49 protein-coding genes and 1 tRNA gene (2 of these 50 cut by a window edge) are annotated in these 57,671 nt (G+C 65.8%); 31 read left to right on the forward strand and 19 right to left on the reverse strand.

Features of this window, described 5'->3' with window-relative positions:
• Positions 1-544, forward strand: the 3' portion of a protein-coding gene (locus AC51GT_RS24015) for an SGNH/GDSL hydrolase family protein (RefSeq protein ID WP_496330391.1). 248 nt of this gene lie to the left of the window's left edge; 544 of the gene's 792 nt are visible here — the last part of the coding sequence; its start codon lies off the left edge, out of view; it ends in the stop codon at positions 542-544.
• A 29-nt stretch (positions 545-573) separates the two neighbouring features.
• On the opposite strand, the gene AC51GT_RS24020 is transcribed toward AC51GT_RS24015, so the two are convergent.
• Positions 574-1,260 (reverse strand): O-methyltransferase, encoded by a 687-nt coding sequence (locus AC51GT_RS24020; protein WP_496325962.1) that lies wholly within the window; start codon positions 1,258-1,260, stop codon positions 574-576.
• A 301-nt stretch (positions 1,261-1,561) separates the two neighbouring features.
• On the opposite strand from AC51GT_RS24020, the gene sigE reads away from it, so the two are divergent.
• The 5 genes from sigE (at position 1,562) to AC51GT_RS24045 (ending at position 5,980) form a co-directional block, all read left to right on the forward strand.
• A complete protein-coding gene (gene sigE / locus AC51GT_RS24025; protein WP_496326231.1) occupies positions 1,562-2,170 on the forward strand; it encodes an RNA polymerase sigma factor SigE in 609 nt (202 codons plus the stop codon).
• Between the two features lie 175 nt (positions 2,171-2,345).
• On the forward strand, positions 2,346-2,861 hold the full coding sequence (locus AC51GT_RS24030) for a hypothetical protein (protein WP_496330392.1): 516 nt from the start codon (positions 2,346-2,348) through the stop codon (positions 2,859-2,861).
• A 188-nt stretch (positions 2,862-3,049) separates the two neighbouring features.
• Positions 3,050-4,561, forward strand: a complete 1,512-nt coding sequence (locus AC51GT_RS24035; RefSeq protein ID WP_496330393.1) for a S1C family serine protease — start codon at positions 3,050-3,052, stop codon at positions 4,559-4,561.
• Positions 4,562-4,665: 104 nt separating this feature from the next.
• Positions 4,666-5,136 (forward strand): Sec-independent protein translocase protein TatB, encoded by a 471-nt coding sequence (gene tatB, locus AC51GT_RS24040; protein ID WP_496330394.1) that lies wholly within the window; start codon positions 4,666-4,668, stop codon positions 5,134-5,136.
• An 85-nt stretch (positions 5,137-5,221) separates the two neighbouring features.
• On the forward strand, positions 5,222-5,980 hold the full coding sequence (locus AC51GT_RS24045) for a TetR/AcrR family transcriptional regulator (RefSeq protein ID WP_496330395.1): 759 nt from the start codon (positions 5,222-5,224) through the stop codon (positions 5,978-5,980).
• A gap of 21 nt (positions 5,981-6,001) precedes the next feature.
• Here AC51GT_RS24045 and AC51GT_RS24050 read toward each other — a convergent pair whose 3' ends face one another.
• The 4 genes from AC51GT_RS24050 to AC51GT_RS24065 form a co-directional block, all read right to left on the reverse strand.
• Positions 6,002-7,162, reverse strand: coding sequence for an Mrp/NBP35 family ATP-binding protein (locus AC51GT_RS24050; protein WP_496325957.1), 1,161 nt, complete (start codon positions 7,160-7,162; stop codon positions 6,002-6,004).
• A 77-nt stretch (positions 7,163-7,239) separates the two neighbouring features.
• On the reverse strand, positions 7,240-8,235 hold the full coding sequence (locus AC51GT_RS24055; protein ID WP_496330422.1) for a lytic transglycosylase domain-containing protein: 996 nt from the start codon (positions 8,233-8,235) through the stop codon (positions 7,240-7,242).
• 180 nt (positions 8,236-8,415) lie between these two features.
• Positions 8,416-8,991, reverse strand: coding sequence for a DUF1003 domain-containing protein (locus tag AC51GT_RS24060; RefSeq protein WP_496325956.1), 576 nt, complete (start codon positions 8,989-8,991; stop codon positions 8,416-8,418).
• Positions 8,991-10,298 carry a magnesium transporter MgtE N-terminal domain-containing protein gene (locus tag AC51GT_RS24065; protein WP_496325955.1) on the reverse strand — a complete coding sequence of 436 codons (1,308 nt, stop codon included), beginning with the start codon at positions 10,296-10,298 and terminating at the stop codon, positions 8,991-8,993. The genes AC51GT_RS24060 and AC51GT_RS24065 overlap by 1 nt, the downstream gene beginning before the upstream one ends.
• Before the next feature lie 231 nt (positions 10,299-10,529).
• On the opposite strand from AC51GT_RS24065, the gene AC51GT_RS24070 reads away from it, so the two are divergent.
• From AC51GT_RS24070 to AC51GT_RS24095, 6 genes are all read left to right on the forward strand, one after another.
• Positions 10,530-11,483, forward strand: a complete 954-nt coding sequence (locus tag AC51GT_RS24070; protein WP_496325954.1) for an HpcH/HpaI aldolase/citrate lyase family protein — start codon at positions 10,530-10,532, stop codon at positions 11,481-11,483.
• A gap of 93 nt (positions 11,484-11,576) precedes the next feature.
• Positions 11,577-12,059 (forward strand): YflT domain-containing protein, encoded by a 483-nt coding sequence (locus AC51GT_RS24075; RefSeq protein ID WP_496330396.1) that lies wholly within the window; start codon positions 11,577-11,579, stop codon positions 12,057-12,059.
• A 210-nt stretch (positions 12,060-12,269) separates the two neighbouring features.
• Positions 12,270-13,784, forward strand: a complete 1,515-nt coding sequence (locus AC51GT_RS24080) for an ABC transporter substrate-binding protein (protein ID WP_496330397.1) — start codon at positions 12,270-12,272, stop codon at positions 13,782-13,784.
• Complete coding sequence (locus tag AC51GT_RS24085; RefSeq protein WP_496325951.1) at positions 13,781-14,719, forward strand: carbohydrate ABC transporter permease; 939 nt, start codon at positions 13,781-13,783, stop codon at positions 14,717-14,719. The genes AC51GT_RS24080 and AC51GT_RS24085 overlap by 4 nt, the downstream gene beginning before the upstream one ends.
• A gap of 18 nt (positions 14,720-14,737) precedes the next feature.
• Positions 14,738-15,556, forward strand: a complete 819-nt coding sequence (locus tag AC51GT_RS24090) for a carbohydrate ABC transporter permease (RefSeq protein ID WP_496326229.1) — start codon at positions 14,738-14,740, stop codon at positions 15,554-15,556.
• A 3-nt stretch (positions 15,557-15,559) separates the two neighbouring features.
• Positions 15,560-16,732: an ABC transporter ATP-binding protein gene (locus AC51GT_RS24095; RefSeq protein ID WP_496325950.1), complete on the forward strand. Its 1,173-nt coding sequence runs from the start codon at positions 15,560-15,562 to the stop codon at positions 16,730-16,732.
• Positions 16,733-16,745: 13 nt separating this feature from the next.
• Here the strand turns inward: AC51GT_RS24095 and AC51GT_RS24100 are convergent, their stop codons facing one another.
• Together AC51GT_RS24100 and AC51GT_RS24105 are read right to left on the reverse strand one after the other, a co-directional pair.
• Entirely contained in the window at positions 16,746-17,609 is an 864-nt protein-coding gene (locus AC51GT_RS24100; protein WP_496330398.1) for a chromosome partitioning protein ParB, read from the reverse strand.
• Positions 17,599-18,330 carry a metallophosphoesterase family protein gene (locus tag AC51GT_RS24105; protein ID WP_496326228.1) on the reverse strand — a complete coding sequence of 244 codons (732 nt, stop codon included), beginning with the start codon at positions 18,328-18,330 and terminating at the stop codon, positions 17,599-17,601. Before AC51GT_RS24105 ends, AC51GT_RS24100 begins: the two co-directional genes overlap by 11 nt.
• A gap of 100 nt (positions 18,331-18,430) precedes the next feature.
• On the opposite strand from AC51GT_RS24105, the gene AC51GT_RS24110 reads away from it, so the two are divergent.
• Positions 18,431-19,036, forward strand: coding sequence for a suppressor of fused domain protein (locus AC51GT_RS24110; protein WP_496330399.1), 606 nt, complete (start codon positions 18,431-18,433; stop codon positions 19,034-19,036).
• Positions 19,037-19,049: 13 nt separating this feature from the next.
• Here the strand turns inward: AC51GT_RS24110 and AC51GT_RS24115 are convergent, their stop codons facing one another.
• Together AC51GT_RS24115 and AC51GT_RS24120 are read right to left on the reverse strand one after the other, a co-directional pair.
• On the reverse strand, positions 19,050-19,898 hold the full coding sequence (locus AC51GT_RS24115; protein WP_496330400.1) for an LLM class flavin-dependent oxidoreductase: 849 nt from the start codon (positions 19,896-19,898) through the stop codon (positions 19,050-19,052).
• 40 nt (positions 19,899-19,938) lie between these two features.
• Positions 19,939-21,009, reverse strand: coding sequence for a magnesium and cobalt transport protein CorA (locus AC51GT_RS24120; RefSeq protein ID WP_496325946.1), 1,071 nt, complete (start codon positions 21,007-21,009; stop codon positions 19,939-19,941).
• A gap of 119 nt (positions 21,010-21,128) precedes the next feature.
• Here AC51GT_RS24120 and AC51GT_RS24125 point away from each other — a divergent pair, with 119 nt between their 5' ends.
• The 3 genes from AC51GT_RS24125 (at position 21,129) to AC51GT_RS24135 (ending at position 23,906) form a co-directional block, all read left to right on the forward strand.
• Complete coding sequence (locus AC51GT_RS24125) at positions 21,129-21,749, forward strand: MarC family protein (protein ID WP_496325945.1); 621 nt, start codon at positions 21,129-21,131, stop codon at positions 21,747-21,749.
• Positions 21,750-21,837: 88 nt separating this feature from the next.
• A complete protein-coding gene (locus AC51GT_RS24130) occupies positions 21,838-23,031 on the forward strand; it encodes an NAD(P)-dependent malic enzyme (RefSeq protein WP_496330401.1) in 1,194 nt (397 codons plus the stop codon).
• An 8-nt stretch (positions 23,032-23,039) separates the two neighbouring features.
• A complete protein-coding gene (locus tag AC51GT_RS24135; RefSeq protein WP_496325943.1) occupies positions 23,040-23,906 on the forward strand; it encodes a glycine betaine ABC transporter substrate-binding protein in 867 nt (288 codons plus the stop codon).
• A gap of 7 nt (positions 23,907-23,913) precedes the next feature.
• Here AC51GT_RS24135 and AC51GT_RS24140 read toward each other — a convergent pair whose 3' ends face one another.
• The 3 genes from AC51GT_RS24140 to AC51GT_RS24150 are packed head-to-tail and all read right to left on the reverse strand — an operon-like array spanning position 23,914 to position 27,226.
• Positions 23,914-24,846: an alpha/beta hydrolase gene (locus AC51GT_RS24140; protein WP_496330402.1), complete on the reverse strand. Its 933-nt coding sequence runs from the start codon at positions 24,844-24,846 to the stop codon at positions 23,914-23,916.
• Positions 24,843-25,703 (reverse strand): SDR family NAD(P)-dependent oxidoreductase, encoded by an 861-nt coding sequence (locus AC51GT_RS24145; RefSeq protein WP_496325941.1) that lies wholly within the window; start codon positions 25,701-25,703, stop codon positions 24,843-24,845. Before AC51GT_RS24145 ends, AC51GT_RS24140 begins: the two co-directional genes overlap by 4 nt.
• Positions 25,700-27,226 carry a flavin-containing monooxygenase gene (locus AC51GT_RS24150; RefSeq protein ID WP_496330403.1) on the reverse strand — a complete coding sequence of 509 codons (1,527 nt, stop codon included), beginning with the start codon at positions 27,224-27,226 and terminating at the stop codon, positions 25,700-25,702. Before AC51GT_RS24150 ends, AC51GT_RS24145 begins: the two co-directional genes overlap by 4 nt.
• Positions 27,227-27,308: 82 nt before the next feature.
• Between AC51GT_RS24150 and AC51GT_RS24155 the strand changes: the two genes are divergently transcribed.
• Positions 27,309-27,923: a TetR/AcrR family transcriptional regulator gene (locus tag AC51GT_RS24155; protein ID WP_496325939.1), complete on the forward strand. Its 615-nt coding sequence runs from the start codon at positions 27,309-27,311 to the stop codon at positions 27,921-27,923.
• 94 nt (positions 27,924-28,017) lie between these two features.
• Here AC51GT_RS24155 and AC51GT_RS24160 read toward each other — a convergent pair whose 3' ends face one another.
• The 4 genes from AC51GT_RS24160 to AC51GT_RS24175 all read right to left on the reverse strand — a co-directional run bounded on the left by AC51GT_RS24160 (position 28,018) and on the right by AC51GT_RS24175 (position 37,703).
• Entirely contained in the window at positions 28,018-31,833 is a 3,816-nt protein-coding gene (locus AC51GT_RS24160) for a multifunctional oxoglutarate decarboxylase/oxoglutarate dehydrogenase thiamine pyrophosphate-binding subunit/dihydrolipoyllysine-residue succinyltransferase subunit (protein ID WP_496330404.1), read from the reverse strand.
• A 104-nt stretch (positions 31,834-31,937) separates the two neighbouring features.
• A complete protein-coding gene (locus AC51GT_RS24165; RefSeq protein WP_496330405.1) occupies positions 31,938-35,819 on the reverse strand; it encodes an ABC transporter ATP-binding protein in 3,882 nt (1,293 codons plus the stop codon).
• On the reverse strand, positions 35,816-36,616 hold the full coding sequence (locus AC51GT_RS24170; RefSeq protein ID WP_496325936.1) for a hypothetical protein: 801 nt from the start codon (positions 36,614-36,616) through the stop codon (positions 35,816-35,818). The genes AC51GT_RS24165 and AC51GT_RS24170 overlap by 4 nt, the downstream gene beginning before the upstream one ends.
• A gap of 4 nt (positions 36,617-36,620) precedes the next feature.
• A complete protein-coding gene (locus tag AC51GT_RS24175) occupies positions 36,621-37,703 on the reverse strand; it encodes a glutathione S-transferase family protein (protein WP_496330406.1) in 1,083 nt (360 codons plus the stop codon).
• A 104-nt stretch (positions 37,704-37,807) separates the two neighbouring features.
• On the opposite strand from AC51GT_RS24175, the gene AC51GT_RS24180 reads away from it, so the two are divergent.
• From AC51GT_RS24180 to AC51GT_RS24190, 3 genes are read left to right on the forward strand one after another with little or no spacing between them, the layout of a single operon-like run.
• A complete protein-coding gene (locus AC51GT_RS24180) occupies positions 37,808-38,485 on the forward strand; it encodes a PadR family transcriptional regulator (protein WP_496330407.1) in 678 nt (225 codons plus the stop codon).
• On the forward strand, positions 38,478-40,028 hold the full coding sequence (locus AC51GT_RS24185; protein ID WP_496330408.1) for a DHA2 family efflux MFS transporter permease subunit: 1,551 nt from the start codon (positions 38,478-38,480) through the stop codon (positions 40,026-40,028). Before AC51GT_RS24180 ends, AC51GT_RS24185 begins: the two co-directional genes overlap by 8 nt.
• A 32-nt stretch (positions 40,029-40,060) precedes the next feature.
• Positions 40,061-40,705, forward strand: a complete 645-nt coding sequence (locus AC51GT_RS24190) for a TetR/AcrR family transcriptional regulator (protein WP_496325932.1) — start codon at positions 40,061-40,063, stop codon at positions 40,703-40,705.
• Between the two features lies 1 nt (position 40,706).
• On the opposite strand, the gene AC51GT_RS24195 is transcribed toward AC51GT_RS24190, so the two are convergent.
• Complete coding sequence (locus tag AC51GT_RS24195) at positions 40,707-42,293, reverse strand: molybdopterin-dependent oxidoreductase (RefSeq protein ID WP_496330409.1); 1,587 nt, start codon at positions 42,291-42,293, stop codon at positions 40,707-40,709.
• 146 nt (positions 42,294-42,439) lie between these two features.
• Here AC51GT_RS24195 and AC51GT_RS24200 point away from each other — a divergent pair, with 146 nt between their 5' ends.
• The 7 genes from AC51GT_RS24200 to AC51GT_RS24230 all read left to right on the forward strand — a co-directional run bounded on the left by AC51GT_RS24200 (position 42,440) and on the right by AC51GT_RS24230 (position 50,573).
• Positions 42,440-43,750, forward strand: a complete 1,311-nt coding sequence (locus AC51GT_RS24200) for a DUF7937 domain-containing protein (RefSeq protein ID WP_496330410.1) — start codon at positions 42,440-42,442, stop codon at positions 43,748-43,750.
• Positions 43,747-45,345, forward strand: coding sequence for a hypothetical protein (locus tag AC51GT_RS24205; RefSeq protein ID WP_496330411.1), 1,599 nt, complete (start codon positions 43,747-43,749; stop codon positions 45,343-45,345). Before AC51GT_RS24200 ends, AC51GT_RS24205 begins: the two co-directional genes overlap by 4 nt.
• Positions 45,346-45,442: 97 nt before the next feature.
• Positions 45,443-46,654: a metallophosphoesterase family protein gene (locus tag AC51GT_RS24210; RefSeq protein WP_496330412.1), complete on the forward strand. Its 1,212-nt coding sequence runs from the start codon at positions 45,443-45,445 to the stop codon at positions 46,652-46,654.
• Entirely contained in the window at positions 46,651-49,266 is a 2,616-nt protein-coding gene (locus AC51GT_RS24215) for an ATP-binding protein (RefSeq protein WP_496330413.1), read from the forward strand. Before AC51GT_RS24210 ends, AC51GT_RS24215 begins: the two co-directional genes overlap by 4 nt.
• A 66-nt stretch (positions 49,267-49,332) precedes the next feature.
• Positions 49,333-49,405: transfer RNA gene (locus AC51GT_RS24220), tRNA-Arg, on the forward strand.
• Between the two features lie 246 nt (positions 49,406-49,651).
• Positions 49,652-50,134: a MarR family winged helix-turn-helix transcriptional regulator gene (locus AC51GT_RS24225; protein WP_496325926.1), complete on the forward strand. Its 483-nt coding sequence runs from the start codon at positions 49,652-49,654 to the stop codon at positions 50,132-50,134.
• A gap of 28 nt (positions 50,135-50,162) precedes the next feature.
• On the forward strand, positions 50,163-50,573 hold the full coding sequence (locus tag AC51GT_RS24230; RefSeq protein WP_496325925.1) for a DUF5313 family protein: 411 nt from the start codon (positions 50,163-50,165) through the stop codon (positions 50,571-50,573).
• Positions 50,574-50,658: 85 nt separating this feature from the next.
• Here AC51GT_RS24230 and AC51GT_RS24235 read toward each other — a convergent pair whose 3' ends face one another.
• Positions 50,659-51,432 carry a DUF305 domain-containing protein gene (locus AC51GT_RS24235; RefSeq protein ID WP_496330414.1) on the reverse strand — a complete coding sequence of 258 codons (774 nt, stop codon included), beginning with the start codon at positions 51,430-51,432 and terminating at the stop codon, positions 50,659-50,661.
• Complete coding sequence (locus tag AC51GT_RS24240) at positions 51,432-52,295, reverse strand: thioredoxin-like domain-containing protein (RefSeq protein ID WP_496325923.1); 864 nt, start codon at positions 52,293-52,295, stop codon at positions 51,432-51,434. Before AC51GT_RS24240 ends, AC51GT_RS24235 begins: the two co-directional genes overlap by 1 nt.
• Before the next feature lie 193 nt (positions 52,296-52,488).
• On the opposite strand from AC51GT_RS24240, the gene argS reads away from it, so the two are divergent.
• The 4 genes in view from argS to thrC are tightly spaced (each overlapping or abutting the next) and all read left to right on the forward strand, a layout consistent with a single transcriptional unit that may run on beyond the window.
• Complete coding sequence (argS, locus tag AC51GT_RS24245; protein WP_496330415.1) at positions 52,489-54,141, forward strand: arginine--tRNA ligase; 1,653 nt, start codon at positions 52,489-52,491, stop codon at positions 54,139-54,141.
• The gene (gene lysA, locus AC51GT_RS24250) at positions 54,138-55,562 is read left to right on the forward strand and encodes a diaminopimelate decarboxylase (RefSeq protein ID WP_496330416.1); all 1,425 of its coding nucleotides are present in this window, start codon (positions 54,138-54,140) and stop codon (positions 55,560-55,562) included. Before argS ends, lysA begins: the two co-directional genes overlap by 4 nt.
• Complete coding sequence (locus AC51GT_RS24255; RefSeq protein WP_496325920.1) at positions 55,559-56,869, forward strand: homoserine dehydrogenase; 1,311 nt, start codon at positions 55,559-55,561, stop codon at positions 56,867-56,869. Before lysA ends, AC51GT_RS24255 begins: the two co-directional genes overlap by 4 nt.
• On the forward strand, positions 56,862-57,671 hold the 5' portion of the coding sequence (gene thrC, locus AC51GT_RS24260; RefSeq protein ID WP_496325919.1) for a threonine synthase. The gene runs 270 nt beyond the window's last position; only the first 810 of its 1,080 coding nucleotides appear in the window; the start codon lies at positions 56,862-56,864; its stop codon lies beyond the right edge, outside the window. The genes AC51GT_RS24255 and thrC overlap by 8 nt, the downstream gene beginning before the upstream one ends.

Consider the following 57,671-nt stretch of genomic DNA (forward strand, 5'->3'; position numbering starts at 1 on the left):
GGTCGCCATCAGTGCCGGCGCCAGCGACCTGTTGCGGCCGAACGTCGACATCGACACGCTGATCGAGGATTACGACGCAGCGATCGGCCGGTTGCAGGACACCGGCGCGAGGGTGGTCACCTTCACGGTCCACGACACCGGTAACAAGCCGGTGTTCGGGGCGCTGCGTGGCCGATTCGCGGTTTACAACGAGTTGCTGCGCGAGGTCGTCGACCGTCGCAACCTCACGCTGGTCGACTTCTGGCGGATGCGGGCGTTCCGCGAACGCGGTATGTGGGAGTTCGACCGGATGCACATGTCGACGGCCGGACACGTGTACATGGCCATCGAAGTGCTCGACGCGCTCGGCATCGAACACGATCTGGTTCCGGTGGAACTCGGTCCGCCGCAACCGGTCTCGCCGACGCAGCGTCGTCGGGACAGTCGGCAGTGGACGGTCGAGCACGCGATGCCGTGGGTGGGCCGCCGGCTCCTGGGCGTGTCCACCGGCGACACGATCGCACCCAAATACCCCGAACTCACCGCGATGACGCCGAGCACCTGACCACACGGCGCCCACCCAAAACCGGGTGGCTAGTCGGCGGCGGGTGCCTTGGCCGCTGCCAGGAGTCCCCGGCCGAGTGGGATGACCACCGGCAGCAGCGAATCGTCGTCGGCGATGAGCATTGCCGCTTCGCGCGCCGCGAGCGCCGCCTGATCGGACGTGGCCGGGTCGGCGACGGTCCCGTCGGCCGAGGCGTTGTGGACGACCAGCACCCCGCCATCGCGCAGCAGTCGGAGTCCTTCGGCGACAAACCGCGGCTGGTCGGTGACCGCGCCATCGATGAACACCAGGTCGTAGCCGCCGTCGGAGAGGCGGGGGAGCACCTCGGCCGCGCGGCCGTTGATCAGCCGAGTGCGACCGGGACTGATGCCCGCGGTGTTGAACGACATCTTTGCCGCGCGGTGGTACTCGCCTTCGGAATCGATGGTGGTCAGCACGCCGTCGGTGCGCATGCCGTTGAGGAGCCACAGTCCGCTGATCCCGGCGCCGGTGCCGACCTCGACCACGGATTTCGCGTCGACCAACCGGGCCAACAGCGACAGTGCGGCACCCACGGCCGGGGTGATCGAGGGCGCTCCGAGTTCGTCGGAACGCTCGCGGGCCAGGCGTAGCGCCTCGTCTTCGACGATCGCGGCCTCGGCGTAGCTGCTCAGCACTGCTGGGTCGATGACAGGCGGCGGGGAATCGGTGTTGGCGGGCTGGCTCTCATCGGACACAGATCTGAGGTTAGCGCCGCCCGCCGGATTGGCCGCCTAGGCGCGCTGAGCAGCGGTATCCGAAGTCGATCGCCATGGTCGCGGGACTCTCAGGGAACACTCAGGCCGCTCATAGTGCGTACACACCCCGGTCGGACAGGGTCAGGGGGAACAACCGGCCAGGTGTCGGCGTTGCCTCCGGTAACAAATCTCGACTATCAGTGCGCGTATCAAATGGCCGGAGCATTCCACCGGTCCTGGGAAGAGAGTTGATCAGATCGTGACAGAGACCAACCGCGAAGACGGTAACGGGACTCTCGCTGTGTTCGACACCAACGATTTTTCAACAGAAGCACAGGCCGGGACGGCGCGTTTCGACGCCACCGGCGACGCGAACCTGATGCCGGCCTGGGATGAGCTGGTTCGGGAACACGCCGATCGGGTCTACCGGTTGGCCTACCGGCTCTCCGGCAATCAGCATGACGCCGAGGATCTGACACAGGAGACCTTCATCAGGGTCTTCCGGTCACTCTCGAGCTACAAGGCCGGCACATTCGAGGGCTGGCTTCATCGCATCACCACCAATCTGTTCCTCGACATGGTCCGGCGCCGGAACAAGATCCGGATGGAAGCGCTTCCCGAAGACTACGACCGGGTACCGGGCAACGACCCGGATCCCGAACAGATCTTCAATGACGCCAACCTCGACCCCGATCTGCAGAGCGCTCTTGACTCCCTGGCGCCCGAGTTCCGTGCTGCGGTGGTCCTGTGTGACATCGAAGGTTTGTCATACGAGGAAATCGCCGCAACCCTGGGCGTCAAGCTCGGCACGGTTCGCAGCCGCATCCATCGTGGCCGGCAGGCCATCCGCGGACACCTCGCGGCGAGTGGTCACCACTCGGGGAGATCGGTGATGACGCCGGACTCCTGATCCACCTGCCCGACCGGGAACCCGAGGGGATGTGAATTCGTTATCGATGTTGGACGTGGACGCGGCGAGATTGCGTCCGAGTCCGTAGAGTCGAGGCGAATTGTCGAGATGCCCCGCGGGATTGTCCTGTCCGTCAAGGAATCCGGTGGGCACGGAAGAGGAAGGAGTGATTGCGGTGAGTGAACGCACACCCGAAGACTCCGGCCCCGCAGATTCGAACGGCGCCGAACCAACAGGCAACGGGGATCGTCCCGAGGCCATGCGGAACCGGCGACGGTCGCTGGGATGGTTCCCGGCGTCGTCGATGGTCTCGGCCAACAAGAACTATCGAGCACCCGGCAGCATCGGCGGACGTCGATTCCTGTCCACCGAGCATCTCGCCACCGAGGCGGTGGCCGCCTACGTGGACGGCGAGCTGCGGATGAATGCCTACATGCGTGCCTCTCAACATCTGGAGTTGTGCGCGCAATGCCGCGCAGAAGTCGATGCGCAGAGTTCGGCGCGCGCCGCACTGCGACGCTCCGGAGAAATCGTCATGCCCGCAGGTCTGCTGGGCGCGCTCAACCAGATCCCGACCCGCGAGATCGACCTGCGCGCGACCGCCGATCCGTCGCACGCCGTGCCCGACGAGTCGCTGCGCGATGCGCCGTCCTTTCCTCCGCATCGGGACCAGCGCCGGCGTAACCGCTGACAATAGCCGCCGCGATTGTCCGCTGCGGCGGTGCCGCGATTGTCCGCTGCGGCGGTGCCGCGATTGTTTTGTGCTGACCGCCGGGTAGCCTCGGTGAGGATCGATCGGCGGTGCCGGTGGGTCTGCGACCGAATAGCCGCGAGCGAGGGGTTCGAGTTTTTCATGAGACCGGATGACCGGGCGGCCCAGTGACCGACACTGACAAGTACGGCCCCGGCGCAACACCTCCTTCCTCCTCGCCGGACAACATCGGCGAGGCCCCACGTCTGGGTCCGCGACCCAACGAGCGTCCACCCGTGCCGCCGCAGACCGCCGCGGTGTTCGGGCGACCGGAGGGTGTCACCGGCGCGTTCGCGCCGTCGGAGAACACTCCATCGCGCAGTCCCCAGCCAGTCGTGTCGAATCCCGATCCGGTGTTACGCGAGGCGTTTTCCCGGCCCGACGGCGCAGACTCCCTGCAGCGAGACCCGGACGAGGTCGCGGGTGAGGTGGACGCTCGATCCGAACCCGAGGACCCGTGGCGCGATCCCGATGCCGCTGCCGGCCTCGGTGCACCGGCCGTGCAGACCGAGGTGCCCCCGGAACCGACCACACCCGGCCCGAAGCTCGGTGTACGCGAAGTCCTCTTCGACCGGAAGGTCAGCTGGCAGGCCCTGGCAGTGCTCGCCGTCATCGCAGTGCTCGTCGGCGTGGTCGGCGGCCTGATCGGCCGACTGACGGCGGAGGTCACCTCACCACTGCACTCGGACACGGTGAGCCTGTCCGGTGGCGACGACGACAACGAGGCCGAACCACGCAGCCAGGTGGCGCGCGTGGCCAAAGCCGTCGAGAAGTCGGTGGTCATGGTCGACGTGCGGCTGCCCAACGGTGGTGGCACCGGATCCGGCGTTGTCATCGACGACGAGGGGTACATCGTCACCAACAACCACGTGATCTCGATGGCCGCCAACGACAGCAACGCCAAACTCGAGGTGGTCTTCTCCGACGGCACCCGCGTGCCGGCGCGCATCGTCGGCCGCGACATCCGTACCGACCTCGCGGTCCTCAAGGTCGACAACGTCGACAACCTCACCGTCGCGAAGCTGGGCGACTCGGACAAACTGCAGATCGGCGAAGAGGTGGTGGCTTTCGGAGCACCCCTGGGCCTCGATCGCACGGTCACCAGCGGCATCATCAGCGCCATCGATCGTGCCGTACCGCTTCGGCCGGACGAGACGTCGGACACCGATGCGGTCATCGATGCCATCCAGACCGACGCCGCCATCAATCCCGGCAACTCCGGTGGTCCGCTGGTCGACGACCAGGGCCGGGTCATCGGCATCAACACCGCTGGCCTGGCACCGAACGGCGGTTCGATCGGCCTCGGCTTCGCCATCCCGGTCAACGAGTTCCTGCCGGTGGCGCAGGCGCTGATCAAGGATGGCCGGGTGGTCCACGCCCAGATCGGTGTGAATGCGAGTTCCGTCCGCAACGACCAGGTTCTCGGGGCCCAGATCCGCAATGTCGTCGAGGGTTCGCCCGCGGCGCGGGCGGGGATCCGCGAAGGCGACGTGATCACCGAGTTCGACGGCCGGGTGACCGACGACGCCGACGAACTGACGGTGGCCGTTCGCACATCCGAGATCGGCAAGCCGGTGAAGTTCGAATACTGGCGCGACGGCCGGACCTTCGAGGGAACCGTCACCCCCGCCTCTGACTGAGAGCCGGTGACCGAGAGTCCCGGACGGCTCCTCCGATTCAGAGGTTCTCTGGCAGATCGCCCGGTCGATTCGACAGCGGCTCACTTACCAGTAATCTGGAACCCGTGTTCAGCAGCGTTGGGTGGGGCGAAATCCTGATCTTGATGATCGCGGGTCTGGTGATCCTCGGTCCCGAGCGGCTGCCCGATGCGCTGAAGTGGACGCTGAAGTCGGTGCGCCAGGCCCGTGACTACGCCACCGGCGCCACCAGTCAGCTCAAAGAAGACCTCGGGGCTGATTTCGAGGACCTGCGCAAGCCGCTGGCAGAACTCAACGAACTGCGGGGGATGAGCCCTCGCAAGGTCATCACCAAGCATCTGCTCGACGGTGACGATTCGTTCTTCACCGGCAATTTCGACGCGCAGACCAAGGTAAAACCGGTATCCCAGCCGTTGCCCACCACCGACGAGAACGCCAAGGTCCTCTCGCCGGGTTCCCTCGCGAAGCCTGCCGCGCCGTCGTTGTCCAAGACGCCGACCGCGGCGCCCGCCCCGGCTGTCGAGGCGACCGGCGTGGACCGCTGGGACGCCACCTGATCGGTCGTCGGGCTTCTCTGATCCGTACGCGGTACCGGGATGCGTGAAGGGTTTCGCCGTACACCCCACGGGATAGTGTGGACCGATGGATGATTCGCCGGGCCCGTCGGAAGTCGACCGGACGCTGGGGCTGCTCTGGCGCCATCAGGTAGGTCGGCCTCAGGGGTCGCGCGGACCGAGACAGCGCGTCAGCGTCGACGAGGTGATCGCGGCCGCCATCGCACTGGCCGACGAGGAGGGGCTCGCGGCACTGTCGATGCGGAAGGTCGCCCAACGGCTCGGACTGGGGGCGATGTCGATCTACACCTACGTCCCGGGCAAGAACGAACTCGTCGGACTGATGGTCGACGAGGTCGCCGGAGAGGTCGACTACCCGGCCCACACCGGTGATCTACGAGATCGAATGGTCGCGGTCGCCCGGCAGTTGTGGGACGAATACCACCGGCACCCATGGCTTTTGCACGCGCAGAGGGCCAGACCGTGGATCGGCCCCAACGGGTCGGCGCGCTTCGAATGGCAACTCGAGGCGATTGAAGGAGTGGGCCTGGACGATCTGGAGATGGACAACACGATCGCGGTACTGACCGGATTCGCCGAGAGTTCGGCCCGCGCGTCCATCGAAGCGGCCGGTGCGCGCACCGAATCCGGGATGACCGACGTCCAGTGGTGGGAGATCAATGCGCCCGTCCTGCAGCGGCTGATGGCCGGAAGCGACTACCCGATCTCGCGGCGGGTGGGGCAGGCCGCCGGCCAGGCCTACGAATCGATGGGCGATCCGGCCCGGTCGTTCGAGTTCGGCCTCGCGCGGATCATCGACGGAGTGGAACTGCTGCTCCGCCGATGACCGCGGTCCGGCCCCGGCGGGTCAGAGTAGCGGTTTGCCGACGCTGCGGGCGGTGTCGATGCCGAGGTTCATGCCGGCCAGGCCCCGTTTGCGGACGGCGATCTTGTCGGCCACCTGACGGAGTGCGGCACCGGCCGCGGATTCGGGAGCCGAGAGCACCAGCGGCACACCCTCGTCGCCGCCTTCGCGCAGGGCGGGGTCGAGCGGGATCTGGCCCAGCAGAGGCACCTCGGCGCCGACCGCGATGGTGAGTCGTTCGGCGACCTTGGCGCCGCCACCGGAACCGAACGGCTCCATCCGACTGCCGTCGGGAAGCTCCATCCACGACATGTTCTCCACGACACCCAGGATCTTCTGCCGCGTCTGCAGAGCAATCGCGCCGGCGCGCTCGGCGACCTCGGCGGCGGCCTGTTGCGGGGTGGTGACCACCAGGATCTCGGCACCGGGGATGAGCTGTGCCACCGAGATGGCCACGTCGCCGGTGCCCGGCGGGAGGTCGAGCAGCAGGATGTCCAGGTCGCCCCAGAACACGTCGGCGAGGAACTGCTGCAGTGCCCGGTGCAGCATCGGCCCACGCCAGACGACCGGGGTGTTGCCGCTGGTGAACTGGGCGATCGAGATGAACTTCACGTTGTGGCTGATCGGCGGCAAGATCATCTTCTCGACCTGCGTCGGCTTGGCGTCATTGCCCAGCATCCGGGGGACCGAGTGACCGTAGATGTCAGCATCGAGCACACCGACCTTCAACCCGCGATCAGCCAGCGCCGCGGCCAGGTTGACGGTGATGCTCGATTTACCGACACCGCCCTTGCCGGAGGCGACGGCGTACACGCGCGTTAGCGAACCGGGCTGGGCAAACGGGATGACCGGCTCGGCGCGGTCGCCACGCAGGCTCTTACGCAGTTCGGTGCGTTGCTCGTCGTTCATCACGTCGAGTTCCACCGACACCGTTCCGACACCGGGCACGTCGGCGGCGGCGGTGCTCACGCGCTGCGTGATCTCGGTGCGTAGCGGACAGGCGGACGTGGTCAGGTAGATCTCGATGGCCACGCTTGCGTCGGCGGCGATCGAAATCGATTTGACCATGCCCAGGTCGGTGATGGGTTTACCGATCTCGGGGTCGTTCACTTTGGCCAGAGCTGCGCGAATCGCTGACTCGGTCGGCAATGTTGCTTGTGTCATCAGGCGATCAGTTTACGCGCGCACCGAAACTCGCCGGATCCGGCCGGTCGGGACGGGGCCCAGCGGGCCACCATCGATCAAGGAGCGGGCAGCGTCGGCAGCAGCGACTGCAGTTCCGGTGGGAGGCAGACGATCACGCATGGCCCGGGTGTGGGCGGCGGTGACGAGCTCGTCGATGAACTGCTGCTCGGGCTCTCCGAGGGGCTGGAGCTGCTGGAGGAGGACGACGAAGACGACGAAGACGACGAAGACGAGCTCGAACTCGGCGGTCGGGGATCCGGCAGCGGGCCCGTTTCGGTGGGCGCGGCGTTGGTGGCGTATCCGGTGGCCCAGGAGAGCACGTTGGCCACGTACTCCATCGAATTGTTGTACCGGAGCACCGCGCTGACCCGCACCTTCTCCGACATGATGTCGGTGACCCCGGAACAGAGGTAACGGCCGGCGGAGTACGTGGCGTCGAAGATGTTGTTGGGATTGACGATGCCGTCGCCGTTGGCGTCCGAGCCCCAGGCGGCCCAGGTCGACGGGATGAACTGCATCGGGCCCATCGCCCGGTCATGTTTGATGTCGCCGTCCACACGCCCGCCGTCCGTGTCGGTGATCACGGCATTGCCGGCCACCGTGCCGTTGAGCACGGGACCGGCGATCGGGGTCAGCGTGGTACCGGAACTGTCGACGTTGCCGCCCCCGGCATGTCCGGATTCGATTCGGCCGATGGCCGCGAGCAGGAACCACGGCAGCTTGCACTGCGGGGTTTCGGCACCGACTCGTTGCTCGGCGAGTTTGTAGGCGTGCAGAACGATCCCCGGGATCCCGAGCGGTCCGGCCGGGAGCGCTGCGGCGGGTATTCGTTGGGGTTCTGCCGCCGAGGTGGGTGCTGCGGCGGCCTCGGGCGGTGGAGGCGGCGGAGTGAAGGCCAGATCAGGACGAGCGGCCGCGGGCAGTATCTCCGCGGCCAGGACGACGTCGTCCACCTCGGTGTCGGCAGACAACGCCGGCGCCGGGCCGATCTGGGAACTCGAAGTGACCGCAGCCAGCACCCCGACACCGATGACCGCACAACCGGTCAGCATCTGGATTCGACCCCACTGCACGCGAATGCTCCTGGTTCATCTCCCCGACACCCGGAATGGAACCGGGCGAATGTGAACCACGATACATATTTGTTACTGACGTGCATGTGAAAATCGATTTGTCACGGGTGGACAACTATTGGCGATCCTGCGGTTGGGGCGAGACCGCCGGGCCGGACGTCAATCGGGATGCGGGGCACCGGTTTTCCTGGACTCCTCGGCTTTGGCCTTCTCGCCGAGTATGCGCTCGGACAATTCGGTCAGCAGATCGTCCAGTTCGCGCCGCAGGTAGTCGCGGGTGACGGTGTCGCCGACCGCGAGCCGGACCGCGGCCAGCTCCCTGGCCAGGAACTCGGTGTCGGCCTTGGTCTGCTCGGCCCGGACCCGGTCTTCCTCGAGCGAGACCTTGTCGCGGTTCTCCTGACGATTCTGGGCCAACAGGATCAACGGGGCGGCGTAGGCGGCCTGGGTGGAGAACGCCAGGTTGAGCAGGATGAACGGGTACGGGTCCCACTGCAGCGTGACAACCGCGAGATTCAGGAAGATCCAGACGATGACGAGGATCGTCTGGATGGCGAGGTAACGCCCGGTGCCGAGGAACCGGGCGACGCGTTCGCTGTAGACGCCGACGACGTCCGAATCGAGATTCAGACTCCACCGGTGCCGCTCCCCGGGGGTGTCCAGCCGACGTGCCGACCGTGCACTCTGCCGCTCGGCACGGTCCTTCACACGAGGCTCCGACCCGTTTGAACTCATCACCGCATCCTTTCGGTGGTGGCGTCATCGTCGACATCGTCGTCGGCCTCGGTCTCGCGCCAGTCCTCGGGCAGCAGATGGTCGAGGAGATCGTCCACCGTGACCGCGCCGATGAGATGCCCGTCGTCGTCGAGAACCGGTCCGCAGACGAGGTTGTAGGTCGCGAAGTAGCGGGTCACCTTCTCCAGGGAATCCTCGGACCCCAGGCAGGGGAGCCGATCGTCGAGGATGCCACCGACCAGATTGGCCGGCGGCTCTCGCAGAAGCGCCTGGATGTGCACACAGCCGAGATACTTGCCGGTCGGTGTGGAGGTGGGTGGCCGCACCACGAAGGTGAGGGATGCCGAGGCGGGGGTCAGGTCGGGGTCGCGGGCCCGGGCCAGCGCCTCGGCGATCGTCGTGGAGGCGGTCACCACGAGTGGTTCGGTGGTCATCATGCCGCCGGCGGTGTCGGGTGAGTGGCGCATGAGCCGGCGCACCGGTTCGGATTCCTGCGGATCCATCAGCTGCAGCAACACCTCGGCCTCGGTGTCGGGCAGGTCGCCGAGCAGGTCGGCCGCGTCGTCGGGGTCCATGGCCTCGAGGACGTCGGCGGCCCGCTCGACCTTCATATGGGTGAGCAATTCGGTCTGGTCGTCCGAGGGGAGTTCCTGGACGACGTCGGCCAGGCGCTCGTCGTCCAACGCGGAGGCGATCTCCAGGCGGCGTTTGGCGGGCAGTTCGCGCAGCGCATGGGCGACATCGGCGGCCCGCATGCCATCGAACTGCGAGAGGATCTGGGCCACACCCTGCCCGGGCAACGCCAGTGCGCTCTGCGTCAGGCCGAGGACGTGGTTCCACTCGACCACATGGGTCTCACCACGTCGGCCAAGCCGGGTCCGCGCGCCGCGGACCGCCACCCGGGAGATCACCCAGTCCCGCGTGCGTCGGCGCTCGATCGCCACGTCGACGACCGTCAGATCCTCACCGTGCAGATGCTCGAGGTCCGGATCATCAACACGTACACGCGATTCGACGATCTGGCCGAGGACGAGCGCTTCACCCGGACGGATGATCAGGCGGCGCAGGCTCACGGTACCGGTGCTCAGTGTCACGGAGTTGGGTTCGATGGCGGTGACCCGCGGCATCGGTACAAAAATGCGACGCCGAGTGGTCAATTCCACCGCCAGTCCCAGGACCCTGGGTTGTCCGGTGCCGAACCTGATCGAGACCACCACGTCGCGGACCCGACCGATGGATTCACCATCCGGTCCGATCACCGCCAGACCGGCCAGCCTGGCCACGAATGCCTTGCTCACCGCTGCCATGGACGTAAGGGTAGTTGGGCACCTTCGGCCTTCCCGGTAGCGCCACCGGTACGGCCACGTTCATGACGGATATCGGCGCCGGGCAGAATCGGACATGCGCAGAATCAATCCCGGGCAGAATCAGACGTGGTCGCATCGAGAATCCCCGTTCGGACCACCCGGGGTGTGATCCTGCGTAGCTCTTGTCGCCAGCAACTGAACGAACGCCACGCCATCGTCCCGAGGAGTCACATGCCCGCCGCCGCCCGCCGGTCCATTCTCGCCGTCCCCGCCAGCAGTTCGCGGATGCTCGAGAAGGCCCGTGGTCTGCCCGCCGACGAGATCTTCCTCGACCTCGAGGACGCCGTGGCACCCGGTGCGAAGGCGGACGGGCGTGCTGCCGTGGTCGCGGCGCTCGGGGCCTCCGACTGGGCGGGACAGGCCAGGGTCGTCCGGGTCAATGACTGGACCACACCGTGGACCCTCGACGACGTGGTGACCGTGGTCCGCGGTGCCGGTGCCCACCTGGATTCGATCCTGCTCCCGAAGGTGACATCGGCCGCGCAGGTGACCGCACTGGACCTGCTGCTGCGCCAACTGGAGATCAACGCCGGACTGCCGGTCGGCGAGATCGGTGTGCAGGCGCAGATCGAGAATGCCCAGGGGCTGGCGGCCATCAACGAAATCGCCTCGGCCAGTGACCGATTGCGTTCGCTGGTACTCGGCCCGGCCGACATGATGGCCTCCCTGGGCATGCGCAGCCTGGCGGTGGGCGAACAACCGCAGGGCTACACCCGGGGAGATGCGCATCATCACGTGTTGATGACGATCCTGGTCGCGGCCCGCGCACACGGTCTGACGGCCATCGACGGGCCCTACCTGAAAATCGATGACGCGCAGGGCTTCCGGGCGGTCGCCGAGGCGTCGGCGGCGCTCGGCTACGACGGCAAGTGGGTGGTCCATCCGAGCCAGATCGAGATCGCGAACGAGGTCTTCAGTCCGCGGCAGTCCGACTACGACACCGCTGAGAACCTGCTCGAGGCGTACGCGCACGCCACGTCGGCCGCCGGTGGCGAACGTGGTGCGGTCCGCTTCGAAGGTGAGATGATTGACGAGGCGAGCCGGAAGATGGCCGAGGTGATCGCCGCCAAGGGGCGGGCCGCGGGCATGACCCGGACATCCGCCGACGCGTCCTCGACGAACTGAAGCAGCATCCGGGCCGACCGAGTACGCAGACCCGATAACCCAGACCCCCGAGCACCCAGACCCCCGAGCACCTCGACCAAGGACACGGTGACGATGAGCAATCCGATGCGACCCACTCCACGACCAGGGCTGCCCACACCGCCGAAGGGGTGGCCGATCGGTTCGTACACGACCTACGCCGAAGCCCAACGCGCGGTCGACTTCCTCGCCGACGAGAACTTCGAGGTTCAGGACGTCACCATCGTCGGCGTCGACCTGATGCAGGTCGAACGCGTCCTGGGGCGACTGACCTGGGGCAAGGTGATCGGTGGCGGGATCGTCTCCGGCGCCTGGCTCGGTCTGTTCTTCGGCCTGCTGGTGGGAATCGTGGTCGAGGATCCCTTGATGCCGTTGATCGTTGGCCTCGTCGGCGGCATCATCTTCGGTGTCGTGTCGACGTCGATCCCGTATGCCGCCACCAGGGGGCAACGGGATTTCGCGTCGACGATGCAATTGGTCGCCGGCCGCTACGACGTGCTGTGCGATCCGAAGAGTGCCGAACGGGCCCGCGACATGTTGACCCGCCTTCAGCCATAGCCGGATCCCGGCCCACGGGGGGTCCGCCCGATCCGCCGAATACGCTGCGACACGCCTGGAACGACGTGGCCTTGCCCTGGACGACCACTTCTGGGTACAACTATGTCCATAGTGCTGCGCGTCACTATTTGACGCCTATAACGTGAGTGCTGGGCATTCAGGTGTGTGCTTGGAAGACCGCACGCACCTCCAACGCATCGAGGAGGCTGCGTGAAGCGCACAGGCGATCGCCCCGTGGACGGGAAATTGTCCACCGGTTTTGACGGAGCGACGTCCCAGGGTCCGGGGACGAAGAAATATGGTGGACTCAAGAAATTCGGATTGTCGTGCGCTGCAATCGCTGTGGCTCTCCCGGTGATCAGCGCCTGCAGTTCCGGTTATACCGCCGGAACGATCAACATATATGCGCCAGCGGACGGCGCCACATTCATCGAAGAGGCCGCAAATACCTGCACCGCGAACTCGAATGGCGAATACAAGATCAAGACGGTCGCCCTTCCCAAGGCCGCCGACGACCAGCGGTTGCAGTTGGCGCGCAGGCTCGCCGGGAACGACAAGGGCCTCGACCTCATGGGTATGGACGTGGTGTGGACCGCCGAGTTCGCCGACGCGGGCTGGATCGAGCCGGTCCCAGATGACCTGGCCGCCAAGGTCACCGAGACCACGCTCGGCGGTCCCGTCGAGACCGCCTTGTGGAAGACCGACGACGACGAGCAGAAGCGTCTCTACGCGATCCCGACCTGGACCAACACCCAGCTGCTCTGGTACCGCAAAGACGTTCTGCAGCAATATCTGAACCGGCCCACCCCGCCGGCCACGTGGGATCAGATGCTGGTCGAGAACGAAGAGATCCGCAAAGCCGGTGGGCCGAGCTACATCATGGTGCAGGGCAAGCAGTACGAGGGACTGATGGTGTGGTTCAACTCGGTTCTGGTCAGCGCCGGGGGACAGGTCCTCGATCCCGACGACCCGGAGAAGCAGACCCTCAATGACACCCCCGAGCACCGGGCCGCCACCCTGAAGGCGTTGCAGACGCTCAAAGCCGTTGCCACCGCGCCGGGCCGGGATCCCTCGATCACGAACAGCGACGAGTCTTCGGCGCGGCTCGGGATGGAAAGCGGCCTGGCCACCTTCGAGGTCAACTGGCCGTTCGTGTTCCCGTCGATGCGGTCGAACTCCGCCGCCGGAGACGTTGCATTCCTGAAAGAGGTGCAGCAGCAGTACGGACCGATGTTCGCCGATCCGGACAACCCGCCTGCCGATTCGGAACTCGCACCGGCCAACGAGCTCGTGCAGACGAAGTTCGATTTCGCCCGCTACCCGGGTGTGGAGGCCGACCAGCCGTCGAGGGTGACGCTCGGCGGGGTCAACATCGCGGTCGCCGACACCTCGCAACAGAAAGAGTTGGCGTTCAAGGCCGCTGAGTGCCTGACCGACGAGCAGTCCCAGAAGCTTTACTCGATCAGCGGTGGTACGCCTCCCACGATCGAGTCCATCTACAGTGACCCCGAGTTCCAGGCCGCCTACCCGATGGGCGACGCGATCAAGGCGCAGCTGGAGACAGATTCGGCCGCACTGCGACCGGCCTCGCCTGATTACCAGGCGATTTCGACGCTGATCACCGCAAAACTCAGTCCGGTCGGCTCGTGGGATCCGGAACCGATGGTCGACATACTCGCCGAGCAGGTCGACAAGGCCATCCAAGGGGAGGGACTGATCCCATGACCGCAACTCTGGACCGGGAATCCGCGCCGAGCAAGAAAAAGAAGAAGCCGCCGCTCAGTGAGGGCAAACGGGCCGAGCGGCGCCTCGGCCTCTGGCTGATCACCCCGGCGGTGATCATGATGATCCTGGTCACCGGTTACCCGATCGTGTACGCCTTCTGGCTCAGTCTGCAGAAGGCCAGCCTGTCGGCGCCCGGCGACGACGAGTTCATCTGGTTCACCAATTATGGAACCGTCCTGACCGACAGCTATTGGTGGACGGCACTGAGCATCACCCTGTTCATCACCGTGGTGTCGGTCGCCATCGAGTTGGTTCTCGGCATGGCGATCGCACTTGTCATGCACCGCACTCTCTTTGCCAAGGGCGCGATCCGCACAGTGGTGCTGATCCCGTACGGCATCGTCACCGTGGTCGCGGCGTTCTCGTGGTACTACGCGTGGACGCCGGGTACGGGTTACCTGGCGAATCTCCTGCCGGAGGGCAGCGCCCCGCTCACCGAGCAGTGGCCTTCGCTGGCGATCATCATCCTCGCCGAGGTCTGGAAGACAACACCTTTCATGGCCTTGCTGCTCCTGGCCGGACTCGCGTTGGTCCCGGACGATCTGCTCAAGGCGGCGCAGATGGACGGTGCCGGGGCATGGACCCGGTTGTGGCGCATCATTCTTCCGTTGATGAAGCCCGCGATCCTGGTGGCATTGCTGTTCCGCACGCTCGATGCCTTCCGCGTGTTCGACAACATCTACATCCTGACCAGGGGCAGCAACAACACCTATTCGGTCTCGATGTTGGGTTACGACAACCTCTTCAAGGCGTTCAACCTGGGAGTCGGCTCCGCGATCAGCGTGCTGATCTTCCTGTGCGTGGCGATCATCGCGTTCATCTTCATCAAGTTGTTCGGGGCCTCGGCGCCCGGCTCTGACAACGAGGGGCGGTAGGCACCGGTGAATATTCTGATGGGACGCCGGATCGGATGGTCGGTCGTCAACCTGCTGGTACTGGTGTACGCGCTGATCCCGGTCCTGTGGATCGTGAGTCTGTCGTTCAAACCGCCGGGCTCGGTGAAGGACGGCAACTTCATCCCGACCGAGTGGACCTGGGACAACTATTCCAGCATCTTCGAGACCAGCGCATTCACCTCGGCGCTGCGTAACTCGATCGGCATCGGGTTGATCACCACGGTGATCGCCGTGGCGCTGGGCACGATGGCCGCCTATGCCATTGCCCGCCTGGACTTCCCGGGCAAGAAGACGCTGGTGGGCGCGGCGCTCTTGATCGCGATGTTCCCGCAGATCTCGTTGGTGACGCCGCTGTTCAACATCGAGCGCCGGCTCGGACTGTTCGACACCTGGGCCGGTTTGATCCTGCCCTACATCACCTTTGCGTTGCCGCTCGCGATCTACACGTTGTCGGCGTTCTTCCGGGAGATTCCCTGGGAGCTGGAGAAGGCCGCGAAGATGGACGGTGCCACCCCGGCACAGGCCTTCCGCAAGGTCATCGCCCCGCTGGCCGCACCGGGCATCGTGACCGCGGCGATCCTGGTCTTCATCTTCGCCTGGAACGATCTGTTGCTGGCGATCTCGTTGACGTCGACGGAGAGGTCGATCACGGCTCCGGTGGCGATCGCGAACTTCACCGGCAGCAGCCAATTCGAAGAACCCACGGGATCGATCGCGGCCGCGGCTGTTGTCATCACGATCCCGATCATCATCTTTGTCCTTCTGTTCCAACGTCGAATCGTTGCCGGTCTGACCTCCGGCGCTGTGAAGGGATAACCAATGGCCGATATCGTGCTGGATCAGGTGACCAAGAAATTTCCGGATGGTTCTGTGGCCGTCAACGATGTGAACATCAACATCGCCGACGGCGAGTTCGTCATTCTGGTCGGCCCTTCCGGCTGCGGAAAGTCGACAACCCTCAACATGATCGCCGGCCTCGAGGACATCACCTCGGGGGAATTGCGGATCGCCGGCGAGCGGGTCAACGAGAAGGCGCCCAAGGACCGCGACATCGCGATGGTGTTCCAGTCGTATGCGCTGTACCCGCATATGACGGTGCGTCAGAACATCGCGTTCCCGTTGACCCTGGCGAAGATGTCCAAGGCCGAGGTCGCGGAGAAGGTCGACGAAGCCGCGCGCATCCTCGACCTGGGTCAGTACCTGGACCGCAAGCCCTCGAACCTGTCCGGTGGTCAACGGCAGCGGGTGGCGATGGGCCGGGCGATCGTTCGTTCGCCCAAGGCCTTCCTGATGGACGAGCCGCTGTCGAACCTCGATGCGAAGCTGCGCGTGCAGATGCGGACCGAGATCGCGGTTCTGCAGCAGCGCCTGGGAACCACCACGGTTTACGTGACCCACGACCAGACCGAGGCCATGACCCTCGGTGACCGGGTCGTGGTGCTGCGGGCGGGCAACGTCCAGCAGATCGGTACACCCTCCGAGCTCTACAATTCGCCGGCGAATCTGTTCGTCGCCGGATTCATCGGGTCCCCGTCGATGAACTTCCTTCCGGGGCGATTGACCCAGACCGGAATCGAGACCGCGATCGGGGAGGTCGTCCCGACCGAGATGGGCAAGGTCGTCGACAACGCGAAGCAGGTCAAGAGCAACGGTGAGGTGCTGATCGGTATCCGGCCCGAACATTTCGAGGACGCGAGTCTGGTTGACGCGATCGCGAAGTCGCGGGGTGCGACATTCGACGCAAAGATCACGGTGCTCGAGTCGATGGGTTCGGACAACTACGCGTACTTCAACATCGAGGGTGGACAGGCATCATCGGCCGCGCTGGCCGAGATCGCGGCCGACGCCGGATCGGAGATGGGTAGCGGTCAGTTGATCGCGCGGCTCTCGCCCGAATCGCCGATAGCCAAGGGACAGCAGGCGGAACTGTACTACGACACCTCGAAGGTGCTGGTGTTCGACCAGCACAGCGGCGCGAACCTCAGCCTGTAGAGCTACCGGCCGGTCAGGGAAGTTTGCGTCGACGGCGTGAGTGGGTGAGGAGTTCATCGATGATCTCCTCATCCCACACGTGTCTGCGCACCAGGCGGTAGCGCTCGCAGGCCAGCCACAGATACAGTTCGGCGTCGCTCTCGATGTCGGGCAGGACATTTGCGCGTCGAGCCATCCTGACCACCGGTAGGAACTCCTCTCCGAACCACCGTCGCGCGACCTCGACGCGGTGGAGGAATGTTCCGGTTTCCTGACTGAGGCGAAAGCCCCACGCTTCGACGTTCTCGGCCAGTTCGGCGTAGTCGAAGGGGTCGTCGAAGGAGATCGCCTCGCGCTGTTTGCCTTCCAAGGGGACCCGGGACAGGAAGAGCCGTCGGTGATCCTTCATGATCAGGTCGGAGCGGGCGGTGATCCCTTCCGGTGAGATCCGGGTGTGGATTTCGGTGACATAGGCGTCGATCGTGGTGAACTTCCGGGCGATCGCAATCGACACCCGATGATGACCGTCGATGACGAAATGCATTCTGCCGATGCGATACAGCTGGACCGGTGGTACGGATTCGCCTCGGCGTTGAGCGGTGGCCAGACGTTGCCACCGTTCCCTGATCCGGGCCGACGTCGGCCGGAAGTAGCGGTCGAAGTCGCGGGTGCGGTCGACGCTGCCGACAATCGTGGCGACCTCCACCGCGACCAGCCCGAGATAGGTTTCACCGGTCTTGCCCAGTGCGGCAACGACTTCGTCGAACGGCAGAACCGTGTTGACGTCGGCCGGTTGCCGGGTCAGCCAGGCCGACAGGCGCGCCAGTTCGGCTTTACGCCGTTGTCTGCTGAAGTCGTTTTCTGCGTCGGGACCGGGAAATCCGGTGTCACGAGCCATGTCGCCTCCGCTGGATCACGATCTCGCCGCCGCCCGGTTCGATGTCGAAGACGCTGTACCCGACGGTGTTCATCGCGATCGTGCTCGAACGCAGTGTTCCGCCGAGCTTGCGCTTCTTGTGCAGGATCGTGTGGTCCATCGGTGTCTGCCCATGCGGGTGGATGTGCCCGTGCACCAACAGTTGTGGGCGCAGGCGGTAGATCAGCGGAAGGTAGCACCGGAAGCCGCGATGGGGTCCGTCTTCGGCATCTCCGATACCGCGTGGTGGGCTGTGTGTCAGCAGGATGTCGATACCGGACCCCGGGCGCAGGCGGTAGCGGAATCGTTGCAATGCAAGCCGTTTGGCTCGCCGGCGCTGAGTGACCTCGCGGTACTGGTTGGGTCCTTCGTTGTAGCGGATGCTGCCGCCGAGCCCGGCGATCCGCAGCCCGGCGACCGTCACGATTCGGCCGTCGGCGTTCACCGCGCCCTGCGGGCCGGGGTCCGTGGTCGGTAGCCCGGCCCGGGTCCAGCCGCTACGTGTGCGTTTGAAACCGGTCAGGTCACGGTCGTGATTACCCGGCACGAAGACGCAGGGTGCCTCGAACCGGGTCATCAGCTTTTCGAGATAGTCGAAGGGAAGGTCCCCGGCAGCGATGATGAGGTCGGGCGCGAGATCGTCGGCCACCCCATGCCCGAGGCTGTCGACGACTTCGTCCGAGACCGCGAGTACACGTACCACTTCACCGACCTTAGCCATCTCATCGACCCTAGCCCCGTGGGGCCGTCGGGATGCCGAAGATGATGGTGTTTTACTGGTGTTTGCGACTTTAGGGAGTGTGATGAGCGATTCTGCGGTGTCCGTGATCGAAGTGGTGTCGGCGCACCTTCAGCAGGAATTCTCCGGTTCGCAGCCACAGCGGGCCTCGGTGACCTTTCTCGGTCTGGAATCCATTGATGTGCTGCGATTCACCGGTGGCGAACGTGATGGCGACGACGAGGTCGCCTATGTCTCACTGGGTTGCAGCCGTCATCCGATGGGGGAACCCGATCAGATGCTGGTCGATCCGACCGTCGGTCCGCGTGGTGAGATCGTGGTCCGGATGCACGCCTCGGGGCCATTGCCGGGACTGCATCGCAGCGTCGCGATGTTGGCGGCAGCACCCGCGGTCGAGGGTCTGGTGCTCACCGCCGACGGTCTGATCGATCTCGGTGAGCCGCTCTGGGAGGGTTCGAACTGCACCGCCGTGGTGTTGGAGGCCGATGTGATCGCGCCGTGCCCGTTGCCCGGCGACCTCGAAGACGTCAACTTCTTCCGGGCCATCCCGATCACGGCCAACGAGGCCGCGTGGGTGCGGCTCAAAGGCCTCGACGCCCTGCGCAGTGCCTGGGCCGAAGCGGGCATCGACGTCCGCGATCCGGTCCGCGCGGGCGCCACCATCGGCTGACCCCTCCAGGGGATCAGAGCCGGGGCGGGCCCTGTGCGATCCGGTGGCGGGTGGACTCGAGATCGCCGCCTGCGGTGAAGCTCGACTCGATCCACCAGGTGGCGCCGGCGTCATGGCAGGCCCCGACGACATCGTTGTCCGACGGACTCTCGGTGGTGCCGAACCTGATGACGTCGAACGGTCCCTCGACGGTGCGATGCCCGGCGACGTAGTCGACCGCGCTGCGGACATCGGCCGGGGCGACGTCGAGCCCGTAGGTACCGGCGGTGACCAGTCCGTCCCACCGCGCGGCGCGCCGAAGTGGGCTGCGGGCCGGCCATGAGGCCGCGACCCAGAACGGCACCCGAGGTTGCTGCACCGGGGGTGTGAATGCCACGCACTCGATGTCGTAGTGCTCACCGTGGTGGTTCACCGGCTGCCCACTCAGGAGTTGCGCGAGGACGTCGAGTCCTTCGTCGAGTGTCGCCGCTCGCACCGTGGGGTCGTTGCCGTCGCCGAATGCGGCGTAGTCGGGAAGATACGGGTATCCGGCACCGACGCCCAGGGTCAGGCGTCCACCGGAGAGATGATCGAGGGTGAGCACCTCGCGGGCCAGTTTGCCCAGATGCCGGCGGGGGACCGGTGTGACCAGGGTGCCCAACCGGATGCGTTCGGTCTGCAGTGCCATCGCGGCCAGTGCGATCCATGGGTCCACCACTGGTTCGGTGAATTGCAGATGGTCCCAGAGGTAGAACCCATCCCAGCCGGCCGCCTCGGCATCCGTCGCCAGTCCGGCAAGAACTCGGGCGTCGCCGCAGAAATCGAAGTTCGGTGTGTAATAGCCGAACTTCATCGGAGGAAGATGCTCGGGCGTGGGAGGCATGGGCCAGAATGTTACAGATATTTTCGAGCGTGAAAAGCGTTCAGAGCCAATGATTTTTGCGAAATGTCCGCCACAGTGCAGTGCAGACACCGATCAGGAAGGCCAGCACGATGAAGTAGCTGTACTTCCATTGCAGCTCGGGGATGTTCTCGAAGTTCATCCCGTAGATACCGGCGACCATCGTCGGCACCGACGCGATCGCAACCCACGCAGAGATCTTGCGCATGTCGGTGTTCTGCTGAATGCCCACCTTGGCCAGGGCGGCATCGATCAGTGAGGTCAGCACCTGGTCGTAGCTCGTGATCTGTTCGTTGACGCTGCTGTGGTGGTCCAGGACATCGCGGAAGTATCGGCGCACTTCCTTGGGCACCAGCTTGTCCTCGGAGCCGGTCAGGCGGCGCAGCGCCGCGTCGAGCGGATCCACCGCCCGCCGCAACTCCATCACCTCGCGCTTGAGCAGATACACCGGTTCGATCTCCACCCGCCGGCCAGGGGAGAAGATGACCTCTTCCATGGCGTCGACGTCCAGCTCGATCCTGGCCGTGACGTCGACGTATGTGTCGATCACGTGGTCGGCCACCGCGTGCATGACCGCGCTGGGCCCGAGCGCGAGAAGTTCGGGACGGGCTTCGAGATGCTTGCGGACCCCCGCCAGGCCGGTGTGGTCACCGTGGCGGACGGTGATGACGAAGTCCGGGCCCGAGATGACCATGATCTCACCCGTTTCGACCACTTCGTTGGAGACCTGAACTGTCTCGTATTCAACATATTTCACGGTTTTGAGAACCAGGAACAAGATGTTGTCGTACTGCTCGAGTTTGGGGCGCTGGTGGGCCAGGACGGCATCTTCGACGACGAGTTCGTGGAGGCCGTAAGCCCCTGCCACACCTTCCATCTGGCGGTTGTCCGGTGCATGCAGTCCGACCCAGACAAAACCGCGGCCATTCGTCCGGACCTCTTCGAGGGCACCGGCGAAAGTGCGCATACCGGGCAGACGGTGACCGTCGACATACACAGCGCAGTCCACCACCGCCCGGGACGGGGGAATCGGCACCGACGCCGAGGCTTTCGGTTCGACCGCGCCGGGGCGAAGATGTGGCCGCGAGGGCATGACTGTCTCCTTCGTTGCGGGTGTCGAACGCCGTTCGACCCCTCGAAGATGTTACGCCCCCCGCAACACCGGGCGACGTCACCGGCCGGGGCCGCGGCCCCGGTGAGAGACTGTGCGCCATGGGCTTCGACACCACGCTCTACCTGACGATGTTGATCACCCTCGTGGTGATCATGGATCCGCCCGGCCAGGTGCCGCTGTTCCTGTCGCTGGTGGGTCATCGTCCACCCGCGGTGCGCCACCGGGCCGCCTGGCAGGCGCCGGCTGTGAGTTTTCTGGTGATCACGGTGTTCGCGATCGCGGGGAACGCGATATTGAGTTACCTGCACATCGGAATCCCCGCGTTGCAGGGCGCCGGGGGACTGCTGTTGCTCCTGGTGGCGCTGCAGTTGCTGACCGGCCTGGGCAACGCCGGAAATCCGCAGTCGGTCTCCGACGATGTGAACGTGGCCCTGGTACCGCTGGGGACCCCGCTGCTCGCCGGCCCGGGCGCCATCGCGGCGGTCATCGTCAACGTGAGTCAGGCCGACGGTGAGACCGCGGCATACCTCGCCATCGGTGCGGCGATCATCACCGTCCACATCGTGCTGGTCGCGGCACTGCGCTTCTCGACGGTCCTGATCAAGCTGCTCGGTATCGGCGGGATCACCCTGATGGCCAAGATCGCGGGTCTGTTGCTCGCCGCGATCGCGGTCCAGTTGATCGCCGATTCCGTGCGCGGCTTCATCGTCGCAGGCTAGTGAGGCGAACCGGCCCAAATGTTGTCTGATGCTCACGATCCGGAGGTCCGCAGGTGTGAGCCCGGTCATCTGAAGTAGCGTTGTCGCCGTGACCGAGCCCCGGGGCGTCGAATCGCCCGTAAATGATGACAGTGCAGCAACAACGATCACCCGCGAGGAGATCTTTGCCGGCCATGAAGGCGGCAAATTGTCGACGAACATCACCGCGCCGCTCAACACCAAGCGGGCGTTGTCCATTGCGTATACGCCCGGCGTCGCCGAGGTGTCCCGTGCGATTGCGGCCGACCCCGAGCTGGCCCGCCGCTACACCTGGACCAACCGTCTGGTGGCGGTCGTCAGCGACGGCAGTGCGGTGCTCGGACTCGGTGACATCGGTCCGGCGGCGTCGTTGCCGGTGATGGAGGGCAAGTCTGCGCTGTTCAAGAACTTTGCCGGCCTCGATTCGATCCCGCTGGTCCTGAGCACGAAGGATCCCGATGAGATCGTCGAAACCCTGGTTCGGTTGCGGCATTCATTCGGTGCGGTGAACCTCGAGGACATCTCCGCGCCCCGCTGCTTCGAGATCGAGAAGCGGGTGATCGAGGCTCTCGACTGCCCGGTGATGCACGACGATCAGCACGGCACCGCGATTGTGGTGCTGGCCGCACTCAAGGCGGCGACCAACCTGCTGGGCAAGACCCGTGCTTCCCTCAAGGTCGTGATCTCCGGTGCCGGTGCGGCGGGGGTTGCCTGCACCAACATCCTGCTGGCCGTGGGCATCACCGACGTCACCGTGATCGACAGCAAGGGCATCGTGCACTCGGGACGCACCGACCTCAATGATGTGAAGGCAGAGCTGGCCTCACGTACCAATCCGGACCGGCGCACCGGAACATTGTCGGATGCGTTGGTCGGTGCCGACGTCTTCGTGGGCGTCAGCGCGGGCAAGGTGCCCGAGGAGGCGTTGGCGACCATGAACTCCGATGCCATCATCTTTGCGTTGTCGAACCCGGACCCCGAGGTCCATCCCGAGATCGCCGCGAAGTATGCGGCGGTGGTGGCCACCGGTCGGAGCGACTTCCCCAACCAGATCAACAACGTGCTGGCTTTCCCCGGCGTGTTCCGGGGTGCGCTGGACGCCGGCGCCCGCCGGATCACCGAGGCGATGAAACTCGCTGCGGCCGACGCGATCGTCGAGGTGCTCGGTGACGATCTGTCGGCGCAGATGATCGTGCCGAGCCCGCTGGATCCACGGGTTGCGCCGGCCGTCGCCGCCGCAGTTGCCCGGGTCGCCGCTGAGTGAACGGCTTCATGACCCGCGGCGCTCGACGGATACTGCCGGCGTTGGTGCTGGCCGGTTCGCTGATCCTGGTGGGATGCTCAGAACCTGGTCCGGCGGCGCAGCCGCTGGTCACCGGATCGGCCCCGGACACGCCGAGTCGCGTGGTGACCGCCATCTACGCCGGTGCGTTGCGGAACGCGGGTGCTGACGTCTCCGACGACCATCCGGTGGGCGACTACGCGGAATTGCTGGCCGGGATGGACGAGCGTTCGGTCGATCTGATGCCGGCCTGGTCGGGGGAGTTGCTCGCCCAGCTCGATCCCGGCGCTGCCGGTCGCAGCACCGAGGACGTCTACAACGAGTTGAATCAGGCGTTACCGCAAGGTGTTTCGGTGGGTGACGCGACGTCGGTGCAGGACAAGACGCTCGTGTACATCTCGTCGGAACTGGCCACGGCCACCGACGTCGACGAACTGTCCGATTGCGCTGCGCTACCGGCCGGGTTGCCGCTGGTCACCGTTGTCGAGCCCGACCCGATCACCCTGAGCGAGTTGGGTAGTGCCGGTTGCGCATTCGCACCGCCGGTGGTGCTCGATGTCGACGAGGCGATCGCCGAGGTCGCGGCCGGCCGGGCCGCAGGCCTTTTCTCGGCGCTCGGTGTGGTCGGGGACGATTCCGGGCTGCAGGCCCTGGCCGATACCGACGACGCCTTGCGCGCGGCGGACCTGGTTCCGGTCTTCCGGACCGCCGCCCTGGACCGAGACCTGTTCCGGGCGATGAACAAGGTCGCCGGAGAGCTGACCACCGCCGACCTGACGACGATGTCGGAGCAGGTCGACGGGGGTGCAGATGTGTCGGCGGTGGCCGGTCGCTGGCTGGCCGAACACAGCAGTTGATCGACGGTTACGTTTCGACGCCCGCGCTGCTCCGGGTCAGGTGGCTGCCCAGGTAGTCGCCGAGTTCGTCGACGGCTGCCGCGGCGGCGGGCATCAGGGGTGCGGCCACGTGCGCCACGTGCCACAGCGGACCCAGGTCGCTCAGCGTGACCTCGACGCCGGCGGCCCCGAGGCGGGTGGCGAAGTCGGTGACCTGCTGCAGCAACATCTCGGGTCGGCCGACCTGGATCAGCGTCGGCGGTAGCCCGGTCAGGTCGCCGCGCCCGGGTGCGTACCTCGGATCGTCGGGATTGCCGTCACCGAGGTACATCTGCGCGCTCTGGTCGGCCCAGGCGGCATTGACCACGATGTCGGTGCCGTTGTCGCCCTGTCGGGCGGCGGGATCGACCCACGGTGAGATCAGTCCCAGCGCCGCCGGTCGCAGGCCATGCTCGTCGATCAGCACTCGAGCGGTTGCCACGGTCAACCCGCCGCCTGCCGAGTCACCGGCGATGGCGATGGATTCGGGTCCGTACCCGCGCGCCACCAAATCGCGAAATGCCGCCACCGCGTCGTCGACGGCCGCCGGACACGGATGTTCCGGTGCCAGACGGTAATCGAGGACGTAGACCTCGGCCCGGGTGGCCGCCGCCAGACTGGTGGTCAAACCGCGATGGGACTTCGGTGAACCGGTGACGTAGGCACCGCCGTGCAGGTAGAGGATCGCCTGCGCATGCTGGGTCGGTCCGACGGTGATCCGTTCGGTGGGCAGGCCACCGAGCACGATCTTGCGGATCACCTGATCCGGCAACGGCGGAACCAGCCGCGCGCCGGCGTCGAGCAGTCGCCGCTGTACCGCCGGCGCCAAGCGCGCATTCAAGGCCAACCGGAAAGCGGGCTTGAGCAGGCGCTCGCTGGCCGGGATCGACAGGGTCAGTGCAGTTCTCGGTAGGGCGATCACAGTACTGCCGACGGATCGTGCGGCACCTTCTGCGGCTTCGGCGCAACACGGCCTGCGAACTTCGAGATCACCACTTCGTAGAGCGAACCACCGGCGCGGACCAGGACATCGACGACCTTGGCATCGGCGCCGACCAGCACCCGGGGGCGGTTCTTCTCGATTGCGGCGATGATGATCTCGGCGGCGCGCGGGGAGGTCGTCCGGGCCAGCTTCTTGTCGAAGAGCTCGGCGGCACCGCGCTGATCGTGGCCTTCGGACACCGTCGAGTTGCGTGCGATGGCGGTCTTGATGCCGCCGGGGTGCACGCAGGTGACCTGGACCGGATGTCCGGCGATCCGCATCTCCTGGTACAGCGATTCGGTGAACCCGCGCACCGCGAACTTGGCCGCGTTGTAAGCACTTTGGCCGGGCATGGCCAGGATCCCGAACAGTGACGACGTGTTGACGATGTGGCCGTCACCGGACGCGATGAGGTGGGGGAGGAAGGCCTTGGTCCCGTTGACCACACCCCAGAAATCGATGTCCATCACACGTTCGTACTGCTTGAACTCGGTGATCTCGACTTCACCGTGATGGGCGATCCCGGCGTTGTTGATGACCAGGTTGACCTTGCCGAAATGCGCCGCGACGGTGTCGGCGTACTCGAGGACGGCTTCCCGTTCGGCAACATTGAGCAGCTGTGAATGAACCTGCGCTCCTTGTGCTTTGAGGAGTCGTTCGGTCTCGTCGAGCCCGGTCGGGTTGACGTCACTGATCGCCACGAGCGCGCCCTTGGCTGCCAATTGCAGTGCCAGGTCGCGTCCCATGCCGGATCCGGCCCCGGTCACCACGGCAACCTTGCCCTTGAAGTCCTTCATGATGTCACCGTTTCTGTTGCGGGGCGGGCGGATTCGGCCGTTGTGCGGGCGGGCACACCGGCAGGGGCACCCGAGGTGTCGTACGCGGCCAGGTCGAACTCCCTCGTGATGCGGCGGTAGTTGAACGTGAATCCCGGCCACAGCGTTGTGATATTGCCGAAGGCGTCCTTGTACCAGCTGGCGCAGCCGCCGGTTTCCCAGACGCTGGACTTCAGATTCTTCTGGATACCGACGTTGTAGTCGTGCTGCACATCGGATCGGACCTCGACGCGGGCGAGGTCATACTTGCGTTGCAGCTTGAGGAAGTCCCCGAGGTAGTTCAGCTGGGATTCGATCATGTAGACCATCGAGGTGTGGCCCAGGCCGGTCGAGGGACCCACCATCAGGAACAGGTTCGGGAACCCGTGGACGGCGGTGCCCTTGTACGCGTTCATCCCGTTCGCATCCCAGACCTCGGTGAGGCTGGCGCCGTCCTTGCCGATCATGTGCTCGAAGGCGGGGGAGTCGGTGACATGGAAGCCGGTTGCGACGACGATCGCGTCGACGTCCCGGACGACCCCGTCGGCGGTGATGATCCCGGTGGCGGTGACCTCTTTGATGGGGTCGGTGACCAGGTCGACGTTCTCCTGGCCCAGCGCCGGGTAATAGGTGTTCGACAGCAGGATGCGCTTGCACCCGACCTTCCAGTTCGGGGTCACCGCGGCACGCAGTTTGCGGTCGGAGATGCCGCGCGCGATGTTCCGCTTGCCGATGATCTTGGCCGGGGCGAGCACGTTGGGAGCGTGCGTCAGGCCGAAGGAGACCAGCTCGTGTGCGGCGTAGATACCGCCGCGGACGGCCTTCTGTAACCCGGGGATGTTCTTGAACGCCCAGTTCTCGGCCGCCGAATACGGGCGATCCGCGCGCGGCAGCACCCATGGCGCTGTCCGTTGGTACACGTCGAGGCGGCCGACCTCCTTGGCCAGTTCCGGGATGATCTGGATGGCCGAGGCACCGGTGCCGATGACCGCAACCCGCTTGCCCGCGAGGTCGTAGTCGTGGTTCCACTGCGCGGAGTGGAAGACCTCACCGGTGAAGTCGGCGATGCCCTTGATGTCGGGAAGTTTGGGTTCGCAGAGGGGGCCGACGCCGGCGATCACGAACGTCGCGCGGTATTCACCGGCAGAGGTCGTGATGGCCCACTGGCCTGCGGCCTCGTCCCAGGCGATGTTGGTGACCTCGGTGTTCCAGCGCGTATTCGGTTCCAGGTCGTGCTGGTCTGCGACCGCGTTGATGTACCGGTGGATCTCGGGCTGCCGGGAGAACGAACGGCTCCACGTGGGGTTGAGGGCAAACGAGTACGAGTAGAGGTGCGAGGGCACATCGCAGGCGGCACCGGGGTAGGTGTTGTCGCGCCAGGTACCGCCGAAGTCACTTCCGCGATCGAGGATCACGAAGTCGTCGATACCCTGCTGCCGCAGCTTGATCGCGGCGCCGAGTCCGGAGAAGCCTGCGCCGATGATGGCGATCTTTACAACGTTCATGGGTACGAACTTACCCACTACTGACCGAGTGTCAATAGGGTCGGGACATCTTATTGACAGAAGGTCAGTAAGATCGGCTGTCATGACCACCGCCCGCCGTACGAGAATGAGCCCGCAGGCCCGTCGCGATCAGCTGATCGAACACGGGCTGCGGATGCTCGCCGACCGGGCGCTGGATCAGGTGTCGGTCGAGGAGGTGGCCGAGGCGGCAGGCGTCTCGCGCGCTCTGCTGTTCCACTATTTCGAGTCCAAACAGGACTTTCTGGTGGCGCTGACGACCACACAGAGCCAGCGGATGCTCGAACGCACCGAACCGGATCTGAGCCTGGAGGATCCCCTGGCGATCGCCCGGGCATCTCTCGCGGCGTTCATCGACTACGTGTCGGCGAATCGGTCGGCCTATCTGGCGATCCTGCAGGGCGTCGGCGCGTCGGATCCGGCGATGCGCAAGGTCGCCGACGACACCCGCGCGGTCATGGCCGAGCGGGTCCTGGGGTTGGCCGATCTACTCGATCTGCAGCGCACACCGGTCCTCGAACTGGCCGTCCACGGCTGGGTCACGTTCAGTGAACAGGTCACGGTCCGGTGGCTGCTCGACGACACCGGTGTCACCCGCGAGACCCTCATCGAACTGATCACGCAGGCCCTGCCGCTGCTGGCGATGACCGCAGGCACCTTGGCCACCGCGGACGACTAGCCCCGGACGCCCCCCAGATACCGAAAATGTGCCCTTTTGGCGACTAAAAGCCCAGGTGGGCGCCGCCAAAAGGGCACATTATCGGGGGGTTGGATCAGGCGAACGCGGTATCCACGATCTCCTGCTGCTCGACGGCATGGACCTTCGACGAGCCCGACGACGGTGCCGACATCGCACGACGCGACACCCGCCGCAAACCGCTGAAGTATTCAGGCAGCATCTCCGGCAGCGTGAGGCCGAAGTACGGCCAGGCACCCTGGTTCTTCGGCTCTTCCTGGACCCAGAACACTTCCTTCATGTTCGGGTACTGCTCGAGCGCGTTCTTCAGGCGCTTGTGCGGCACCGGGTAGAGCTGCTCGATACGGACGATCGCGATGTCGTCGCGGTTGTCCTTCGCCTTACGGGCGGCCAGCTCGTAGTAGAGCTTGCCCGACACCAGCAGGACCCGCTCGACCTTGCTGCGATCGCCGCCACCGTCGAAGGACGGATCGTCGATGACCGAGCGGAACTTGCCGTCCGTGAACTCGGAGATCGGGGAGACCGCGGCCTTGTTGCGCAGCATCGACTTCGGGGTGAAGACGACCAGTGGACGGCTGATCCCGTCGAGCACGTGGCGCCGCAGCAGGTGGAAGTAGCTGGCCGGCGTCGACGGCAGAGCGACCGTCATCGAACCCTCGGCGCACAACTGCAGGAACCGCTCGATGCGGCCCGAGGTGTGGTCGGGGCCCTGGCCCTCGTGACCGTGTGGGAGCAGCAGCACCACATCGGAGGTCTGGCCCCATTTGGCCTCGCCCGACGAGATGAACTCGTCGATGATCGACTGGGCTCCGTTGACGAAGTCACCGAACTGGGCTTCCCACAGCACGAGTGCGTCGGGATCGCCCACGGAGTAGCCGTACTCGAAACCGACGACCGCGTACTCGCTCAAGGACGAGTCGTAGACGAGGAACTGGCCGGGGTTGTCCGGGTTGGTCTCGGCAATCGTGCGCAACGGGGTGTACTCGTCGCCGGTCTCCCGGTCGATGAGCACCGAGTGCCGCTGGGTGAACGTGCCACGACGCGAGTCCTGGCCCGACAGCCGGACCGTGCGGCCCTCTTCGACGAGCGAGCCGAAGGCGAGCAACTCGCCGAACGCCCAGTCGACGTTGCCGTTACGCGACATGTCCTGGCGCTTCTTGAGCACCGGCTGGACCCGCTGGTGGACGGTGAAGCCCTCGGGCACGTTGGCGAAGGCGTCGCCGATCCGCTCGACGGTCTCTTTGCTGACCTTGGTCTCCAGTTTCACCGGGAGGGCCTGATCGGCTTCGACCGACGGGCTCGGTGCGGCCTGGTACTTCTCGAGTTCGCGGACCTCGTTGAAGACCCGCTCGAGCTGGCCCTGGTAGTCGCGCAGGGCGTCTTCGGCCTCTTTGAGCGAGATGTCACCGCGGCCGATGAGGGCTTCGGTGTAGCTCTTGCGGACGCTGCGCTTGGTGTCGATGACGTCGTACATGGCCGGCTGGGTCATCGAGGGATCGTCACCCTCGTTGTGACCGCGTCGGCGGTAGCAGACGAGGTCGATGATGACGTCCTTGTTGAACTTCTGCCGGTAGTCGACGGCCAGTTTGGCCACCCACACGCAGGCCTCGGGGTCATCGCCGTTGACGTGGAAGATCGGCGCACCGATCATCTTCGCCACATCGGTGCAGTACTCCGACGACCGCGACGATTCCGGTGCGGTGGTGAAGCCGACCTGGTTGTTGACCACGATGTGAACCGTGCCGCCGGTGCGGTATCCGGGCAGCATGGCCAGGTTGAGGGTCTCGGCGACCACACCCTGACCGGCGAACGCGGCATCGCCGTGCAGCATCAGCGGCAGGACGGTGAACTCTTCTTCGCCACCCTTGTTGTGCAGGTCCTGCTTGGCGCGGACCAGGCCCTCGAGAACCGGGTCGACCGCCTCGAGGTGCGAGGGGTTGGCGGTCAGCGAGACGAGGATCTCGTTGTCACCGAACATCTGGTAGTACTTGCCCTCGGCGCCGAGGTGGTACTTCACGTCGCCGCTGCCGTGTGCCTGCGACGGGTTCAGGTTGCCCTCGAACTCGGTGAAGATCTTCGAGTAGGGCTTGCCGACGATGTTGGCCAGCACGTTCAGGCGGCCGCGGTGCGGCATTCCGACGACGACCTCGTCGAGGCCGTACTCGGCGCTCTGGTCGATGACGCCGTCCATCATCGGGATGACGGCCTCGGCACCTTCCAGCGAGAAGCGCTTCTGCCCGACGTACTTGGTCTGCAGGAAGGTCTCGAAGGCCTCCGCGGCATTGAGCTTGGACAGAATGTACTTCTGCTCGGCCACCGGTGGCTTGACGTGCTTGATCTCCACCCGATCCTGCAGCCATTGCTGCTGTTCGGGTTCGAGGATGTGGGTGTACTCGACACCCACGTGGCGGCAGTACGAATCACGCAGGATCGACAAGATGTCGCGGAGCTTCATCTTGTTCTCGCCGTGGAATCCGCCGACCTTGAAGCTGCGATCGAGATCCCACAGCGTCAGCCCGTAGGTGATGATGTTCAGGTCGGGATGGGAGGCGCGCGCATCCGAATCGAGCATCAGTGGATCGATGTCGGCCATCAGGTGACCCCGATTGCGATATGCCGCAATCAGTTCCAGCACCCGTGCGTTCTTGTCGACTTCACCTTCGGAGATGTCGCGACGCCACCGGATCGGCTCGTACGGGATGTGCAGCGTCGTGAACATCTCGTCGAAGAAGTCATCCGAGAGCAACAGCTCGTGGATCTTCCGCAAGAAGTCGCCGGACTCGGCGCCCTGGATGATTCGGTGATCGTAGGTCGAGGTCAGGGTCATCAGCTTGCCGACACCCATCTCGGCGATGCGTTCGTCGCTGGCGCCCTGGAACTCGGCGGGGTACTCCATCGCGCCGGCGCCGATGATGGCGCCCTGGCCCTTCATCAGACGCGGGACCGAATGCACGGTGCCGATGGTGCCGGGGTTGGTGAGCGAGATCGTGACTCCGGCGAAATCGTCGCCGGCGAGTTTGCCTTCGCGGGCACGGCGGACGATGTCCTCATACGCGGCATGGAACTCGGCGAAGTTCATGTTCTCGCAGCGTTTGATGGCGGCGACCACCAACATGCGCGACCCACCCTTGCCGGGGAGGTCGATGGCCAGGCCGAGGTTGGTGTTCGCAGGTGTGACGATGTTCGGCTTGCCGTCGACCTCGGCGAAGTGCCGGTTCATGTTGGGGAACGACTTGATCGCCTGCACGATGGCGTAACCCAGGATGTGGGTGAACGAGATCTTGCCGCCGCGGGTGCGCGCCAGATGGTTGTTGATGACCGTCCGGTTGTCGATCATCAGCTTCGCCGGGATCGCACGCACACTGGTCGCGGTGGGGATCTGCAATGACGCAGACATGTTCTTGGCGACCGTGGCCGCTGCGCCGCGCATCACCTGAGAAGAATCCTCGGTGGCGGCCGGGGCAGCCGGCTTCTTTGCAGTGGGCTTCTTCGAGGCGGTGTTGTCTTTGGTGGGCGCAGGTGACTTCGCCTTGGCCGGGGCCTTGGGTGTCTCTGCCTTCGCCGGAGGGGCGGTGGTGGCCTTGGCCGAGGGTGGTGTGGTGGTGGCGTTGGATCCGTCGCGACTGGTCTCCGACTGACCCGCTGCGGCCTTGCTCGCGGGCGTGGGATCGACGGCCGGCTTGTTCGAACCCGAACCGTTGGCCGCGGCGGCGGGCGTCGTCTCGGCGGTGCCGCCGGTGGTTGTTTTTGCCCCGTTGGCCTCGGCGGCGTAGTTCTTCAAGAACTCATGCCAACTCGGATCAACCGAGGTCGGGTCTTTTTGGAAGCGCTGGTACATTTCCTCAACCAGCCACTCGTTCTGTCCGAAGTCTGAAATCGAACTGCTGCTCACGGCAGTATCTCGCCTCAATTCATTAATTGGTCGGCGTGCGTTTCCGACCTACGTGCGTTTGCGAAGTCCCAGATAACAAGGTTAGACCCCAGTGGACTACGAGGCTATGCCGGTTGGCTGCCTTCGTGGCGTGGGTCACTTGGTTCGACCTCATCGGGTGTGATACCAGCAGTCCACAAAGCACGGTACCGACCATTCAACAACAGCAATTCCCGATGTGTTCCGAGTTCGACGATACGTCCGTCGGACACCACCGCTATGCGATCGGCGCGGGCCGCGGTGGCCAGTCGGTGCGCGACGATCACCGACGTCCGGGACCCGGTCAGGTGACGTCCGGCGGCCAGTACGCGGCGCTCGGTCGACTGGTCCAGGGTGGCGGTGGCCTCATCGAGCAGCAGCAGGTCCGGGTCGACGAGTTCGGCGCGGGCCAGGGCGATCAGTTGCCGCTGCCCCGAGGACAAGCCCTTGCCGCGTTCCCCGATCGGATGGTTCATCGCCCCGGGCAGGCCCGCGATCATCGACAGGGCCCCGACCGCCGACGCTGCCGCTGCGATCTCGTCATGGGTCGCATCCGGCCTGCCGTAGGCGATGTTTCCGGCCACGGTCCCGGTGAACAGGTGCGGTTCCTGGGGCACCACGCCGAGGCGGGACCGGTAGTAGCCGAGCCGGAAGTCGCGGATGTCGGTGCCGTCCATCCGGACCGAACCGGTGGTCGGGTCGTAGAAGCGGGCGAGCAGTTTGACGATGGTCGATTTGCCGGCACCGGTCTCACCGACCAGTGCCAGGGACGTCCCGGCGGGCAGATCGAGGTCGACCCGCGACAGGGCGTCCCGGGTCGCACCGGCGTACCGGAAGGTGACCTCGCGGAGCTCGGCATGGCCCTCGAAACCACCCGGCGGCGGTGAGATGGTCGTCCCCGGTCCGCCGTCACGTGACCCGTAGCTGTCCGGGCACTGCACACTGCTGCGGGTCGCCAGCAGGTCGGAGATGCGGCGGAGTCCGACCAGCGCCTGCTGGTAGCTGTCGAACACCTGGGACAGCTGTTGAACGGGACCGAAGAGCATTCCGAGATAGAGGACAAAAGCGACGAGCGTGCCGGCGCTGGTCTGGCCGCGGGCCACCTGATGGGCGCCGACCGCGATGATGCCGGCGGTGGCCAGATCTGCCATCAGTGTGATGAACGGGAAGTAGATCGAGATCGCCTGCTGGGAGACCATCCGGGCCCGGACGTAGGTCGCGGCGCGGGTGGTGAAGCGGGCCATCGCGAAACCTTCGTGGCGGTAGGCCTGCGTGGTGCGGACACCGCCCACGTTCTCTTGGAAGTCGGCGTTGACCTCGCTGATCAACTCCCGTGACCGGGTGTACGCACGCGAGCTGATCCGGCGGAAGACGATCGTCGCGATGATGATCGGCGGGAAGACCACCAACATGAGCAGACCCAGCGACAGATCGGTCAGGAGAACCGCCACCCCGACCCCGACGATGGTCAGGGTGCTGACAATCGCCGACGACAGCCCGGTCTGCAGGAACGTCGATAGTGCATCGACGTCGGTGGTCATCCGCGTCATGATGCGCCCGGACAGTTCCCGTTCGTAGTAGTCCAGCCCGAGACGTTGCAGGTGGGCGTAACTGCGGACGCGCAGGGCGTAGAGGACGCGCTCGCCACTTCGGGCGGTGATCACCGTCATCACCGCGGCGGCGAGGAATCCGATGGCCACGGCCACGAGTCCGAGGCCGGTGGCCAACCACAGGCGACCCGACTGATCGTCGGTCGCGCCGTCGATCCCGAACCGGGCGATGGTCGGAAACGCCAAACCGACGAGGGTGTCGATCGAGATGCAGACGACCACCGCGGCCAGCAGCCATCGAACGGGCCGCAACAGCTGACGCAGCGAGAAGTCGGGACGGTCCCGCCGGATGTCGCTGTCGTCCACGGGCGGCGATTCGTCGGCGGGCGGCAGGGCGGCCACGGATTCGAGGAGTTCGGGTGTCGCGGGCATGGCACCGAGTGCTCCCGCGACGCCGCCACCGCCACCGCGACCCCGGCCGCCGATCGCGTTGGTGACCGCCCGGGCCGGCTCGACCGCGTCGGGTGCGTCGGCCGGCCACAGCGCCGACGTGTCGAGCGCGGGGTGGTCGAGAAACGCTTCGTCGGGAGAATTGTCGTCGGCGAGTTCGCCGTCGAGAGCGTCGAGGTCGGTGGTCATCAGCGCGCGGAACTCGGAACACCGCTGTGTCAGTTCGGCCTCGGTTCCGATGTCGATGATCCGGCCGCGGTCGAGCACCGCCACCCGATCGGCCAGGGACAGCGTCGATCGGCGATGGGCCAGGAGCAGCATCGTGCGGGTGGAGGTGCGCAGGTGGGCAAAGATCTTCGCCTCGGTCTGGGCGTCGACCGCCGAGGTGGCGTCGTCCAGGATCAGGACGCGCGGGTCGGTGTACAGCGCTCGCGCCAGCGCGATCCGCTGTCGCTGACCGCCGGAGAGGGTCAGTCCGCGCTCACCGACGATGCTCCGGAAACCGTCCTCGAGTGCGCTGACGAAACCGGTGGCCTGGGCCTGGGCGGCGGCCTCGACGACGCCGGCCGGGATGGGACCGTCCTGGTCGAACTTGCCGACGTGGGCGTTCGGGGCGATGTTCGCGGCGACGGTGTCGGAGTACAGAAAGGGTTCGTCGAACACCACGCCCACAGCGCCGCGCAGCTCCTGGGTCGCGATGGTGTCGATGTCGTGGGCGGTGCGGGCGCCCGGCGCGTCGGATGGTCCCGGCGTCGTCAGCTCCACCGAACCCGAGTCAGGGCGATAGAACCGGTCGGCGAGCATGGCCAGCGTCGATTTGCCGGAGCCCGGGGTCCCGACGACCGCGACCACCTCACCGGGCGCGATGGACAGATCCAGGTCATGCAGGACCGGTTGGGTGGCGCCGGGGTAGGTGAACGTGACGTCTCGGAGCTCGAGTCCGAGTGGACCGTCGGGCAACAGTCCCGTCGCCGCCAGACCTGGATCTGCCGGTTGGTCGATCACGCCGTACACGCGTTCGACGGCGGCGCGGGCGAGCTGTGCGGAGACGATCAGGGAGGTCAGGACACGGGCCAGCCCGGTCATCGTCGTGACGTAGGTGGCGAAGGCCAGGAAGGTGCCGATCGAGATGGACCCGATCATCGTCAGGTATCCGCCGAGCGCGATGATCGCGACCATGCCCAGTTGCGGCACCGCGGCCAGCACGGGTGCAAAACGAGCGTTGACCTTCGCGGCCCGCAGCCGAAGTGAATAGAGGCGCCTGCCATACCCGACGAGTTCGTCGACCGCGCGATCTTCCTGACCGAATCCCTTGACCACCCGGACTCCGGTGACGGTTTCTTCGACATGCTGTGCCAGATCCGCCGCGGCCTGCTGCGCCGACCACGTGGCCGCGAACATCCGTCTGCGGCTGTTGAACGCGATGACCGCCACCAGGGGGATGACCAACAGTGCGACCACGGTCAGCACCGGCGAGAGCCAGAACATCACGCCGATGGCGAGGACCACCTGGAGTGCGGCTCCGAGTGAGAGCGGCACCATCGCGAGCAGACCTTGGACGAGTTGCAGGTCGGTGATGGACCGCGAGACGACCTGACCGGTGCGGATCTGGTCCTGCGCGGCCCCGTCGGTCCGCAGCACCGACTCGAGGACCGAGAGCCGCAACGAGTTCTGCACGTTCAGCGACAGTTTGCCCGCGGTCAGCCGACGACCGTACTGGCACCCGTATCGCACGAACGCCAGGACCACCATGACCAGCGCGATCGCACCGATGGTGTAGCCGTGGCCGGCGACGCCGGTGGCCTCGTCGATCGCCGCCTTCGTCAGCAGTGGAATGCAGAGGTCGATGACCACTGCCAGAGCGGTGACACCCAGGGTGATCGCCACCAGCCGCCGGTGGCGCAGGCATTCGCCGGCGAGCCGTCGGATCCAGCCGGGTCCGGCCGAAGCGGTGTGTGGTCGGGTCAACTAGCGCTCGGCCCATCGCCGGAGGTGGGGATCTGCGGGTTGTCCGCGGCATGTTGTGGGTTGCCCACGGCGTAGAGGGGGACATTCGGGTCACGGACCGGCCAGTAGGGCGGCGGTGGTCCGAAGACCTGCCGTGAGTTGTTCACGATGATCCGGCCCAGTGCGCGGTTGCCCACGCCGCCGATGACCGCACCGAAACCGGCGGGGAGCAGTTTGCCCGCGGCCAGTGGCAGCTTCCGGAGCGCGTACTTCTTGAAGTAGGTGCGGAGCAGCTTCTGGTTGAGCGTGCGCAGGACCGGCGCGGGGATGAATCCACCGAACGCCCTGGCCAGGGTGCCGGATTTGGCGCCCAGTGAATCCCGGACCACGGCAAGACCGGACTCGCCCAACGCCACGGTCAGGACGAGGGCCTTGCGGCGTTCCCGGTCGTGGAGCGGAACGCCGTGGACCTCGGCGATCGCCAGTGACAACAGCGCCGACGCCTCGATGAAGAAGGCGGTCTCGGCGCCCAGCGAGGCGAGCGACACCATCGTCCCGATGCCGGGGAACGCGGCCGCCGCACCGACCGCGCCACCGGAGCCGGTGACGGCGAGCAGGAACCGGCTCTCGAGGCGTTCGATGATCTGGGCGGGGGACTCCTGCGGATGCTCACGCCGAAGGCGCTGGATGTATTTGGTGACCGCGGGCGCCTGCAGATGCTGGGCGTGGTCGACGAGTGAGTCGATCATGCCTTCGGTTTTGCGGGTCGCGCCGATCGCATTGCCGTTGCCGATCGACGAAAGTTGCTTCTTTGCCACGTTTTCAAGCTCCTTGTCCGGCGGGTACACGTTCGGTGGGCAGCGGTGGCGGTGGTGGGGTCCCATCGCCGAAGGGGCGGCCACCGAGTTGTTCGCGGTGATGGTCGCTGCGCCAGCCGGACAGGTCGGGACCGCGGGGCACGATCCGGCTGGGATTGATGTCGCTGTGGACGATGTAGTAGTGCGCTTTGATCTGGGTGAAGTCGATGGTGTCACCGAACCCGGGCGTCTGGAACAGGTCGCGGGCGTAGGCCCAGAGCACCGGCATCTCACTGAGCTTGGAACGGTTGCACTTGAAATGGCCGTGGTAGACCGAGTCGAAGCGGACGAGTGTGGTGAACAGCCGGATATCGGCCTCGGTGATGGTGTCGCCCACCAGGTAACGCTGCCCGCTCAGCCGTTCCGACAGGTCGTCGAGGCGGGCGAACAGCCGGTCGTAGGCCTGCTCGTAGCTGTCCTGGCTGCCCGCGAATCCGGCCCGGTACACCCCGTTGTTGACGTCGGTGAAGATCGCGTCGGTCACCTCGTCGATCTCGGCGCGCAGGTTCTCCGGGTAGAGGTCCGGTGCACCCTCTCGATGGAAATCGACCCACTCGGTGGAGAAGTCGAGGGTCATCTGCCGGAATTCGTTGGTGACAACGGCCCCGGTGGGGATGTCGACGATCGCCGGCACGGTGATGCCGCGAGGATAGTCGGGGTAGCGGGTGAGATAGGCCTGCTTGAGGCGATGGATCTTCAGGACCGGGTCGATGCCTCCGGGGTCGAGATCGAATGTCCAGCTGTCGGCGTCGTGGGTGGGTCCGCACATGCCCATGGACAGGGCATGTTCGAGGCCGAGCAGGCGGCGCACGATCATCGCGCGGTTGGCCCACGGGCAGGCCCGGGCGACGACCAGGCGATAGCGACCGGCCTGGGCCGGAAACGTCTCACCGGCAGGACCGATTCCGTCCCGGGTGATCCGGTCGTCGATGTAGTTGGTGTCGCGCACGAACTCCTGGCCGACGGTCACGTAGCCGCCGGGCACATTCCCATCGGGCACGCTTCCGTCGGACGAACTTTCTTCGGAGGTCCTCGCCTGAGTGCTCATCGTTTTCCAGACTAGCCGTCCGGAAAAGGTCTGGGCATGAGCTCTTTCTCGCGGTATATTCCGCACGGAGTATTCGGCGCCGAATAACGGTCTGGGGTATCTGTATGGACGCTCGACCAGCAGTGGCAGCCGCGGCGTTGACACCGTTGGGCGTCATGGTCCTCGGGCTCCTCGTCGAACAACCGATGCACCCCTACGAGATGTTGCAGACGCTTCGAGCGCGCAAGGAAGATCGGTTCGCAAAACTGCGGCCGGGTTCGCTCTATCACACCGTTGGTTGGCTCTGCTGTCGAAACTTGTTGCAGGTCAGTGATGTTCATCGAGACGGGAACCGACCGGAGCGAACGGTCTACGCGGTGACAGGGGAGGGGCGCAAGGCGTTGGAGGGTGCGCTCGTATCCATGCTGCGCACTCCGGCCACGGAGTATCCCGCGCTCTATCTGGCTCTGGCAGAGGCCCACACCCTGGGTCGGCACGAGGTCGTGGCGCTGCTCGACGAACGTCTGACGATCATGCGCGCCGAGCTCTCGGACATCGCGGCAGCAATGTCCGAAGCTCTCGGACAGGGGCACCCGGAGATGTTCCTGCTCGACGTCGGGTGCCGACGGGCAGTCCTCGATGCTCAGATCAGCTGGCTGGAGCAGCTGCGTACGCGGCTCGCGACCGGGGAATTGATGTGGCTGCCGGAGTACTTGCAACTGCGAAACGCCGACCCCCGGCAGGGTCGTGAAGACATCACCGGGCTGATCGCCCGGTCAGGGAACGAGGTAAGCAGTGAGTAGTCCCACCGCGGAGACCGACGCGCCGATCACCACCAGACCATGGCCGGCGCTCGGCGCGCTGTGCATCGGCTTCTTCATGATCCTGGTCGACATGACCATCGTTGCCGTTGCCCAGCCGGCCATCCAGCAGGCCCTGGACACCGACGTCAACGGCGTCATCTGGGTCTCGAGCGCCTATCTGCTCACCTACGCGGTGCCCATGCTCCTCGCCGGCCGACTCGGCGATCGCTTCGGACCCAAGCGGATCTACCAGCTCGGGCTGATTGTCTTCACGCTGGCGAGCATCCTGTGTGGCCTGGCGCAGTCGATCGAGATCTTGATCATCGCCCGCGGGCTCCAAGGCGTGGGAGCCGCGCTGATCACCCCGCAGACCATGGCCCTGATCACCCGGATGTTCCCGGCCGACAAACGTGGTGCGGCGATGGGCGTGTGGGGCACCGTCGCCGGAGTGGCGACGCTGGTCGGACCACTCGCAGGAGGAATCCTGGTCGATGGTCTGGGCTGGGAGTGGATCTTCTTCGTCAACGTGCCGGTCGGCGCGATCGGCTTGGTGTTGGCCTGGAAGCTGGTGCCCACGGTGCCGACCAACAAACGCAACTTCGATCTGATCGGTGTCGGACTCAGTGGTGTCGGTCTGGCCGCTCTGGTGTTCGCCATCCAGGACGGCGAAAAGTACGACTGGGCCGGGTGGATCTGTGCCCTGATCGGCGTCGGTCTGGTGCTGATCGCCCTGTTTGTCTACTGGCAGCACAAGATGGTCACACTGCGACCCGGATCCCAACCGCTGGTTCCGTTGAACCTCTTCCGTGATCGCAATTTCTCGCTGGCGAGTCTGGGCATCGCGACGATGGGCTTCGCGACCGCGGGCATGATGGTCCCGCTGATGTACTACTTACAGCTCGTCGGTGGCCTGTCCCCGACCGAATCGGCGGTGTTGACGATTCCGATGGCGGTCCTGACCGGTGTTCTGGCCCCGATCGTCGGTCAGCAGGTAGACCGGATCCACCCGCGGTACATCATCACCACGGCCTTCCTCCTCAACGCGATCGCGATCGGCTGGATCGCCGTGATCGCGACCCCGACCACACCGATCTGGCAGTTGCTCCTACCGGTGAGCCTCATGGGTGTCGCGAGCTCCGGCATCTGGGCGCCGCTGGCGGCGACCGCCACCCGGAATCTGCCGATGAGCAGTGCCGGAGCTGGGTCTGGCGTCTACAACACCACGCGCCTGATCGGTTCGGTGCTCGGCAGTGCGGCTGTCGGAGCCCTGATCCAGACCCGTCTGGCAGCAGAGTTGCCGCAATTCGGTGGCAACTCGATGGACGATGTGACCGGGCGTCTGCCCGAACAGGTGCGCGATGGTTTCGCGACGGCGATGGGGCAGACGCTGCTGCTGCCCGCGGCCGCATTGCTTCTGGGTGTGGTTGCGGCGCTGTTCTTTGCCCGACCTCGGCATATGGGCGCATCAGGTGATCCGGATCCGACCCCGCCCACGCCGGGGGAGGCAAAGATGTCCGACATCCCCGCCGGCGGTGGCGTTTGACGGAGCTGCGCGGGCGGGATGTACTGGGCGACATGCACAGTGACGTCCCGGGCCCGCGCCGTCTGTCCGTAGAGGATCGTCGGGCACAGTTGGTGGAGAGTGCCCTGGCATTGGCCGATCGCGGTGGGATGAGCGCGGTGACCGTGCGCGGCGTCGCCGAAGAGGCCAAAGTCTCACTGGGCGTTGTGCATTACTGCTTCGACGACAAAGAGCAGCTCGTCGCGGCGATGATCGAGAAGGTGATCACCGAACAACTCGAGGCGCTGACCGGTTCGATCCCGACCGGCACCCTCGAGACCGGCCGAGATGCGTTGCACACCTGGGTCGAGGAGGCGCTCACCGGGGTGTGGCGCCGCGCCGCGGAATTCCCTGATCGCTGGTTACTGATGATCGAATCGATGCTGTTCTCGTTGCGGCAGCCGAGCGGTTCGGCCTCTGCCGGTCAGGCTCTGGTGCAACATCAGACCGCTGAGAAGTACGGGCGCGCTTACCTATCGGAGATCGGTGAGCGCTGTCAGATGAAGTGGGACATCGATGATCGAACCCTGGTTCGGTCCGCATTGCAGATGCTTTTCGGAACAGTGCAGTGGTGGCTGGTCGATCGCGACGATGCCGCTGCACGCAGGTCACTCTCGCTCGTGGCCGGCCTGATCGCCGACTCCGCCTCACCCAGGTAGCTCAGCCGGCCACCGACACCGCGATGGTGTGCAGGCCGGTGGCTCCATCCGGAACCGACGGCGCCTGCGCCTCGATCTGTGGCTGACCGTCACCGTCGATGGACCGGACGGTCAGTTCATGTGTGCCGGGTTGGGCGTCCCAGTCCCATTTCCACAACCGCCAGGCGTCGAGAAGATCCGGTGCCAGGGCCTCGGCGTCGTTCCACGGGCCGTCATCGACGCGGACCTGGACCCCACGGATGCCGCGGCCCTGGGCCCAGGCAACGCCACCCACCGTCACCGGTCCGGTGGCCACCGAGGAGTTCGGCCGGGGTACGTCGATCCGAGAGCTGGTCTTGATCGGGCCCTTCTCCGCCCAGCCGAGTGTCGTCCAGTAGGCCCGGGCCCGATCGAACCGGGTGACCTCGAGCGACACCACCCATTTGGTGGCCGAGACGTACCCGTACAGACCCGGAACCACCATGCGCACCGGGTAACCGTGCTCGACGGGCAGCGGCTGTCCGTTCATACCGACCGCGAGCATCGCGTCCCGGTTGTCGGTCAGCGCGGTCAGGGGTGTGCCGGCCGTCCATCCGTCCGCGCTGGTGGACAGGACCATGTCCGCGTCGTCCGCCGGTCCGGCGAGGGCGAGCAGATCGCGGAGCCGGTAGCCGGTCCATCTGGCGTTGCCGACCAGATCTCCGCCCACACTGTTCGACACACACGTCAGCGTCACCACCGCGTCGAATGCCGTGTGGTCGCGGCGCAATTGACCGAGGTCGATGCGGATCTCGCGGTCGACCATCCCGTGGATCCGCAGCGACCATGAATCGCTCTTCACCTGGGGGACGGTCAGCGCGGTGTCGATGCGATAGAAGTCCTTGTTGGGGGTGATGAACGGGGTGACGTCATCGAGGTCCGGCGCGACGGTGGTCACCGTGTTCGCGGCGGACGGCAGATCGAAGGCGGCGCGATCGGCGCCGACGGAGCCGGTGGTGCGCCACAGCATCCACCCGCCGAGTCCGGTGACCGCGACGGCACCACCGACGGTGGAGACCCCGACCAGGAACTGTCGTCGTTCGACCTCCGGTGCGACGCCGCGTGTTTCGTGCTCGTCGGTCGACTGATCCAAATGTGGCGTCACAGCTGTTGCGGCGCTTGGGGTGCCGGGTTGAATGCGACGCATGAGGATGTGCAGCGCGATCATCGCGACGGCAACGCCGAGCAAGGTGGGCAGCGCCCAGGTCCACGCCGCGGTCGGCCGGTCCAGCGCGGCAGCGATCCCGACGGCGCCGACCACGCCGAAGATCACCGGTCCGGCCGGCGGTCGCTTCAGTTCGGCTGGCCCGGCGAGGGCTGCGAGCAGTGCCATGATCGCCGCAATCGACATGAGGAGGACCGGTTTGTCGGCGGTGCCGAATGTGTCGATGGCCCATTCACGCATCGACGCGGGCGCGCCGTCGATGACTGCGGAGCCGACCGCGTGAAGCGGGGCCGCGCCGCGATCGACCAGGAGTGCGCAGAGGTAACCGACGCCGACACCGAGCGCGGCAGACAGGACTCCGCTGATCGTCGCGGCGAGCGCACGTTCACGCGGGGAGAAGGACATGGGATCAGTATCCCCTCGCCGGAGCCCGGTCGGCGGCCGGTGAGTTGCACCGGGGCCGGAAGAGCCGCTGACCGCGGACTCGCGTTTGTTGACGACTGTCGTACGATATGACCCTTGCTTCGGGGGGTTGTGGGGGAGGAACGCAGATGTTGCCAGAGGCGGTTCCCACCCGGGCCGATCGAATGCGCGACGTCGTCGCGGCGGTTGCGCTGCTGGTGTCGTTGGGTCTGGACTGGAACGCCGACTCGGTTGCGTTGCTTCGGGTGGACGCGGCGCTCATCACCGGGATCTCGTTGTTGTCACTGCTGTTGCCTGCGGCAAGTCGGCGGGGGCTGTTCGGGCCGACCTGGTCCCCGGCGCGGTTGCGGACGGCGAAACTGGTCGCCGGGGTGCCGTACCTGGTTCTGGTGACGGTGTATTTGTTCTGGGACGTCCTGAGCCGATGGCTCGAAGTGTCCTACGGCAGTACCGGTTTGGGTCCGGCGGTGTGGATCGGTCTGGTCGGGGCGGTGTTGGCGGCCCAACCGCGCCGGTCGGATCTGTTCGACCTGGCTCCCGGCGCCTCCTCGCGGGCGGGTCTGCAGGCGCGGTTGGTGTTGATCAGTCTCGGAGTGCTGTTCACCGTGTCGTCCGTTGCCGGCGCGTCGACCTCGGTCTTTCGCTTCTTCGACGGCATCGATGCGGTCGCCGGGCTCCGGGTCGGGGTGCTCAACCCATTGGTCGATGCACTTGCCGCCCTGGTCTGGCTGGTCATCATCGGCCGGCTGATCTGGGCCGCGGCGGTCGGCAGACCGGGTGCCGGATTGGCACTTTCGCTGCCGGCCTGGGCGGTTGCCGGATGGGCGATCATGGTCTCGTTGCCCGCCATGCCGTACCTGTCGGTGGACACCGTGCAGTTGTCCCACCTGGGTCTGGGCCTGCTCGGTGGGATCGGGGCCGCCGCACTGTCGCCGGCGTTGCCCACCCGTCCGTCGTGGACCCAGGCGCAGTACTACGGGCCGCCACTGGGTCTGGTGGCCGCGGTCTCGGCATTGTGGGTTGCGTTGTCGGTGGTTCGGCTCACGCTCTATTCCGCGTCGGCCGCGACACTCGGCGCGCTGTTGTTCTTCACGATCGCCCTGGCCGGGGCAGTGCTCACCCGAGATCGGCTGTCCGGCAGCCATGCCGACCAGCGCAAGACCCTGCTGCTGCTGGCGGTGATCCTGTTCGCCTGCGGGCTCGCCGTCCTGCTCCTGATGAGCCTTCGGGTCGACTGGAACCAGCCCGCGCCGATGGCATTGTGGCTCAACGCGGTTGTCGTACCGGTGTTCATCATCTGGCGAGAAGCCCTCGCGCCGGCGATGTTCGGACCGGCGGACACGCCGGACACGTCGGATGGGTTCGGTCCGTGGCACCGCCACGACAGCGGTGCGACCGGAAGGGAAACGGCAGCTTCGCCACCGCAGGGCCCGCGATGAACCCCGACGACCGCGTTGTGTCGGTGCAGCCCCGGACCGGACTGTTCAAGGCGCTGCTCGTGGTCGTGGTGGTGTCCGCGCTGGCGGTGTGCGGCTTCCTGATCAACCGGATACTGGTGTCCGGGGTCGATGGCGCCACCTCCGCGACCGAATCGGTCGAGGAGTTCCTCGATGCCCTGGAAGACAAGGACTGGACGAGGCTCGGTGTGCTGCTGCCACCGGACGAGACCTATCAGCTGGCCGGATTGCTCGAGGATTCGGTGGACGTTCAACGCAAGGCCGGTCTGTCGTCGGACACGGTGGCCGACCAACTCGACGGCGTCGAGATCGATGTGTCAGATCTGTCGGTGTCGTCGCAGGCCCTTGGCGGCGACCTCGCGAAGGTCTCGATCGATCGCGCCGAGGTCGTGGTGACGATCGACGCCGGGACGGTGCAATCGGTCGCCGAACAGATCCCTGCCCTCGACACCGGCGAACGCGGCCCCATCGAGGTCACCATCTCGATCGACGGTCCATCCGTCGGCTATTCGCTGACCACCGGCACCGACCGGGATTCCGGCAGGGACACAATGCTGCTCCGGGGCGACGAACAGTCCCCGTTCCTGATGTCGGTGCGACGGGACGGGAGTTGGTATGTCAGTCCGGCATTCACCGCAGCCCAGTACATCGCAGAGGAATCAGGGTGGGAAACAGTCGATCCCGGCCAATCGCAGATCACCTACGACTCACCGCGGGCCGCAGCCGACGGGTTTGTCGACGGATTGATCAGGACCATCGAGACGTCCGACATCAACCATGTCGCCGACGCGATGGGTGGTGTGGAATCCCGCCTGCTCAAGGCCTACGCCGCGGGTATCAACGGCGAACTCGGTCCGGACGCCGACTTGGGGTTCGCTGACGAGATCGCGGTGCAGATCGAGGACATCGCGTACAGCGTGAGCCCCGGTGAGGACGGGCAGGCGCGCGTGAGGGTCGACCGGATCCGCGCGACGGCCCGTGACGGGGACGCCGTTGCGGACATCGTGTTCGACGGGGACTGTCTGAGCACCGATTCGGCCGCGGACAGCGAGGGGGTCTGCGTCTCCGGGGGTGGTGGCTTCGCCGCCGGGCTCTATTCGGCACTGGGTCACCTGGTGGCGGTGCCGGCCGACGGTGGCTGGAAGATCAGCCCGGTCGCGACCGGCTTCGACTGGATCGGGATCATCCAGGAGCAGATTGCCGGACTCGACGGCGATCTGCTCGCAGCGCTCACCCGGATGGATTTCTCCAGGATCGTCGATCGGGAGCCGGCTGCCGGCCTCGGGCCCGACGACGAGGTCGTCGTCGAGGTGGAACCGGTCAGCGACGCGATCAGAGCCGGGATCGCGGTTATCGAACCCGCGCCCGCGGGCGACCTGGTGGAATTCTCCTGTTCGGCGCAGGCGGTGCCGGGTTTCTGCGAGATCGTGGTGGTCGACGCCGACGGCGGGATACAGGGCCGGGAGAGTCTCTACGACGACGGCGGCTCACAGTACGGATACGAGGTGACCGCAGGCACCCGCGTCATCGTGTTGGCGGTCGCCGGAATGGTGACGGTGGACAGCGAGCGGGGCTGATCGGTCGGTGACCCACCGCGGCAGGTCCAACGCTCTGTCGTAGCGCCCTCGTAGGATCGTCGCAGTTGCCGACGAAACCCCCCGAGAGGAGTCACCTGTGAGTGTCGCGCTTCCACTGTTCGAGCCCGCCACCGAGGTGACGTTCATCCACACTGCCGACTGGCAGTTGGGCATGACCCGGCATTTCCTCAAAGGCGATGCGCAGGCGCGGTACACAGCTGCCCGTCAAGAGGCGATCGGCCGGATCGGTCAGTTGGCATCGCAGCATCATGCCGAGTTCGTCCTGGTGTGCGGCGATGTGTTCGAGGACCGGCAGGTCTCCTCCCGGGTGATCCGCCAAAGCCTCGACGAACTGTCGCAGGTGCCGGTTCCGGTGTATCTGCTGCCGGGCAACCACGACCCGATGGACGCATCGAGTATCTACAGCTCCCGGGTGTTCACCGAACACCTGCCGACGAACGTGCACGTTCTGGGCACCCCCGGTCCGGTGCAGGTGCGGCCGGGCATCCGGATCATCGCGGCGCCGTGGACCACCAAGGTGCCCTTGTCGGATCTGCTGGCCAGGCAAATTGACGGTCTGTCGCCCGGTGAGGACATCCGAATCGTCGCCGGCCACGGTCGCGTCGACTACCTCGCACCCGATTCCGACGATCCCACGCTGATCGGTGTCGGCGATCTGGAACGGGCGATCGACGAGGGACTGGTCGATTACGTGGCACTGGGGGATCGGCACTCGGCCACCGAAGTCGGTCGAACCGGGCGCATCTGGTACTCCGGTGCCCAAGAGGTCACCAACTACGACCACAAGGAGTCCGATCCGGGGCAGGTGCTGGTGGTGACGCTCACCCGCGGCGCCGGTCTGCCCGGGCAGGATCCCGACGCCGGCCCGCAATCGGTGACCGTGACGCCGCATGCGGTGGGCCAGTGGTCATTCCGGACCATCGAGCACGACGTGAACGGCGCCGACGACATCGTCGAGCTGCGCCACCGGCTGGACGCCATCGACAACAAGACGCGCACCGTGGTCCAGCTCGCGCTGTGTGGTGCGGTGACCATCACGCAGCGGGCAGAGCTCGACGAGATGCTCGATCAGTTCGCGGACAGGTTTGCCGCCCAGACGTTCTGGGCCTTGAAACACGATCTGGTGATCCGGCCTGGACCGGATGATTTCGACCAGCTGGCCCTGAGCGGTTTCATCGGCGATGCGGTGGCCGAGTTGTCGAGCGTCGCCGTCGGCCCCGATTCGGAGGCGGCCACTGCACAGGAGGCACTGGCCCTTCTGTTCCGGTTGGCAGGGGATCGCCGGTGAAGCTGCATCGGCTGCGGCTCAGCAATTTTCGGGGGATCGTCGAGCGAGAGATCCATTTTGCTCCTGTGGGCGTGACGGTTGTCGAGGGCGCCAACGAGGCCGGCAAGTCGTCGATGATCGAGGCGCTGGACCTGCTGCTGGAGACCCGTTCCGACAGCAAGAGCACCCGGGTGCGGGCGGTGGCGCCGGCCGGTGTTGATGCCGGCAGCCTGGTGGAGGCCGATATCAGCTGTGGCCCTTACCGATTCACGTATACCAAACAGTTCAACCGGGCGGCTCGCACCGAACTGGTGATCCACGAACCGGCGCCGGAACAACTCAGCGGGCGCACCGCTCATGACCGGGTCTCCGAAATCCTTGACGGTGCGGTCGACATGGGATTGTTCAAGGCGCTGCGCCTGATGCAGTCTGCCGACCCGTGCGTCGGTGATCTCGGTGGGAGTTCGGCGTTGTCGCGGGCTCTCGACGCCGCCGGCGGTGCAGTCCATTGTGACGTCGAGGGTGCCGAGGGTAATGCGGTCCTGATGGATCGGGTCCGGACCGAATACGAACGATATTTCACCGCGTCGCAGGGTCGGCCGTCCCGCGAATTGGCCGCGGCAGCCGCCGATTTGGATGCCGCAAAGGCCCGTCATGCCGAAATGGTCGCGGTCATGGCCGAGATTGCAGGCGATTCGTCCAGACTGGATTCGCTGACCGACTCGCGCCGGGAGGTTGCCAACGCCGTGGAATTGGCCACGGTCGAGTTGGCGGCTTTGAGTTCGGAACGGGAGCAGGCCGCCGGTCTGCAGGGCCGCCACCACGATGCGCGGCAGGCGGTGCGGTTGATCGGCCAAGAACTCGCGTTGCTCGACCGCGACGTGGCGGCCCGCGCCGAGATCGACCGGCAGATCGCCGACCGCGACAGCGGTATCGAGGGCTCTGATCGGGCGCTCGAAGAACTGCGCGAAAGACTCGACGACTGTGTCCGCGAGGTCGAGGCGGTCGATCAGCGTCTCGAGGCCGCCCGCCGCAACGACGTGGAGGCAACCGAGCAGGTGGCGGCGGCACGTGCGAGCGCGCGCCTCGACGGCGCGCGGGCCCGCCACCGCGAACTCGTCGGCGTTCTCGAACGTGTCGACCGGGTACATGCCGAATTGGCGCGTTGCCGCCGCGAGGTGGCGTCGGTGGCCTACGGCAGCAAGGAGATACCGGTCGCCGAGGCGCTTTTGAACGACGTGGTGGTTGCTCGCGCGCAGGCCGAGGCCGCAGCCGCGACGATGTCGATCACCCGACTGGGCGACGGGGTCGTCGATGTCACGAGGAAGTCGGATGCCGACGGACCGGCCGCCGGCGATGCCGAGTTCGCCGTCACCGGTGAGACCGTCGTCGAAGTGGCGGGTGTGGTTCGGGTGGTGGTCTCGCCCGGCGCCGAGTCGGCGACGCTCGCGCACCGCGTGACTCAGGCGCAGCGGGCGCTGGCCGGCTTTTTGTCCGAACGTGGTGTCGAGGACGTCGCGGAGCTTCGAGCGCTTGTGCGACGGCGTGAGCGGGCACAGAGCGCGCTCGAGGCTCAGCAGGCGCAGCTCGCCGGGATCCTCGGTGATCACGACGAGGTTGCCCTGCGTGCCGAATGTTCCGAACTCGGTGAGCGTCTGGGTGGGACCGATGCCCGGTCCGAGGACGCCCTCGATGTGGCAGAGGTCGAGCAGGCATCGAATCTGGCGGCCGCCGCCGTGGCCCGACTGTCCGAGACTGCGACCGGGTTACGCAGCCGCCGAAGCGGTCTCGATGCCGAGATGCGCAGGCTGGGGGACAACGCCGCAGAACTTCGCAGGCAACGTGACGAACTGCAGGTGCAACGCGCCGAGTTGACCGAGTCTGCCGATGACGCCGACCTGGCGCGCCGCCGCGGCGACCTACTCGCCCAGCTGGCCGAGGCCGAGCGGGCGCTGGTCCAGATCGACGCGCAGATCGCCGACGCCGATCTGGAGACCCTCGAGATGCGGTACGCGAACCAGGCTGCGGTGGTCGAGCAGGGACAACCCAAACTCAAGTCGCTCAGCGATGAGATCAACGAGCTCCGAGCGCGCATCGACATTCGGCGTGACGACGGCAAGCTCGATCAACTGCACCGGGCCGCAACCGAATTGGAGAGTGCGCAAGCGGAATATTCTAGGGTCCAGATGCGGGCGGATGCTGTTGCGCTGTTGATGAAGACACTGGAACGTCACCGGGACAACACCCGGCGGCGATACGTCGCACCCTTTTCCGATCAGATCCTGCGTCTCGGGAAAGTCGTGTTCGGCCCGACATTGCAGATCGGTGTGGACGAGGAGCTGCGCATCACCACCCGAACCCTCGACGGCGTGACAGTCGACCACGAGTCGTTGTCCGGGGGAGCCAAGGAACAACTCGGCATCATCAGTCGGCTGGCCTGCGCAATGCTGGTCGACCCGGTCGACGGTGTGCCGGTGATCATCGATGACGCACTCGGGTACACCGACCCGGGCCGATTGGCGGGCATGGCCACCGTTCTCGGGCATGCCGGCCGGCAGACCCAGGTGATCGTCCTGACCTGTACCCCGGCCCGCTATTCCGGTGTCGGGGGAGCGCAGCTGGTGGCCGTCTGAGACCAACTCGTCCTGGCGTTTTGGGTTGGCCGAGTCTGATGCGCTACGCTGATCCTCGCCCGATGAGCCCCCGTAGCTCAGGGGATAGAGCGTCCGCCTCCGGAGCGGAAGGCCGCAGGTTCGAATCCTGCCGGGGGCACTTTTCTTCTTTCTGGCGTGACCCTTTTTTCTTTCCGCGTCACGTCGATTCCCGGCCGAGATCCCGTTCGCCAAACTCGCTGAGCACGCGGACTCGGCGGTTCACCGTCGCGACGTCTTCAATGCTGTTGTGGTTCACCTAAAGTCGCAGATGGTCCGTCAGGCCATCGTCCGGGACTTGTGCAGCAGATCCTTCGTGCGCATATAGTTAGTGCAATAACTATGTCGGCACGAGCAAAGAGGTGTGATGTCTGACGAACTGCTGATCGAGGGCGACCCGTTGGCCCTCGAACGTCAGGTCTGCTTTGCACTGGCCGTGGCCAACCGGACGGTCCTGGGTGTCTACCGGCCGCTGCTCGAACCACTGGGACTGACCCACCCGCAATACCTGGTGATGCTGGCGCTCTGGGAGCGGGCGCCGATGTCGGTACGTGAGATCGCCGAAGCCCTGCGGCTCGATTCGCCGACCCTTTCGCCACTGCTCAAGCGGTTGGAGACAGCCGGATTGATCACCCGCACCCGCAGCGTCACCGACGAACGGCAACTGGTTGTCGAACTCACCGAGACCGGCCGCGAACTCCGGACCCAAGCGGAGAAGATCCCGTTCGCAGTCGTCCGGACGCTCGGTGTCGACCTGGACGTCCTCGAAGAGCTGCACCGGGTCCTGGGCACTGTAAACCAGGCGGCGGAAGCGGCCATCGCCACCGGCACGATCACCCTGGAACCTTAGGGTTCCAATGCATTTCAGGAGCAACAAGATGACGCAGCGCAGACGGCCGAACCCGTGGCAGTGGATCGCTTACAGCTGGGGGCGCAAGCTGCCCGACGAGTTGCAGGATTGGGTCCGGCACGACCTGACGGGTCGCTGGCGGGTTCCGCGGCACCTCCTACGCGGAATGATCCCGTTCCTGCCCGTCTTTGCGCTGTTCCTGCTCTTCCCGGGACCGATCTATCTGCGACTGGCGATGATCCTGCTGGGACTCATCCTGGCGTTGTTCTACTGCAGTGCCTACATGCAGATGAACCGGGAGCACCGGCTCGAACTCCACGGCCTGCCCTCTGACCTCGAGAGTCCCGAACGGGTCCGCAAGCATGACGCCAACCGGGCTGCCTACGAGAAGATCCACGGCCGCAGCGTCCCGGTGCAGCAGCGGCGCAATCTGCGCTGAGGCGCCCCCCGCGAGCAACACAAAGCCCCTGTCCGGCTTCGGACAGGGGCTTTGTCGTGCGGGGCTGATCGGACGCTTGTCGCGGTCAGTTCATCGGAAGTGGTGCCGCGCCCCGACTCTCGAGCATCTTTGTCATCGTCTCCGACTCGGCACTCTGGACGTTGATCATCTGCTGGGCCAGTTCACGGACGTAGTCCTCGCTGACATGGTCGGGATCCACCGCGTACTCCATCATCCCGATACCGCCCTGATGGTGGCGCAACATCAGTTGCAGGAAGTAGATGTCGAGCTCGCTGCCCTGTAGGGATCGCAGCTTGTTCATCTCCTCGGTGGTGGCCATCCCCGGCATCAACGCACCGGACATCGCCATGTCCATGCCGGACTCCGTGGAACCCTCCTCGGTGGACCCGCCGTGTCCGTGGCCGGCCCCGCCATCGGTCATCCAGGCCATGCGATCGCCGGAATTGTCGAGGGGGTAGTCCCAGCGGGTCAGCCACGACTGCATCTGACCGATCTGATTGACCTGCGTCGTCAGGATGTCGTAGGCCAGGCTGCGGACCTGCGGATCACTGCCGCCGTACACCTCCAGCGTGGCCATCTCGACGCCCTGCTGGTGATGCGCACTCATGTCCTGCGCGAAACCGACCGCGGCGGAATCCCCCGCGGGCCGGTTGCCGTCGCCATCATCGCCGTCGAACGTGGTGCGGAGCAACAGCCCCACCACCACTCCGACGAGCAGTACTGCGACGGCACCGAGGACGAGCACCGCGGTCTGCTGACTCCGATGACCGCGCGGCGTATCCCGATCGGTGGCGTTCCGATCGGTGTCGTCGCGGGGGCCCTCGTCCGGTGCCGTCATCAGCCTGCCGGGTTCGGCGCGGTCGGAACCATGCCGCCTTCATCGGTGGCCTGCGTGGTGCCGGCGCCGTCCATCTGGATCGCGTCGGCCGGAAGCGGACCGACATCGGCGGGCGGCGGGTTGCTCGGATCGAAGGATCCGGGGATCGCCGCACACTGCGCGCCGACCTCGGGATACGCGGTCGCGTCCGGGTAGTCGGGGTAGACCCCGGTGTTGCTGTTCTGGCGCAGCGCCTCGATGAACTGGTTGACGCGCGGGTCGCCGGCGGAGTCCAGCTTGAGCTGGTGGCCCCAGGACTGCAGCGAGATCGGCCGGTCCAGCGTCGGGTACGGCGAGAGCAGCATGTAGGACTCACCCTCGACCTTCGACTTCAGGATGTCGAGGTCGCCGGGGGCGATGGTCTCGGGGTTGTAGGCGATCCAGACCGCACCGTGCTCGAGCGAGTGGACCGCGTTCTCGGTCCGCAACTCGTTGGGGTAGACGATGCCGGTACACGTCGCCCACACGGCGTCATGCGGCCCGCCGAACGGCGGCGACTGGTCGTAGGCGACCCGCTGGGTCGGCTCGACGTGCTGACCGGCCGGGTAGTAGATCTTGGTGACGCCTTCGATCTTGTCCGAAGGATCCGGATTCGAGGAGGACGGCGTGTACTGCGCGACCTCCTGCTTGTCCTCGTACTTGGGGATCAGATAGATGGCGAGTCCGGCGACGATGAGCAGGACCACCAGTACTCCACCGACGGTGCCCCACGGGACCTGACGGCCACCGCCGGCCTTGACCACCGGTATCTGACCAGCCTTTTTCTTCTTCCCGGAGCCCGCGGGCCTCTTCGGGATGTTGCCTTTGTTCTTGGCGTCAGCCATGGATCTCTTTCGGTGCAATTCTATGGAGAGCGGACGTCGCACTGCCGACTTGGTCACCGGCGATATGAGAGTCTACGTGGGCGTCTTCACCGGGCCGAGTGTTGACAAGAACCCACCGACCGCTCCGGCAGTGACCGGTGTCAAGCCAATGCGATTGTCGTTGGACGTCGGTCGGCCAATAGGATGGTGCATCGTGACCCCCGCCGACCTCGCGGTACTCCTGCATGCCGCCACCTCCACAGTGCTCACCGACCACGGACTCGACGTGTCCGCGTTGCCGGAGTCTGTTGTCGTGGAACGCCCACGAAATCCTGAGCATGGCGATTACGCCACCAACATCGCGCTCCAACTCGGCAAGAAGGTCGGAGCCAATCCCCGTGAGCTGGCCGGATGGCTCGCGACCGAGCTCATCTCCCGCGACGGTATCGCCACCGCCGACATCGCCGGACCCGGCTTCGTCAACATCCGCCTGGCCGCCGATGCGCAGAACGCGGTCGTCGCCGACGTCCTGACGGCCGGTGACGCCTACGGCACCAGCGAGCACTACGACGGCCTGAAGGTGAACCTCGAGTTCGTCTCGGCCAACCCCACCGGCCCCATCCATCTCGGTGGCACCCGCTGGGCCGCGGTCGGTGACGCACTCGGCCGGGTTCTGTCGGCCGCCGGTGCCGCGGTGACCCGCGAGTACTACTTCAATGACCACGGCGCCCAGATCGATCGTTTCGCGCGATCGCTGCAGGCCGCCGCGCTGGGTGAACCGACCCCCGAAGACGGCTACTCGGGTGCGTACATCAACGACATCGCGGCACAGATCGTCGCCGAGGTACCCGATGTGCTCGATCGCCCGGACGCCGAACGTCTCGAGACGTTCCGCTCGCGCGGCGTGGACCTGATGTTCGGGCAGATCAAGAAAAATCTTCATGAGTTCGGCACCGACTTCGACGTCTACACCCACGAGAACAAGATGTTCGAGTCCGGCCAGGTCGACAAGGCGATCGCCGAGCTCAAGGCCAACGGCAACCTGTACGAGAACGACGGTGCGTGGTGGCTCCGTTCCACCGCCTTCGGTGACGACAAGGACCGGGTGGTCATCAAGAGTGACGGTGAAGCCGCGTACATCGCCGGCGACATCGCCTACTTCAAGGACAAGCGCGATCGTGGCTTCGACCTCTGCATCTACATGCTGGGCGCCGATCACCACGGCTACGTGGTGCGACTGAAGGCCGCTGCAGCCGCGCTCGGTGACGATCCGGACCGCTTGGAGGTCCTGATCGGCCAGATGGTCAACCTGGTCAAGGACGGGCAGCCGGTCCGGATGAGCAAACGCGCCGGAACCGTGATCACCCTCGACGATCTGGTCGAGGCGGTCGGTGTCGACGCCGCCCGCTATTCGCTGATCCGGTCCTCGGTGGACGTCAACATCGACATCGACCTGGACCTGCTCGTCAGCCAGTCGAACGAGAACCCGGTCTACTACGTGCAATACGCACACGCCCGGCTCTGCGCCATCGCGCGCAACGCGGCGGCGTTGGGTCTGGTCGCCTCCACTGATCATCTCGAGTTGCTGGTCGATCCGGCCGAAGGCGATCTGATCCGAACCCTCGGCGACTTCCCGGCAGTGGTCGACACGGCTGCGCAACTGCGTGAACCGCACCGCATCTGCCGCTACCTCGAGGCGCTGGCCAGTACCTACCACAAGTTCTACGATCGGTGCCGCGTGCTGCCCCAGGGCGACGAGGAACCGGCCGACATCCACGCCGCCCGGTTGGCGCTGTGCGGCGCCACCGAGCAGGTCATCGCCAACGGTCTGGCGATGGTCGGCGTCAGCGCACCGGAGAGAATGTGAGCGCCAACCCGGTAGGCCCGCTTCACGCGGAGCTCCTCGCCGAACCCCGGCTTGCCGAACGTCCCAACAGCCCGGCCGATCTGGCGCAGTTGCCGGCCAACGTCTACCCCCAGGGGACTGATCGCGACAGCAACGACGTCGCCCGGATCGGCGGCATCCCGGTGACCGAACTGGCGCAGACGTATGGAACGCCATTGTTCGTCATCGACGAGGACGACTTCCGGGCCCGTTGCGCCGCGATGGCCAAGGCGTTCGGTGCCCCGCAGCACGTGCACTACGCGTCCAAGGCGTTTTTGTCGTCGGAGATCGCGCGGTGGGTCAATTCCGAGGGGCTCTCGCTGGACGTCTGCTCGGCGGGGGAGCTGACCGTTGCCCTGCGCGCGGGATTCCCGGCTGACCGGATTGCGCTGCACGGCAACAACAAGTCGGTTACGGAACTCGAGTTGGCCGCCTCCTCCGGTGTGGAGCACGTGGTGCTGGACTCGATGATCGAGATCGAGCGCCTCGATGAGATCGCCGGCCGCCTCGGCGTGGTCCAGAACGTCCTCATCCGGCTCACGGTCGGTGTCGAGGCCCATACCCACGAGTTCATCTCCACCGCGCACGAGGACCAGAAGTTCGGATTCTCCCTGGCCGGTGGCATGGCCATCGACGCGGTTCGCCGCGTCTTCGCGACCGAACACCTGCGTCTGGTCGGACTGCACAGCCACATCGGATCGCAGATCTTCGATGTCGACGGATTCGAACTGGCCGCACGCCGGGTGCTGTCACTGGTGCGCGATGTCGTCGCCGAATTCGGGGTCGAGAAGGCCGCCCAGCTCTCGATCCTGGATCTCGGTGGTGGACTGGGTATCTCGTACCTGCCGTCCGACGATCCGCCGCCTGTCGAAGAAGTTGCCGACAAGCTCGCGGGCATCGTCGAAACCGAATCGGCGGCCATGGGGCTGCCGACGCCGACCATCGTGGTCGAGCCTGGTCGCGCGATCGCCGGACCGGCCGGTGTCACGCTGTACACGGTCGGCACCGTCAAAGACGTCCAGATCTCACCGGGTGGGGCCCATCGCCGCTACGTGTCCGTCGACGGCGGGATGAGCGACAACATCCGGGCCGCGCTGTACCAGGCGGAATACGATGTGCGCCTTGCCTCCCGGATCTCGACCGCCGACGCCGTGGTCAGCCGCGTGGTCGGAAAGCACTGCGAGAGCGGTGACATCATCGTCAAGGACTGTTGGCTGCCCGGCGACGTCGGACCCGGAGATGTTCTCATGGTGGGTGCGACCGGTGCGTACTGCTACACGATGTCGAGCCGCTACAACATGGTGACCCGGCCGGCCGTGGTCGCAGTGCAGGGCGGTGCATCGCGGGTGATGCTGCGGCGCGAGACCATTGAAGATTTGTTGAGCTTGGAGGTGAACGAATGACGGAGAACGGCACGCGCGCCATTGGTGTTGCGGTACTGGGAATGGGCAACGTCGGTACCGAGGTGGTGCGCATCCTCACCGAGAACGCCGCAGATCTGACGGCCCGCGTCGGTGCACCGCTGGAAATTCGTGGTGTGGCGGTCCGCGACCTGGCCAGGTCTCGCGGTATCGACCCGGCGCTGCTCACCGACAAGCCCGAAGAACTGGTCGCACGCGACGACGTCGACATCGTGGTGGAGCTGATGGGCGGTATCGACCCGCCTCGCATGCTCATCCGGGAGGCATTGCAGAGCGGCAAGTCCGTGGTGACCGCGAACAAGGCGCTGCTGGCCGACTACACCGGCGAGCTCGCGACGGCCGCGGCGGCGGCAAAGGTCGACCTCTACTTCGAGGCGGCAGTGGCCGGCGCGATCCCGGTGATCCGTCCGCTGATGCAGTCGCTCGCCGGTGACACGGTGACGAAGGTGGCCGGAATCGTCAACGGCACCACCAACTTCATCCTCTCGTCGATGGATGCCGACGGCAGCGACTACAACGAGACCCTCGCCGAGGCGGGCCGACTCGGATATGCCGAAGCCGATCCGACGGCCGACGTCGAAGGTTACGACGCTGCGGCGAAGGCGGCGATCCTTGCCTCGATCGCGTTCCATTCGCGGGTGACCGCGCTGAACGTCTATCGCGAGGGCATTTCGAGCATCACCGCGGACGACCTCGCTTCGGCGCACGCTCTCGACTGCACGGTGAAATTGCTCTCGATCTGCGAACGGATCGTCGATGAAGATGGAACGCAACGGATTTCGGCGCGTGTCTACCCCGCGCTGGTTCCGTTGGAGCATCCACTCGCCGCGGTCAACGGCGCCTTCAACGCAGTGGTCGTCGAGGCGGAGAACGCCGGCCGATTGATGTTCTACGGCCAGGGCGCAGGCGGTGCCCCGACCGCATCGGCAGTATTGGGAGATCTGGTCATGGCCGCACGGAACAAAGTTCACGGTGGGCGCGGCCCACTGGAATCGACCTACGCGTCTTTGCCGATCGCCCCGATGGGTGATGTGCGTACCCGCTACTACGTGTCGATGCGGGTTGCCGACAAGCCCGGCGTTCTGGCAACGGTTGCCGGAGAGTTCTCCTCGCGCAACATCAGCATCTCCACGGTGCGCCAGGAAGGTGCCGGCGCGGATGCCCGCCTGGTTGTGGTGACCCATCGTGCCCCGGATGCGGCGTTGTCGGAAACCGTTGCGGCGCTGGAGAAGCTGGATGCGGTGTTGAGTGTTTCGAGTGTTTTGCGACTGGAGGGTACCAATGAGTGAGTCAGCTGCTGTGCACCGTGCATGGCCGGGTCTGATCGAGGCCTACCGGGATCGGCTCCCGGTCGGTGACGACTGGAAGGTTGTCACCCTCCTCGAAGGCGGCACCCCGCTGATCAGTGCCCCGCATCTGTCCGAGATCACCGGCTGCGAGGTGTATCTCAAGGTCGAGGGCCTCAACCCGACCGGTTCCTTCAAGGACCGCGGAATGACGATGGCCGTCAGCAACGCCGTCAACAACGGCAAGACCGCAGTCCTGTGCGCGTCGACGGGCAACACCTCGGCTTCGGCCGCGGCGTACGCGACCCGGGCCGGGATCACCTGTGCGGTGCTGATCCCCGAGGGCAAGATCGCGATGGGCAAACTCGCCCAGGCGGTCATGCACGGCGCGAAAATCATTCAGGTGCAAGGCAATTTCGACGACTGTCTCGAGCTCGCCCGTAAGGCGACCGCAGAGTTCTCGCAGATCGAGTTGGTCAACTCGGTCAACCCCGCGCGGATCGAGGGTCAGAAGACCGCGGCGTTCGAGATCATGGATGTGCTCGGCCGGGCCCCGGATGTGCACGCACTGCCGGTCGGCAACGCCGGGAACATCACCGCGTACTGGAAGGGCTACACCGAATACCACCGCGATGGTGTTGTCGGTTCGACGCCGCGGATGCTCGGTGTCCAGGCTGCCGGTGCTGCGCCGCTGGTGACCGGTGCCCCGGTGAAGGATCCCGAAACCATCGCCACCGCAATCCGCATCGGCTCTCCGGCCAGCTGGAACCAGGCCGTGGCGGCCAAGGACGAGTCCGGCGGCCAG

It is taken from the genome of Williamsia sp. z34 (genome assembly GCF_059553395.1).

What these genes read in the sequence shown, in the direction of transcription:
- AC51GT_RS24045 (WP_496330395.1), top strand. Translation starts at nt 5,222, where the DNA reads ATGGATGATTCGCCGGGCCCGTCGGAAGTCGACCGGACGCTGGGGCTG.
- AC51GT_RS24090 (WP_496326229.1), top strand. Translation starts at nt 14,738, where the DNA reads ATGGGACGCCGGATCGGATGGTCGGTCGTCAACCTGCTGGTACTGGTG.
- AC51GT_RS24085 (WP_496325951.1), top strand. Translation starts at nt 13,781, where the DNA reads ATGACCGCAACTCTGGACCGGGAATCCGCGCCGAGCAAGAAAAAGAAG.
- AC51GT_RS24060 (WP_496325956.1), bottom strand. Translation starts at nt 8,991, where the DNA reads ATGAGTTCAAACGGGTCGGAGCCTCGTGTGAAGGACCGTGCCGAGCGG.
- AC51GT_RS24075 (WP_496330396.1), top strand. Translation starts at nt 11,577, where the DNA reads ATGAGCAATCCGATGCGACCCACTCCACGACCAGGGCTGCCCACACCG.
- AC51GT_RS24050 (WP_496325957.1), bottom strand. Translation starts at nt 7,162, where the DNA reads ATGACACAAGCAACATTGCCGACCGAGTCAGCGATTCGCGCAGCTCTG.
- AC51GT_RS24195 (WP_496330409.1), bottom strand. Translation starts at nt 42,293, where the DNA reads ATGTCCTTCTCCCCGCGTGAACGTGCGCTCGCCGCGACGATCAGCGGA.
- AC51GT_RS24240 (WP_496325923.1), bottom strand. Translation starts at nt 52,295, where the DNA reads ATGGCTGACGCCAAGAACAAAGGCAACATCCCGAAGAGGCCCGCGGGC.
- AC51GT_RS24135 (WP_496325943.1), top strand. Translation starts at nt 23,040, where the DNA reads ATGACCCGCGGCGCTCGACGGATACTGCCGGCGTTGGTGCTGGCCGGT.
- AC51GT_RS24070 (WP_496325954.1), top strand. Translation starts at nt 10,530, where the DNA reads ATGCCCGCCGCCGCCCGCCGGTCCATTCTCGCCGTCCCCGCCAGCAGT.
- AC51GT_RS24145 (WP_496325941.1), bottom strand. Translation starts at nt 25,703, where the DNA reads ATGAAGGACTTCAAGGGCAAGGTTGCCGTGGTGACCGGGGCCGGATCC.
- AC51GT_RS24175 (WP_496330406.1), bottom strand. Translation starts at nt 37,703, where the DNA reads ATGAGCACTCAGGCGAGGACCTCCGAAGAAAGTTCGTCCGACGGAAGC.
- AC51GT_RS24125 (WP_496325945.1), top strand. Translation starts at nt 21,129, where the DNA reads ATGGGCTTCGACACCACGCTCTACCTGACGATGTTGATCACCCTCGTG.
- AC51GT_RS24100 (WP_496330398.1), bottom strand. Translation starts at nt 17,609, where the DNA reads ATGGCTCGTGACACCGGATTTCCCGGTCCCGACGCAGAAAACGACTTC.
- AC51GT_RS24115 (WP_496330400.1), bottom strand. Translation starts at nt 19,898, where the DNA reads ATGCCTCCCACGCCCGAGCATCTTCCTCCGATGAAGTTCGGCTATTAC.
- AC51GT_RS24225 (WP_496325926.1), top strand. Translation starts at nt 49,652, where the DNA reads ATGTCTGACGAACTGCTGATCGAGGGCGACCCGTTGGCCCTCGAACGT.
- AC51GT_RS24255 (WP_496325920.1), top strand. Translation starts at nt 55,559, where the DNA reads ATGACGGAGAACGGCACGCGCGCCATTGGTGTTGCGGTACTGGGAATG.
- AC51GT_RS24120 (WP_496325946.1), bottom strand. Translation starts at nt 21,009, where the DNA reads ATGCCCTCGCGGCCACATCTTCGCCCCGGCGCGGTCGAACCGAAAGCC.
- AC51GT_RS24180 (WP_496330407.1), top strand. Translation starts at nt 37,808, where the DNA reads ATGGACGCTCGACCAGCAGTGGCAGCCGCGGCGTTGACACCGTTGGGC.
- AC51GT_RS24065 (WP_496325955.1), bottom strand. Translation starts at nt 10,298, where the DNA reads ATGGCAGCGGTGAGCAAGGCATTCGTGGCCAGGCTGGCCGGTCTGGCG.
- AC51GT_RS24055 (WP_496330422.1), bottom strand. Translation starts at nt 8,235, where the DNA reads ATGCTGACCGGTTGTGCGGTCATCGGTGTCGGGGTGCTGGCTGCGGTC.
- AC51GT_RS24095 (WP_496325950.1), top strand. Translation starts at nt 15,560, where the DNA reads ATGGCCGATATCGTGCTGGATCAGGTGACCAAGAAATTTCCGGATGGT.
- AC51GT_RS24200 (WP_496330410.1), top strand. Translation starts at nt 42,440, where the DNA reads ATGTTGCCAGAGGCGGTTCCCACCCGGGCCGATCGAATGCGCGACGTC.
- AC51GT_RS24110 (WP_496330399.1), top strand. Translation starts at nt 18,431, where the DNA reads ATGAGCGATTCTGCGGTGTCCGTGATCGAAGTGGTGTCGGCGCACCTT.
- AC51GT_RS24230 (WP_496325925.1), top strand. Translation starts at nt 50,163, where the DNA reads ATGACGCAGCGCAGACGGCCGAACCCGTGGCAGTGGATCGCTTACAGC.
- AC51GT_RS24205 (WP_496330411.1), top strand. Translation starts at nt 43,747, where the DNA reads ATGAACCCCGACGACCGCGTTGTGTCGGTGCAGCCCCGGACCGGACTG.
- AC51GT_RS24235 (WP_496330414.1), bottom strand. Translation starts at nt 51,432, where the DNA reads ATGACGGCACCGGACGAGGGCCCCCGCGACGACACCGATCGGAACGCC.
- AC51GT_RS24155 (WP_496325939.1), top strand. Translation starts at nt 27,309, where the DNA reads ATGACCACCGCCCGCCGTACGAGAATGAGCCCGCAGGCCCGTCGCGAT.
- AC51GT_RS24190 (WP_496325932.1), top strand. Translation starts at nt 40,061, where the DNA reads ATGCACAGTGACGTCCCGGGCCCGCGCCGTCTGTCCGTAGAGGATCGT.
- AC51GT_RS24150 (WP_496330403.1), bottom strand. Translation starts at nt 27,226, where the DNA reads ATGAACGTTGTAAAGATCGCCATCATCGGCGCAGGCTTCTCCGGACTC.